A 41,770-nucleotide genomic window follows, 5' to 3' on the forward strand; every position below is an offset into this window, starting at 1 on the left:
GCGAGAACTGCCCCGCACTGCTGTGGGCCACGGCGGAGACGCCCAGGGGAACGGTGAGTTCGCCGACCCAGGTGCTGTTCTTCCACGACGGCACTTATCTGGGCACCGCGACAGCCGAATCGTATGCCTACACGCGGGTGGTCGGGTCCACCGACGACTCCGTCTCGGTGCAGTACAGGTGGCTCGGCGAGCAGGACGCCAACTGCTGCCCGTCGGGCGGACCCGCGGTGATCACCTACTCCTGGGACGGCTCCCGGGTGGTCATGGAGCAGCCGTTACCGCAGGAGATGCTCGACTCCTACAAGTGACATTCGATACCACTGTGGCGCAACGGCATTGACGTGACGCGAACAGGGCCACCGGAGACGGTCGAGAAAAGCTCCGCCAGAGGTTGTGACCTGCATCACATCGGTGGACGATTGTAGAGGAGTCACCTCCGGCTCGCAGTAACTCAGTCAAGGACCTTCACATGTCTAGCAGAATTGCCACCACACTCGCCGCAATCGCATTGACCCTGTCACTCGGTACTCTGGCTGCTCCCGCAGCTGTCGCCGCACCGGCTGCGCCCTCACCGACCCCGGCAGTCGGTTCGATCGCCGTCTGCCTCAACCTGCCACTGGGGTCGGCCAGCATCAGCTTCTGCATCTGAGCCGGGCGAGGCGGAAAGCGTCCTGACACTCCGACTTCCGCCTCGCACGCCGATGCTTTTCACACGCCGAAATAATTCCTCGGCGGGGTGCCGCCGTACCTAATTGCCGATCGTGTCGAGCACCCAGGCGAATTCGAACGCTACTTCCTTCCACTTCTCGTAGCGTCCGCTGACACCGCCGTGCCCGGCGCTCATCTCCGTCTTGAGGAGCAGCGGCGAGTCGCCGGTCTTGGTGGCGCGCAGTTTGGCGACCCACTTCGCCGGTTCGACGTAGAGCACCCTGGTGTCGTTGATGCTGGTGATCGCGAGGATGGCCGGGTAGTCCTTGGCCTCGACGTTCTCGTACGGACTGTACGAGCGCATGTATTCGTAGACCTCGGGGTTCTCGAGCGGGTTGCCCCACTCGTCCCATTCGATGACGGTCAGCGGCAGTGAGGGGTCGAGGATCGACGTCAGCGGGTCCACGAAGGGAACGTTGGCGAGGATTCCGGCGAACAGTTCGGGTGCCAGGTTGGCCACCGCACCCATCAGCAGACCGCCTGCGCTGCCGCCGTCGGCGACCATCTGCTGCGGCGTGGTGCGTCCGGTGTCGATCAAATGCTGTGCGCTCGAGACGAAGTCGGTGAAGGTGTTCTTCTTCGTGAGCGTCTTGCCGGTCTCGTACCAGTGCCTGCCCATCTCGCCGCCGCCGCGCACGTGCGCGACCACGAACACCACTCCGCGGTCGAGCAGGGACAGCCGCGCGACGGAGAACGCGGGATCCATGCTGGCCTCGTACGATCCGTACCCGTAGAGGAGGGTGGGGGCGGGGTCGTCGACGCCGTTCGTCTTGCGCCGGACGATCGAGAGCGGGATGCGCGTCCCGTCCTCGGCGACGGCCCAGTCGCGTTGCTGCTCGTAGTTGCCGGCATCGAATTCGCCGAGCACGGGTTGCGACTTGCGCAGGGCGAGTTCGCCCGTCGACAGCACGTAGTCGTAGACCTGGCCGGGCGTGATGAACGAGGTGAACGCCATCCGCAGTGTCGGCTGCCGCCATTCCGGATTGGCCCCGAGCCCGACGCTGAAGAGTTCCTCGTCGAATTCGATCTCCGTGAACTCGCCGTAGCCGTCCTCACCGAGCGGCCAGATCGCCAGCCGGGTCAACGCCTCCCGGCGGTAGCCGAGCACGAGGTGGTCGGCGAACGCGTCTACCTCCTCCAACCGCACGTCGGAGCGGTGCGGAATGAGGATGGTCTGCGACGTCGGGTCGGACACCGGCGCGTCGGCGAGCACGAAGTTCTCGGCCTTCTCACCGTCGACGACGTCGTTGTGCATGATCAGGAAGCGGTCTTCCCCCGCGACCACCGCGTGCTCCACGCCGTATTCGACGCCCTCGCGTCGCGGCAGCACCACCCGGAACTCGCCCTCGGGGTTCTCCGATTCGAGCACCCAGCCTTCGCTGGTGATCTTCGACCCCACCCAGATCATGAGGTACTTCTCGCTCCGGGTGGACCCGACCGACACCCAGAACCGCTCGTCCGGCTCGTGGAACACGGTGACGTCCTGCGCGCGGTCGGTGCCGAGCTTGTGCCGCCACACGGTGTCGGGGCGCCAGGACTCGTCGACGGTGAGATAGAAGACGTGACTGTGGTCGATGGCCCAGGTGGCGCCGGGTGCGGTCTCGGGGATTTCGTCGGGCAGCAGTTCGCCGGTCACGAGGTTCTTGAAGCGCAGCGTGTAGCGCTCGTCGCCGACCACGTCGACCGAGTACGCGAGGAGCGTGCCGTCGTGGCTGAGGGAGAAGGCGCCGATGGAGAAGAAGTCGTGTCCCTCGGCCTCGGCGTTGCCGTCGAGCAGCACCTGCTCACCGGGCAGTTCGACACCGGGAGCCAGTTCCGGCGGGGTCCAGTCGTCGGGACCGGCGATCGGTGCCCGGCACTGGACGCCGTACTGCTTGCCCTCGATGGTGCGGGCGTAGTACCACCAGTCGCCCATCCGGGTGGGAACCGACATGTCGGTCTCCTGCGTGCGCGACTTGATCTCCTGGAAGATCTGGTCCCGCAGCGGCGCGAGATGCGCGGTCTGCTGCTCGGTGTACGCGTTCTCGGCCTCGAGATACGCGACGACTTCGGCGTCTTCCTTGTCGCGCAGCCACTCGTACTCGTCGACGAACGTGTGACCGTGGTGGACGCGTTCAGTGGGCACCGTCTTCGCGACCGGCGGGGTCAGTTTCGCGCCTTTGGAGGTCATGTCTCAGCCCACCCAGTCCGCGAACGACAGACCCGAGATCCGCTCGTACGCTTCGATGTACCGCTCGCGGGTCGCTTCCACGATCTCGGCGGGCAGCGGCGGCGGCGGAGTGTCGGACGCGCGGTCCCAGCCGGATTCGGGGCCGGTGAGCCAGTTGCGGACGAACTGCTTGTCGAAGCTCGGCTGCACCTTCCCGGCCTCGTACCCGTCGGCCGGCCAGTACCGGGACGAGTCGGGGGTGAGGACCTCGTCGGCGAGAACCAGGTTGCCCTGCGGGTCCAGTCCGAACTCGAGCTTGGTGTCCGCGAGGATGATGCCCCGGTCCGCGGCGAAGTTGGACGCCCGGCCGTAGATGTCGAGGGTGTCGTCGCGCAGCTTCACGGCCAGGTCCTGGCCCACCTTCTCGACCACGGCCTCGAAACTGATGTTCTCGTCGTGCTCGCCCAGTTCCGCCTTGCTGGCGGGCGTGAAGATCGGGTCGGGAAGCTGGCTCGCCTCCACCAGGCCCTCGGGCAGTGCGACGCCGCACACCGCGCCGGTCTCGTTGTAGTCGAGCAGTCCCGACCCCGTGAGGTAGCCGCGGGCCACGCACTCGACGGGGACCATGTCCAGCTTCCGGACCACCAGCGCGCGGCCGAGGACCTCTTCGGGGATCCGGCTGTCGTCGGGTTCACCGGCCAGATGGTTGTTGCCGCCGAGGACGCCGAAGAAGAAGACGCTCATCGCGGTGAGCACCCGCCCCTTGTCCGGGATCGGGGTGCTGAGGACGTGGTCGTAGGCGGAGATCCGGTCGCTCGCCACCAACAGGAGGTGCTCGTCGTCGATCGTGTAGAGGTCGCGGACCTTGCCACCGGCCAGATGGGCGTATGAATCGAGTGAGGGGCGCACGGTGACCCAGCCTATCGGTCGGGCACCGACCGGCGGCCGCTGACCTTCGAGCTGGGCAGACGTCCCGCCGTCGACTTCCCCGTCATCTCGTCGCCCTCGACGAGGACATCGAACTGCAAGTGGAGGCGCAGCGGCTTGGTGATGGACTGAGACCAGGTGAGCCGGTTCCCGTCGAGTGTCAGGTCGGTGAGCGGGACTTCCTCGGCGGCTCCGCGAGCGATGCCGCGAAGTTCCCCGTCCTGCGTGACGAAGGTCAGTTCGACTCGTTGCTTTCCGATGGGCGTGGCGATCACGACGTTCCAGGTGCCGTCGACAGACATGGCTCTGCTCCTCAGATGGTGGTGGGTTCGAGCCCACGGGCACGCCAGACGGTGCCGCGGCGCTCGTAGGCGAACAATGTCTCGACCGCGTGCGCGATGCGCGGGCCCAGTTCCCGTTCGAGTAAATACAGTCCGAGGTCCAGACCTGAGGTGACGCCGGCCGCGGTGACGAGGTCACCGTCGTCGACGACGCGGGCGTCCACGGCGACCACCCCGGTGGCGTCGAGCAGATCCATCCCCAGGTGATGGGTGACGGCGTGGCGGCCTTCGACGAGTCCTGCCATCGCGAGCACGAGCGACCCACCGCAGACGGTGGCGACGATCAGGTCCTGGTCGGCACAGGCCTCCCGCAGTACTTCGGGGAGCCGTGTCTCGAGGGTCCGTCCGAGAATTCTCGGGATGGTGCCGTCGCCCTCGGTGCGCTCCTCCACGCGCCCCGACGCACCCGGCACGACGATCACATCGGCCCGGCACGCGTCGAGCGTGGCGGCGGCCCGCAGACTCAGCGGCGCCGTTCCGCTCGGGACCTCACGCACGCCCTCGGCGGAGGCCAATTCGACGGTCAGCGCGCCGTCGGCGTACAGGCCACCCGCGTGCAGTACCTCGAAGGGAGCGATGACGTCGAGCGGATCGAACCCGTCGAACAGCGCGATCTGGACATGCATCCGTGGTGCCTTTCCCTGTCAGCCTCGTGCCGAGTACACGAGGCGCTAGTGACGTTAGCCAGCCGATCGAGACCGGAGAACTGGCATTTTCGCCACATACCAACAGATTGTCGCCACGCCATCCCCGCAGATTTCTGCATTTCGCATCGTCATCTACCGCCGTTATTCGCCCTTGGCGGAAATCGATCGACTGCGTAGGTTGTAGCCATGCACACCGTGGCAGTCCTGGCACTCGACGGTGTCATCGCGTTCGATCTCGCCACCCCGATCGAGGTCTTCGGCCGCACCAGGCTGCCGGACGGGCGCGCGGCCTACCGGGTGAAGGTGTGTGCCCTCGGCGGTGACGTGGATGCCGGCGCATTCACACTCCGCGCGCCGTGGGATCTGAGCATTCTGGACGCGGCCGACACGATCATTCTGCCGGGGCTCGCCGACCCCACCGCTCCGCTTGCACCCGAAATTCTCGAGGCGCTGCGCCGGGCAGCCGACAGTGGCACCCGAATCGCGTCGATCTGCGTGGGGGCGTTCACCTTGGCCGCCACCGGACTACTCGACGGCAAACGGGCGACGACGCATTGGGCGGCCGCCGAACTCCTCGCCGCGCGCCACCCACTGGTGGACGTGGATCCGGCCATGCTCTACGTCGACAACGGCCAGTTCCTGACCTCGGCCGGTGCCGCGGCAGGCCTCGATCTGTGTCTGCACATGATCCGCTCGGATCACGGGTCGGCGGTCGCCGCCGACGCTGCCCGGTTGTCGGTCATGCCGTTGGAACGCGAAGGCGGACAGGCGCAATTCATCGTTCACGAACGACCACCGTCCGCGGAAATGACGAGCCTCGACCCGCTGCTGAGGTGGATGCACGAGAACAGCCGCGACGATCTGACGCTCGACGACCTCGCCCGGCGAGCCGGGACGAGCACCCGCACCCTCAATCGGAGATTCCGCGAGCAGACCGGCACCACACCGTTGCAGTGGCTTCACCGCGTCCGGATTCATCAGGCGCAGTACCTCCTGGAGACCACCACGCACTCCGTCGACCGCATCGCCGCGCAGGTGGGCTTCGGGTCGCCGACGGCGTTCCGCGACCGGTTCAAGCGCGTAGTCGGCACCAGCCCCCATTCGTACCGCGCGGCGTTCCGGGGATCCTCGGCGACCGCGTAACGGCGTCGGGGGGCACAGCCGGGGAACACTTCGTCTCCCGTTGTCGTTACCGTTGGTCAGGAACTCTTGTGATCGCGGTAACCGGAGAAGGTGGGTAATGGCGACGGACACGACCCCGGTCGACGTCGGGTTCCGTTCGGAACGCGGACCGATTCTCGTGTCACTGATGCTCACGACGTCACTGGTCGCGCTCGATGCGACCATCATCTCCACCGCCGTCTTCACCATCGTCGGGGACCTCGGCGGCTTCTCGCAGTTCCCGTGGCTGTTCTCGATCTACCTGCTCACCCAGGCCGTGTCGGTGCCGATCTACGGCAAGCTGGCCGACATCTTCGGCCGCAGGCCCGTGATGCTCCTGGGCATCGCCCTGTTCGGCGTCGGCTCGGTGCTGTGCGGGATCGCGTGGAGCATGCCCGCGCTGATCGCGTTCCGCGCGGTACAGGGTCTCGGCGCCGGGGCCGTCCAGCCGATGAGCATGACCATCGCCGGAGACATCTACACCCTCGCCGAACGCGCCAAGGCCCAGGGCTATCTGGCCAGCGTGTGGGGCATGTCGGCGGTGATCGGCCCGACCCTCGGCGGGGTGTTCTCCGAGTACCTGTCGTGGCGGTGGATCTTCTTCGTCAACATTCCCCTCTGCCTGCTCGCGGCCGTGATGCTGATCCGCAACTTCGACGAGAAGCGGGCGCGCACCCAGCGGTCCATCGACTACGCCGGCGCCGGAATCCTGGCGGTCGGGGCGACACTGCTCATCCTCGGACTCCTCGAAGGCGGGCAGGCCTGGGCGTGGAGATCCCCGATCAGCCTCGGCATCTTCGCGGCAGGATTCGTGTTCCTCATCGTCTTCGTCCTCGTGGAACGCCGCGCCGCCGAACCGGTGCTGCCGCTGTGGGTGTTCACCCGGCGGGTTCTCGCGGCGAGCAGCCTCGTGTCACTGCTGGTCGGGGCGATCGTCCTGGGCCTGACCACCTACGTGCCGACCTTCACCCAGGGCGTCCTCGGGACGGGCGCACTGGTGGCCGGGTTCGCGCTGGCCACCCTGACCATCGGCTGGCCGATCGCCGCGTCGCAGTCCGGGCGCGTGTACCTGCGCTTCGGCTTCCGTGTCACCGCCACCGCGGGGAGTCTGCTGGTCGTGGCGGGCACCGCTCTCACGTTGAGCCTGTCCATCGACTCGGCGGTGTGGCAGGTGGCGATCTGCTGCTTCGTCATCGGCGGCGGCATGGGTCTCGTCGCGAGCCCCACCCTCATAGCGGCGCAGTCGAGCGTCGACTGGTCGGAGCGCGGCGTCGTCACCTCGACCAACATGTTCGCCCGGTCCATCGGCAGCGCCGTGGGGGTCGCCCTGTTCGGCGCCCTCGTCAACGCGCGACTGGGCGGCGCCGACAACCCCGCCCCCGGCGACCTGGCCGGCGCCCTGCATCTGGTGTTCGTGGCCGCCCTCGGCGCGGCCGTCGTACTCGTCGTCGCCGCGGCGGCGATGCCGAAGTCCGCCTCCGCGCCGGAGGTCGAGCCGAGCGCACCGACGTCCGAACCGCCGGCTGTGAAGGAGTGACCGTGCCCGACCCGTGCCTCGCCGTGCTGATCGCCTCGTATCTCGAGCAGGACCTGGTCGACAGGATCGCAGCCTGCGACCCACGGATCCGGGTGTCGTACGCACCCGAACTGCTCCCCCGGCCTCGATGGCACAGCGACCACGTCGGGGTGCCGCGTGATCTGACGGCCGAAGAGCACGACCGGTGGTCGTCGATGTTGCGGACCGCCGACGTGATGTTCGACTTCGACTGGCGGCACCCCGAACGCACCCTCGATCAGTCGCCGAATCTGCGTTGGATTCAGGCGACGTCCGCGGGCGCCGGGCAACTGATCGAGAAATTCGGGCTGTCGCGCGTGCCGCTCACGGTGACGACCGCCGCGGGAGTCCACGCCGATCCGCTGGCGGAGTTCGCGCTCGCCGGCATTCTGCATTTCACGCGCGGCCTCCCCCGGCTGATCGCCGACCGGCAGACCCGGACCTGGCGCAAGCAGGAAACGACCGAGCTCGCAGGACGCCACGCGCTGATCGTGGGCGCCGGCAAGATCGGCTCGCGCACAGCGGAACTCCTCCGGTGTTTCTCCGTCACCGCAAGCGGGGTGGCCCGCACCCCGCGCCCCGCAGGCGCGCCTTTCGACAGCATGACCACCACCGACCGGATCGCCGAGCACCTGCCCGCCGCGGACATCCTCGTGATCTCCTGCGCCCTCACCGACGACACTCGCGGACTGATCGGACGCCGCGAACTCGCCGCCCTCCCCGACGGCGCACTGGTCGTCAACCTCGGCCGGGGACCGATCATCGACGAAGACGCTCTCGCAGAAGCACTGTCAACTGGCAGGCTGGGCGGGGCGGTCCTGGACGTCACCTCCACCGAACCGCTCCGCGAGGACTCGCCGTTGTGGACGGCCGACAACGTCATCCTCAGCCCGCACAGCGCCGCCAACGTGCCGTCCGAGAACGGGAAGATCGTGGATCTGTTCGTCGAGAATCTCGGACGCTACCTGTCGGGTGACGCTGCGCTGATCAACGAGTTCGACTTCGACGCGGGATACTGACCGCACAGAGCGGCCGCCGCCGCTACCGTGGGTATCCACCATGACCGACCGTGACCTCGTCGACCGGATCGACCGGCTCGTACACGACCAACTCGCGAACCACGACAACCGATCCGGGCACGACTCGAATGTGAACCAGGACCCTTGCCCGCACTGTGGACGCGAATGGCACGGGCTCGCGATCACCGAGCGCATGCAGCAGATGCGGCACGCCCGGGCTCTCGACCCGAAGTACAGCCACGCCCGCGATCACAGCCGGGTGCTGTGCGCGGGCTCGGCGTTCATCGGCCCGATGCCCGAAGAGGTGCTGATGCTCGGGGGTTTCGACGTGCACGCCGCCTGGCGGGACATGGTTGCGGCGGCACGGCAGACGTCCGATCGGATCGAGCAGCCCGACCCGTTCGACGCGTATCGCACCGCCGGTCCGCCCGGAGACGAACCACCGGCTGTCGGCCTCGCCGGCGGATGCGACCGCGCGTCGTGGCACTGCCCGCAGTGCGGCGACCGAGCGCACTTCCTCGACGCCGGCCGCGAACCCAACGCCTTCGCGGTCGCGCTGCGCGCCTACGCCGCGCACATCGCCGCGGCGCACGACCCGTCCACGGACGACGAGGACGACGCGTCCACCTTCTCGACCCGCTGGGCACTTCCCACCCGCGGGGTGCTCTGGGACAGCCGGCACACCGTGATCGGACGATTCGGCCCCGGCGGCAGCACATTCGAACCCGGTGCCACCGCCCGCGACCTCCGCGGCTTCGGCGGCCCACCGCCCATGCGAGCCTGACCGGAGGTTACCGACCTGACCACCTCTCGGAGAGCGCCGGGCGAACGGAGACCCTGATGGACGGCCGCGACGCACAGTCAGCCCAGCACGGGCCCCGCCGCCGGACGGACACGCCGCGGTGGTGGAGGTTGGCGACCGGAATCGTCCTCACCGCCCTCGTCGCGTTCGCCTGCGCTGCGACGCTGGTGATCACGATTCCGATCGATCCGGTCTTCCCGTACGTCGTGCTCGCCGGTTTCGCCCTGCTCATTCTCGGTGCCGTGTGGCTGATCCTCGCCGGCGTTCAGCTCTGGCGGTTCCGGTGGGATCGACGCATCTGCCTCGCGCCTGCCATCGTGGCACTGACGGCGACCCTCGTATTCTTCGGTGTGCCGTCCGACCTCGGGTGGCGGCTGTCGATAGACGAACTGACCGCGTACGCGCAGACGTGCACACCATCGTCCGAGGACCAGCGGATAGGCCTGTACGACACCTGGCGCATCGAGCCGCTGGACACCGGCTGCCACTTCTTCCTCGAAGGCGGCCTGGTCAACCTTGTCGGAGTCGCTCGTCTGCCGGACGGGACCGACAAGATCGGGCGCCCCCAGCGTGATGGTGAGATCGGATATCAGCACATCGAATCCGACTGGTACCGCTTCATGCAGATCTTCTGAGCCGCGCCAACTGTCGAAGCCGAATCCAGTCGACCGGCGTCGCTGCTTCAGAAACCGGTGGCTGCGACGATGCGGCCCCCGGCGACGGCCTCGAGCAACGCCGCATGGTCTCGGGTGTTCTGCTCTGCGTACGTTTCGGCGAATTCTCCTATCGCATGATCGAATTCGGTGTCGTCCCCGAGATAGGCGGCGATCGCGATCCGGTCGCCGGCCCGCGCGTGCGCATAGGCGAGGACCCGTGCACACAATCGCCCGTACAGCATCATGGTGGCGGGTGTCTGCGATTCGACCACCGCCGAACCCTTGCCGTCCCTCAGTTGGCGCACGTAGAAGTCCCGCTCGACGCCGTCGGGGCCCGCGCCACGTTCCCAGCCCAGGAAGATGTCGCTCGCGGCCTGCATCAGCCGCTGTCCGCTGACCACTCGCTCGCCCTCCGCAGCGAACGACGGGCCGTCGACGTAACTCGACAGCACGGACGGACCCGCCTCCTTCACCTGCAGAAACAGCGGATCGTCGTCGTCTGCTCCCAGCATCAGAATGATCCAGGTGCGGGTGCCCACACTGCCGACCCCGACCACCTTGCGGGCAATCTGCACCATCCGGAACTGGTCGTAGAGGACGCGGTGGTCCCACCGCAGAGACTGCACATACGCGTTCAGGCGATGCCGTAGGTCTCGGTACAGCGATTCGAGGTCTTCGCCCGCGTACAACTCCTCGACCGGGACCAGCAGAGGCGGGTTGCTGATGATCCGCCTCTCCCCGTCGACGACGGCGGTCAGCTTGGAGAGCGCTTGGACGCTGTCCCGGCGCCGCGCCTTCTCCAGAGCTGTGCTGGCGCGTTTCCTCTGCGACTTGTCCAGCTCGTCTCGAAGTCCCACGAGTTCCGCTGTGGGCTCGATGTGGGAGTACCAGACGCCCAGGTTTCCCAGTTGCGCCTGTCTGGCGATGGTTTCGCGGTATTCGGCGGCGCACGCGCGGGTGATCTTCCTGGTCTTCTTGCCGCTGAATCCGTTCTCCTGCGCCGCGATCGCGAGGCTCGAGACCAGGCGTTTGACATCCCATTCGAAGGGACCGGGATGCGTCTCGTCGAAGTCGTTGACGTCGAATGCCAGCCGACGTTCCGGGGTGGCGAAGATTCCGAAGTTACTCAGGTGCGCGTCACCGCAGAGCTGCGTGCGCAGGCCGGTGGTAGGCGAGTGGGACAGGTCGTCGGCCATGATCGCGGCGCCGCCGCGGTAGAAGGCGAAGGCCGTCGCCGCCATACGTCCGTACCGGATCGGAACGAGTTCCGCGACTCTCTCCGTCGCCTGCTTCTCGAGGAGGCCCACCGGGTCGCGCCGATCGGCCACACCGTGCTCGGCCAGCGCGGACGGCGGAGTGTCTCGACGGGCGGCCGTCCCTCGTTGTGCGCGCTCGGCCCGGCTCGGATGGGTCACCCGGTCGTCGTGTTCCGCGGAGTGCGTCATCGGGCCGCCGTAGATTCCTCGGACATGGCTGTCTGCCTTCCTCGAGCGACGCGATATGGCTTGTCGGTTGCCCATTCTCCTCCGCCCGGAGGGCGTTGGCGGCAAATACCAGCAGGTTCATCGGCAAAGGGGTGGGCTCGGCGGTGCCGTTCTGCTTGAATTGATGTATGTGCCGGTGGATGGCGTACTCGGGTGAGCCGATCCTCGCCGAGGAGCTGTTGTTCCGACCGGTTCATTCGCTGATCGATCAGAGTCTGCACTCGCGGCTCGGGGCGACCACCACGAATGGTGACGGCTTCGGTATCGGCTGGTACGGCGAAGGCAGTGAGCCGGCGGTGTACAAGAGCATCGAACCGGCCTGGAACGACAGCAATCTGAGGGAGATCGCCGGTCAGGTGCGAACACCGATGTTGCTCGCGCACGTGCGGGCCTCGACCGGTACGCCGGTGCAGCGCAGCAATTGTCATCCCTTCCGGCACGGCCGGTGGTTGTGGGTGCACAACGGCGCACTCCGCGGTTTCCACGAGATCAGACGCGACCTGGTGATGGCCGTCGACCCGACGCTGTTCTCCGACATCGAGGGGTCCACGGACTCCGAGGCCCTGTTCTTCCTCGCACTGACGTTCGGCCTCGCCGACGACCCCTTCGGCGCTGTCGCCCGGGCGGTCGGCTTCGTCGAAGACGTCGGCCGGACGTACGGGGTCGAGCATCCGGTGCAGATGACCGTCGCGACCACCGACGGCGAATCGCTGTGGATCTTCCGCTATTCGAGTGAGCGGCAGTCGAGGTCGCTGTTCTTCTCCACCGAGGTCACGAAGCTGCGCGCTCTCCACCCGGAGGTCGAGGTGCTGCGCGAATTGAGCGGGGAGACCCGCTTCGTGGTCTCCGAACCCCTCCGCGACCTCGAAGGCGCGTGGAACGAAGTGCCGGAATCCTCCGCCGGCGTGGTCCGTCCGGGCGACGACGAAATCCGGCCCTTCGAACCGATCTCACCGGCCTGACTTCGCACAGCTCACTTGGCGGTGCTCTTGCGGGGCCGCCCACGACGCGCGGTGGTCTTGGCCGGAGGCGCAGTCTTGACCGGCGGGTTCTCCGATTCCGGTTCCGCGTCGGCGGTGGATTCTTCGGACGGATCGTCGCGCCAACTGATTTCGATCTCGATCTCGGTCTCGTCGCCGTCGACCTCGATCTCGAGCTCCCACTGGACACGGTCGCCGACGACGACCGAAATCGAGTCGCCACCGGAGCCCAGTTCCACCTCGGAGCCGCTCGCGAGGGCCTGCCCGAGCGCGATGAGCCGGTCGGACACCTCTTTCCGGGAGAGCTCGGACTTCCTCTTGATCTCCAGCTTGGGCACGGCGACTCCTCACCTCGGTGCAGTGTCTCATCACCGTAACCGTCGCGCGTCCGGTGCCCGGATCGAACGGATAACAATCCGACGCTGCAGCTTCGCCGTCCCCGCGCATGGGGGACACTCGGTGCAGCGGAATGGACGGACGGTGGGCCTCCTATGACCGAAGAACCGAGCAACGGTGGTTCCGAGCGGGCAACGGGACCTCGGCGGACGCTCGCGATCCTGCTGGCAATGGCGATGTTCGTGCTCGTCGTCGACACGTCGCTGATGAACGTGTCGATCTCGTCGGTGGTTCGCGACCTCGACACGACCGTCAGCGGCGTCCAGGCCGCGATCGCGCTCGAGGCGCTGGTTTCTGCCGCGTTCATCCTGATCGGCGGCAAGGTCGGCGATCTCATCGGACGCAAGCGGGCGTACGTGCTGGGCCTGCTCGGCTACGCCATCGGTGCGTCCGCGATGGCGCTCGCACAGAGCCTGACCGCGATCATCATCTTCTGGGCGATACTCGGTGGAATCGGCGCGTCACTCCTGTTGCCCGCCATGCAGTCCCTCATCCACGGCAACTTCGAAGGCGCCGCGCAGAAGAAGGTCTACGCCCTGGTCGGGGCGGCGGCCGCGATCGCCGCTGCCGTCGGACCGCTGCTCGGCGGTTTCATCACCACCTACCTCTCGTGGCGCGTCGGGTTCGTGCTCGAGGTCGTCATCATCGCGGTCGTCCTGTCCGGCATCAAACTGGTCCAGGATGTGCCGTACACGGGGCCCCGGGTGATCGATCTGGTGGGCGCGGTCCTCTCCGTTCTGGGGATGGGCGGCATCGTGCTGGGAATCCTGGTGTGGCAGGAGGGTGGCGAGTCGGTTGGTGCGCTCCTGGTGATCGGTGCGGTCGCGCTGGCCGTGCTGGCGTACTGGCTCGTGCGGCGCAAACGTCAAGGGAAGCCTGCTCTCCTGGACCCGGATCTGTTCCGCTCCAAGATCTTCCGACTGGGCATCTCGGGGCAGATGCTCCAGCAGATCGCCCTGGGTGGCACGATGATCGCGCTGCCGATCTACCTGCAGATGGTGCTCGAGTACAACGCGATGCAGGCGGGATTGTCCCTCGCACCCCTCTCGCTCAGCATGTTCGCAGTGGCGTTGCTCGCGGGCAAGAAGGCCGGCGACCGGCGACCGAGCAGCATCATCCGCTGGGGATTCGTGCTTCTGACGATCGGGATCGCGGCACTGATCCCGATCGTGCCGCGCGCCGAGTTCGGCTGGGGCCTGGTGATCCCGTTGGTGATCGCCGGATCCGGGTTGGGATTGCTGGTATCCCAGCTCAACAACTACACACTCGCCCCGATCGAGGAGGAGCGGATCAGCGAGGCCGCCAGCGTCAATTCCGCAGCGGGATCGTTCGGGCTCTCGTTCGGGCTGGCGTTCGCCGGCGCCATCATGCTGGCAACGCTGTCCCTCACCTTCACCTCGATGGCGGAGTCGAGCACCGTGCTCCCGCCGGCAGAGCAGCAACAGGTCGCGCAGGTGCTCGAGGAGGACGCCGAAGTCATGAGCAACACCCAGCTCGAACAACTGCTCGTCGACCAACCCCCGGAGATTCAGGACGAGATCGTCCGCATCAACACGGACGCACGACCCCTCGCCCTTCAAATCGCTCTACTCATCCCCATCCTCGCCGGCCTCATCGGGGTGTTCAACTCGTTCCGCATGAGGCGGATCCCGGACCCGACACCACAGAACTCCGGCGAAGGAACAAGCCTGGGCTGAAACCCCAACACCTCGACACCGCACGGGTCATGGGCACGACTGTCGTTCAGGAGTTTTGCGGGTTTACCGCTGCGGGCGCTTCCCAGGCGGCCGGTGTGCGTCCGGCGTACTGTCGTGCTTCGTCCATGAGCGCCCGCGCGGGTGGTGTGAGGTGGGTTCGCCGGCAGACGGCGGCGACGTGCAGATAGGACTCGGGGACGATGCGGTGCACGGTGGCGCCTGCCTGCCGGGCCGACGGTGCCCACGACGACGGCATGACGGCCTGCCCGAATCCGCTGAGCACCATCGGCAGGATCGACGTCCGGTGGGCGACCTCGGCGACGATGGTGGCGGCGACGCCACTGGCGAGGACCTCGTCGACGAGTGTTCGCATCAACGACCCCCGCTGCGAGACGATCAGGCGGAAGCCCGACAGTTCCGATCTCCGAATCTCCGGGCGGGCCGGTGTTTCGGCGCCCGGGCCGGAGATGAGGATCAGCGGCTGGCTTTCGAGCGCGACGACGTCGAGTTCGGGAGCACGCACCGCGGCGGGTGAACCCAGGATCCCGATCTCGCAGACGCCGGTGCGCACGGCGTGCAGCACCTCTTCGGGAGTGAACGCCGCCTCGGCATTGACGGTGACCGAAGGATAGGTGCGGCTGAAGCTGGTGAGGATCGTGGTGAGGGGTTCGATCCCGGGTGACGGCATCGTGATCAGGTCCACGCGACCGGCGCGCAACCCTTTCAGTGCATCGACGGAGGCCTTCGCGTCCTCGAGATCGCGCAGCACCACGCGGGCGGGACCGACGAGCGTTTCGCCGGCGTCACTGAGCACCAGCCGGCGTCCGACGCGGTGAAAGAGCGGTACCCCGAGTTCCCGTTCGAGCGCGGATATCGACTGGGACAGCGAGGGCTGCGCGATCAGCAGTGTTTCCGCTGCGCGGTTGATGCCTCCCTGATCGACCACGGCCAGGAAGTACCTCAACTGACGCGCGTCCATCCGAACCCCTCGTTTCCATCGAGCCGCGCCGAACCCTGGAGTGCGACCGCTGCGTGGACACTTACTCTACCTGCGAATATGCGTTTCGATTAGGTCAAACCTATAAGCCGGATCGACTCTTGGTCATGGACGCTGCGCGATTGTGACGGGTTAATGAATGCATCACACACTGTGACGAGCACAACACGATGGAGGCAACGACATGGCACCGCAGACGTTCAAGATTGCATCGATCCCCGCCGACGGCGTCGGCAAGGAGGTCGTCGCTGCCGGACGGCGCGTGCTCGACGTCCTCGCGGAACAGTCCGGTGGGCGTTTCGCCTTCGAGTGGGAAGAATTTCCCTGGGGGTGCGGGTACTACGAGCAGACCGGGAAGATGATGGCCGACGACGGCCTCGACACCCTGAAGGCATTCGACGCCATCTACTTCGGTGCGGTCGGATGGGAGAACGTCCCCGACCACATCAGCCTCTGGGGGCTGCGGCTCAACATCACCCAGAACTTCGACCAGTGGGCCAACGTCCGCCCGGTGAGGTTCCTCCCCGGCGTGCGGTCGCCGCTGCGCAAGGCCGACGACACCGAACTCGACTGGGTCGTCGTCCGGGAGAACAGCGAGGGCGAGTACGCGGGCCTCGGCGGACGTAACCTCAGCGGCCGCGGACCGGGCAACGAGGTCGCACTGCAGACCGCGCTGTTCACCGAGAAGGGCTGCGAGCGCATCATGCGGTTCGCGTTCGACCTGGCTCGCACCCGCACCGTGAAGAAGGTGTCCAGCGTCACCAAGTCCAACGCCCAGCAGTACGGCATGGTCCTGTGGGACGAGGTCTTCGACCGCGTCGCCCTCGACTACCCCGACGTCGCGACCGAAAGCGTTCTTGTCGACGCCATGAGCGCCAAGTTCATCCTGCACCCGGAGGACCTGTCGGTGGTGGTGGCGTCGAATCTCAACGCCGACATCCTCTCCGACCTCGGCTCCGCGCTGGCGGGAAGCCTCGGTGTCGCGGCGAGCGCGAACCTCAACCCGGAACGACGCTTCCCGAGCATGTTCGAACCCGTTCACGGTTCCGCACCCGACATCGCGGGCCAGGGCATCAGCAACCCGATCGGCGCGATCGCCAGCGCCGCCCTGATGCTCGACCACTTCGGACTGCACGACGAGGCACGCCGCGTCGAAGCCGCCATCGAGGCCGCCACCGCGAGCGGAGCACTGACCCGCGACATCGGCGGCTCGTCGGACACCGACGCCGTCACCGAGGCGATCGTGCACGCCCTGCAGACTGCGCTGACCCCGGCCTGACCGCCTTCCATCTGCACAGCCGGCCCGGCTCGGCAGGATCTGCCGAGCCGGGCCCTCACCCCTCGAACGGTCGGTAACTCTCGGCCACCCCGTCTTCACACCCGAACACTCTCACCCGAGGTGAACGTCATGGAAATACCCAGCAGCGCAGCGACTTACCAACCGGCGACTGTCAAGAAACCGTGGTACACGCAACTGTACTTCTGGGTTCTCATCGCGATCGTGCTCGGCATCCTGGTCGGGTGGCTCTGGCCGGACACCGGCGAGGCGATGGAGCCGATCGGCACCACCTTCATCACCGCGATGAAGATGCTGATCTGCCCGATCGTGTTCCTGACGATCGTCGGCGGCATCGCGAGTGTCGCGGACCTGAAGAAGGTCGGGCTGACCGGAATCAAGGCGCTGACCTACTTCCAGGTCGGAACGATTCTTGCGCTGCTCACCGGCCTCGTCGCGATCAACCTCTTCCGCCTCGGGGACGGGGTGAACGCCGACGCCGCCTCGCTGGAAACGACCGACTCCGCCAACAAGCTGATTCAGACCGGTGAAGAGAAACAGTGGTGGGAGTTCATCACCCACCTGGTCCCGGACAGTGTGTTCGGCCCGTTCGTCGAGGGCGACATCCTGCAGGTCATCTTCCTCGCCGTCATCTTCGGTGTCGCCATCAACGCGGTAGGACAGATCGCCGCACCGATCCGGGACGCCGTCGAACGCCTGACCGCGGTGGTGTTCAAGGTCCTGAGCTTCATCATGAAACTCGCACCCCTCGGTGCGTTCGGCGCCATGGCCTTCGCCATCGGCAAGTACGGTGTCTCCACCCTCACCAGCCTCGGCAGCCTGATCCTGCTGTTCTACGTCACGTCCGCGTTCTTCGTCTTCGTGGTCCTCGGATCGGTCATGGCGTACCTGCGGCTCAACATCTTCCGGATGCTCGGCTTCTTCAAGGAAGAACTCCTGCTCATTCTCGGAACCTCCACCGCCGAGCCCGCGCTGCCCGGCCTGATGCGGAAGCTGGAGTACGCCGGCGTCAAGAAGCCCACGGTGGGACTCGTGGTGCCCACCGGCTACAGTTTCAACCTCGACGGGGCAGCCATCTACCTCTCTCTCGCGGCGCTGTACATCGCGCAGGCCACCAACACCGACCTGTCGATTCCGCAGCAGCTCGGCCTCCTCGGCGTCATGTTGTTGACGTCCAAGGGCGCCGCAGGTGTCGCCGGAGGCGGATTCATAGCGCTGACCGCAACATTGAGCACACTCGGCACCATCCCCGCAGCCGGCATCATGCTCATCTTCGGTATCGACAAGTTCATGTCCGAATGCCGCGCCCTGGTGAACTTCATCGGCAACGCCGTCGCCACCCTGTTCGTCGCCAAATGGAACCACGAACTCGACGTCGACCGCGCCCGCCGCGTCTTCTCCGGCCAAGTACTTCCTCCGCCCGACGGTGACGTCGAGAACGACTTCGACATGGAGATCCTGGAACAGGAACCACGGGACAAGCACCACCACATGATCAAGGAACCGGACGCGGTCCGCGTCGACCACGAAAGGCTCGACCCCGCGACGGCGCCCGCGCACTCCGCACAGCGATGACCGCACTCCGCACTGCACGCGAGAAAGGAAGGCCGATGAGGGTTCTGGTTGCCCCGGACAAGTTCAAGGGCTCGCTCTCCGCAGCCGATGTCGCCGAACACCTCTCGGCCGGACTCGCCTCGGCGGGAATCGAGAGCACACAGCTTCCCCTCGCCGACGGCGGCGACGGCAGCGTCGACGCGGCGGTGGCCGTCGGGTTCACTCCACACCCGGTCACCGTCGCAGGCGCCACCGGAACACCCCAGCGCGGTCGTATCGCAGTCAACGGCACCACAGCGGTGATCGAAGTCGCCAACACCTGCGGTCTGGCCACCCTCCCGGGCGGCCGCCGCGCTCCGCTCGACGCCTCCAGCCTCGGTATGGGACAAGCGATCTCGCAGGCGTTGCGGTTTCGACCCCGCCGGTTGGTCCTCGCCCTGGGCGGGTCCGCCGGCACCGACGGCGGAATGGGTATGCTCGCCGCGTTGGGATTCACGTTCGCCGACGCCGACGGCCGGCAACTGCGGGCCTGCGGCCGGACCCTGCACCAGGTCCACACGGTCGATTCCTCCCGCGCAGTGAATCTCTCCGGAATCGAGATCGTGATCGCCGGCGACGTCACCAACCCACTGACCGGACCGAACGGCGCCGCCGCCGTGTACGGCCCCCAGAAGGGCGCCGACCCCGCGACCGTGCGCGAACTCGACGCCGGCCTCGACAACCTCGTCGACGCGTTCACCCGCAGCGGCCACCCGCAGGCGCGTGCGGTCGCGAACTCCCCCGGCGCCGGCAGCGCCGGCGGCATCGGATTCGCCGCCATGATGCTCGGAGCACGCATGGTCTCGGGTGCCGAGTACTTCCTCGACCTGCTCGATTTCGACGGCTACCTCGCAGGAATGGACCTGGTGATCACCGGCGAGGGCAGCATCGACGAGCAGACCGAACACGGCAAACTCCTCGCCGTCCTCGCCCGCCGCGCCCACCCGGTCCCGGTGATCGCCGTCGCCGGCCGCAACACGCTCTCCCGGAACCGTTGGGCACCCACCGGTTTCGAATACATCCATGCCCTCGGCGACTACACCGACCGGAACACGGCCACCGACCCGGAGCTGACCGGCGAACTCCTCACCCACATCGGGCGCGACATCGGCCGCAGCTCACTTCTCCACAACGAAGGACCACGATGACTCTCACCGACGTCCATTCACCACTCGCCGCCGATGTCGGCGCGGCGTCGCTGCTGTCGCCGCGGAGGGCGAAGATCGTGTGCACGCTCGGGCCCGCCACCGCCACGGACGAGCGCACCCGCACTCTCGTCGAAACCGGGATGGACATCGCCCGACTGAACTTCAGCCACGGCGACCACACCGACCACGAAGCCAACTACCGCCGCGTCCGCGCCGCAGCCGACAACACCGGCCGAGCCGTGGGAATCCTCGCGGACCTGCAGGGACCGAAGATCCGCCTCGGCCGCTTCGCCGACGGCGGGGCGGTGTGGGCGACCGGCGAACAGGTCCGGATCACCGTCGAGGAATGCGAGGGCACCCACCACCGGGTCTCGACCACCTACACCCACCTCGCCCAGGACGCCCGGCCCGGTGACCGACACCTCGTCGACGACGGCAAGATCGCACTGACCGTCACCGACATCGACCGCAACGACGTCGTGTGCCGGGTGACCGAAGGCGGCCCGATCAGCAACAACAAGGGCGTCTCCCTCCCCGGAATGAACGTCTCCGTCCCCGCCCTGTCCGACAAGGACATCGACGACCTCGAATTCGCCCTGCGGCTCGGAGTCGACCTGATCGCCCTGTCGTTCGTCCGCGCCCCCACCGACATCGACCGCGTCCACGACGTGATGGACCGGATCGGCCGCCGGGTCCCGGTCATCGCGAAAATCGAGAAACCCGAAGCCGTCGACGACATCGAGGCGATCGTGCGCGCCTTCGACGCCGTCATGGTCGCGCGCGGCGACCTCGGGGTGGAACTCCCCCTCGAACAGGTGCCGTTGGTGCAGAAACTCATCGTGCAGATCGCCCGGGAGAACGCCCGACCGGTGATCGTCGCCACCCAGATGCTCGAGTCGATGATCGACAACTCCCGCCCCACCCGGGCCGAGGCGTCGGATGTCGCCAACGCGGTCCTCGACGGCGCCAACGCGGTGATGCTGTCCGGTGAAACCTCCGTCGGCGCCTACCCGACCGAGACGGTCGCGACGATGGCGCGGATCCTCTCCGCCGTCGAACACCAGTCCACCACCGTCCCCGCCCTCACCCACACTCCCCGCACCCACGGCGGGGTGATCTCGTTCGCCGCCCGCGACATCGGCGAACGCCTGGGCGCCGCAGCGCTGGTGGCGTTCACCCAGTCCGGGGACACCGCGCGACGACTCGCCCGCCTCCACACCCCGCTGCCGCTGCTGGCATTCACCCCGGTACCCCAGGTGCGCAACGAACTCGCCCTCACCTGGGGCACCGAAACCTTCCTCGTCGACCCGGTCGAATCGACCGACGAGATGATCCGCCAAGTCGACACCGCCCTCCTCCGACTGGGCCGCTACCGGCGCGACGACCTCGTCGTCATCGTCGCCGGCTCACCCCCACACACCGTCGGATCCACCAACCTCATCCACGTCCACCGGGTCGGCGAGGACGACTTCACGAAGTAGACGCTGCCGCCCTCTGGAGAAGGTGCGGACGCGTGGCCCCGACGGGGTTGAGCTGCTCGTAGGCCCGTGCCACGTCGAGCAGGAACAGGTCGTTGCCCGGGGCGGCGACGATCTGCACGCCGACGGGCAGACCGTCGGCGCTGAAGCCGGCGGGAACCGAGATCGCGGGGCAACCCAGCACCGTCACGGTCAACGCGGACGTCATCCAGTCGAGGTAGTCGTCGCAGCGACGGCCGTCGACCGCCGCCGGGTACTCGAGCTCGGCGTCGAACGGGAGCACCTGCGACACGGGCATCACCAGGATGTCGTGGTGGGTGAAGAACTCGACGGCGCGCTGCTGGATCTCCGCCTGCGCCACCATGGCTTTCGCGACATCGTCGGCGGAGAGCCGGTCTGCCTGCCGGATGTTGTCGAGCAGCGACGGCTTCAGCAGTTCGGGGGTGGCGTCGGCGCGGTCACCGAGGTCGATCTTGAACCGCCATGCCCGCAGTGTGCGGAACACCCACTCGGCGTCGGGAATCGACGGCGCGTCCTCGGCCACCACGGCACCCGCGGCGGCGAAGATCGACGACTGCCGGTCGTGAATCTCGCGGACCGGCGCGTCCACGGGGAAGATGCCGTTCAGATCCGCGGACACCGCGACGCGCAGACCCTGCAGGCCGGCGACACCGAGACGCGGCGCGACGGCGTCGGCGCTGAGCGAACTGCGGATCCGCGCGTCGGGTCCGGAGATCACCGACAGCAGCAGTTCCAGGTCGTCGACGTTCCGGGCCATCGGCCCCTGCGTCACGAGTGAGTCCCAGGGCGCGCTGTTGGGCCAGCACGGAACACGGCCGGGGGTGGGGCGCAATCCGACGACGTTGCAGAACGACGCCGGGTTTCGCAGCGAACCGCCCATGTCGCTGCCGTCGGCCAGCGGGACGAGTCCCGCACCGAGCGCCGACGCGGCGCCGCCGCTCGAGCCACCCGCGCTCTTGGTGGGGTCGTACGGGTTGGTGGTGGTCCCGAAGACGGGGTTGAACGTGTGCGAGCCGGCGGCGAATTCGGGGACGTTGGTCTTGCCGATCGTGACGGCCCCGGCCGCGATGACGCGTTCGGCGATCAGCTCACTGGTCTCTGGCACGTTGTCGACGAGGAGCGGTGAGCCCGCCACCGTGGGGAATCCGGCGACGTCGTGAGTGTCCTTGAACGCGAACGGTAGTCCGTGCAGCGGCCCCACCGGGGTCCCGGCCGCAGTCTGCGCGTCCGCGGCGGCGGCGGTGGCGTGCGCGCGGTCGAGGTCGAGGCTGACGAGCGCGTTGACCGTCGGATTCACCTGCGTGATCCGGTCCGTGTGCAGGTGGAGCAGCTCGCGGGCCGAGATGTCCTTGCTACGCAGTGCGGCGAGCATCTCTCGCGCGGTCGAGTAGTGATCGATGGTCATTACGTGGTCTCCAGGATCGGGGTGGCGGCCGGAAGGTCTTCCGACGACGCGGAGGTCGGGGTGCGGGGACGGGTGGCGCGGACGACGGCCTCCACGACGGCGATTACCGCGAGGTTGAGGACCAGGCCGCAGATGCCGGCGTCGATGTTGGCGAGGTTCAGTTCGAAGACGGTCATCACGATGACGGTGAGCATGCCCACGACGAGTCCGGCGAACACGGATTGCTTGGCGAGCAGAGGCTTCTCGGGCAGAGCCAGCGCCAGACCGGGAGCGAGCTGGCTGAGACCGCCGAACGTGAGCAGCAACAGGTTGGCCAGCAGATCGGGGCGCGTCAGGCCGAGTACGAGAGCCGTGGTGGCAGCCGCGATCACGACCAGGTGGTTGAACCGGAGCTTCGTGCGCTCGCTTTCGATCTTCACCAGGTTGTGCGACGCCAGCGTCGAGATGCCGATGCAGATGGCGCCGGCAGGCAGCATCGCGGCGGAGGCGGCGGCGATCGCGATCAGTCCGAGTGCCCAGTTCGGCAGGGCTCCCCCGGCCAGCGTGAGCAGGACGGCGTTGCTGCTGGTGTTGGGATTCAGCGCGAGGATCCCGACGAAGCCCAGCATGATCGGGAGAATCATGACCACCTGGTACATCGGCAGAAAAGTGTTGTTGGAGCGGATCACTCGACCGTTCTTCGCGGCCAGCAGTGGCGGCCAGAGATGCGGAGTGGTGAGGAACCCGCAGCCGATCGCGGAGATCAGCAGGCTCGTGGTCCACCAGACCTTGTCGTAGTCGCCGGGATTCACAGTCAGCATCTCGCTGTGGGTCTGGGCGATCTGGCCGAACACGTCGCCGATGCCACCGGCGAAGTGCAACGGGATCACGATGGACAGCACCACGACGGCGAGCAGGATCAGGACGTCCTTGACGTAGGCGGTACGCGCGAGGCCGTGAATGCCGGCCCACAGCACGAATCCGACGACGAGGACGGTCGCGACGATCATGCTCAGCGTGCCCGAACTCGCGCTGCCCGTGACGAGACGGACGATCAGACCGAGTCCGGTGATCTGCAGCTGCAGGTACGGCAGCAGGAAGATGATGCCGCACAGGGCGACGAGCCGGCCGAGGAGCGGGCTGCGGTACCGGTCCGCGAAGAAGTCGGCCTGGGTGATGTATCCGCGGTCCTTGCTGAGTTTCCAGATTCGCGGTCCGATGAAATACAGGGCCACGTAGCCGAGTGGGATGTACGGGATGGCGTAGGTGGCGCCGATGCCCGCGGTGAACGCGATACCGGCGACACCGAGGAACGTGAACGTGGTGAACGATTCACCGGCCTGCAGGAAGAAACTGGTGACCACACCGAAGTTCCGTTTGCCGACCGTCCACTCGCTCAGGTTCTGAGCGCGTTTCCGGCGTCCACCGACCGCGATCACGGCCAATCCGATCATGCCGGCCAGGGTGATCCACAGAGCTGAGTTCGTCATAGCGTCGCCTCCTCGAGCTGGCGGTCGTCGCTCCGCTCCTCGTGCGGCCGGACGAGGCCGAACTCCACCGCTGCCAGGGCGGGCAGCAGCAGGAGCACCCAGGCCGAGCACCAGACGAGCAGCCGGGGCATTCCCAGCCACAGGTCGGCGGTGTTCACAAACGGCAGCCACACGGCGGTGACGAGTGCGAGCACCGGGGCGACCGGGGCGAGCAGCAGCCAGCGGCGCTGCGGCGAATCCTCGATCGCCCCGAGAATGGCGTCTCGTTGCATGCTGTTCCTTCTTCCATCCGGGGAGTAGAGGAAGCATGCGTGGTGCGGATCACAGCACTCAACAGCTGGACGAGGTTCGGCGAAATCGGCCACCAGCCTGTCGGAGATCGCAATCAGGCGTGCCGGAGGGGCCGCCAGATGTCGAAATCCGTCACATTGCCCGCCCGCTGCGTTTGACCGCCTGCACCACCATGTTGGTTTCCAGGGCCGCCGCGTCCGCCACCCACGGCGCGGTGGTGATGTAGTCGTAGAGCACCGACTCGTCGGGCGCGGCGATGTTGGCGACCACCTGGTACTCGCCCGCCGTGCCGGCGGCGTACCGCACGTACGGCATCTCGAGCATCCCCCGCACGAGCGGTTCGATCCGGTTGCGCTGGGTCTTGATGAACAGCATCGCCTCGGCACGCAGCCCGAACAGGGCCGGATCCACCACCACCCGGAGGCTGATCGCACCCTCGGCGAGCAGCGACTGGACGCGTCGCCGGGCCGTCGCCTCGGACACGCCCGCGGTCCGGGCGAGCGCCGTGGTGCCCACCCGCCCGTTCTGCATCAGCTCGCGGATGATCGTCCGGTCGACGGGATCCCGGGTGCCGCGTTCGAGGTCCGTGAGGAAGGTCGCCGGAGGCGACACCCCGCCGATCGCTTCCTTCTCGGCGGGGGTCAGCACTCCGGCCTCCCACTCGCGGACCGTGCGGAAGTACCGCAGCACGGGGTCGGTCCAGCTTCGGACCACGCCCATCGTCGCGGGCAGTTCGTCCATGACGAGCTTCGGGAGGCGGTCCCGGGACACGTGGATCTCGGCCACACAGTCGGCGGTGCCGGTGAGGATGTACACGAAGATGCAGTCGCTGCGCTGGGCGAGGGCGCTCGCCGCCACCCGAACCGTTCCCGGGGAGCACTGGAGGCGGACGATCGCGGTGCCGCCGCTGTTCGCGACGGCGGTGACGGCCACCCGGCCGGACTCGAGGAGCGCGATGCCGTGCCGGGTGACGTTCCGCTCGGGTTCGCCGAGCGCCTGGGCGATGCGGCTCCAGGAGCACCGCCCGTCGACCTGGAGGGCGGCGACGATCCGCTGATCGAGCGAGAACCTGCGTTCGGTCATTGCAGCCGCCTGCCCTCCATGCAACGTGTGCATGCGATGTTAGGCCAGTCGGGGGTGGCGAGAATCCAGATGCTGTTTGCGGCTGATATCGCGCCCCACGTCGTGACTCGAAATCGCTGGTCTGCAACGGAATACGTGTCGCAACGGGACCGCAGACGGACAAGCTGAACCACCAAAGGTTAGGCTAACCGTATATGGTCGTGACGTGGCGGTGCGCATCGCCACGCGCACCGCAGTTGTCCGCTACGAAAGGTGATCGCATATGCAGTCGACGGCCGTTGCCGAGTCCGCAGAGACTTCGGCGGACCTCCCGCCGGGCGCGCCGTTCATTCTCTCCCGCCCGCACGGCACCGTGATCGCCGACGGCATCCGCACCGGTTACGACTCCGCCCACGACGCCGCCGCGGCCCTGCGGAGCGGCACCGCGACGTCGGTGGTCGGCGCGCTCGCCTTCGACCCGTCACATCCCGCCGCGCTGATCGCACCACAGACGCTGCGTCATCACCCGGGAAGCTGGTCCCCTCGACTGCAGGCCCTTCCGCGCGTGCGCGCCGGTGCGTCGATTCCCGCGGAGGACGAGCACATTTCCCGGGTCGCCGCCGCCATTCACGTGCTGCGGGAACCCGAGGCCACACTGCACAAGGTGGTGCTCGCCCGATCGGTCGTCCTGCACGCCGACGAACCGCTGCATCCGCACGCACTGCTCGCGCAACTCGTCGCGAACGACCTCGGCGGCAACGGCTTCAGCGTCGATCTGAGCGCCGCAGGCACAGGCTGGTCGGGACGGCACCTCGTCGGCTCGAGTCCCGAGGTGCTCATCCGTCGCCACGGCGACACCGTGACCTGCCACCCTCTCGCCGGATCCGCTCCCCGGCACACCGATCCCGAGATCGACCGGCTGACCGCGGAAAACCTCGCGTCGTCGGAGAAGAACCTGCGCGAACACGCCCTCGTCGTCGACGCGCTGCGTGCGAGCCTCGAACCGTTCTGCACCGAGCTCGACATCCCCGAGCGGCCCACCCTCACCAGCACACCGCAACTGTGGCATCTCGGCACGCCCGTGTCGGGACGGCTGCGGGACCGCTCGGTGACCGCACTAGACCTCGCCGTCGCCGTGCACCCGACCCCGGCCGTGTGCGGCACCCCCACCGACGCGGCGCGTGCGCTGATCGGCGAACTCGAGGGCGACCGCGGCTTCTACGCCGGCGCCGTGGGCTGGGCCGACGCCGACGGTGACGGCGAATGGATGGTCACCATCCGGTGCGCGCAGATCGACGCCGACCGCACCACCGTCACGGCGTACGCCGGCGGCGGCATCGTCGCCGCCTCCGAACCGGACGACGAACTCGCCGAGACCACAACCAAACTGGGCACAGTCCTCGCCGCACTGGGACTTCCCCGATGAGCGGCACGACACTGGTCGTCGGGGCGGCCCAGGGCATCGGGCGGGCCACGGCCGTCACACTGTCGCGGTCCGGCCACCGCCTGGTACTGCTCGATCGTGATGCCGACGGCCTCGCCGCCACCGCGGCACTGCTCGACACCCCGCCGCTCGGCACCGCCGTCACCGACATCCGCGACACCGCCGCCGTCACCGACACCGTCCGCCGGATCGAGGACGAGCACGGACCCATCACCGCACTCGCGCACGTGGCGGGTGTGCTCGAGACCGGATCGGTGCTCGATACCGACCCCGAGAGCTGGCAGCGGGTGTTCGACGTCAACGTCACCGGCCTCGTCAACGTGCTGCGGGCGGTCGGCACCGGAATGCGCGAGCGTGCAGCCGGTTCCATCGTCGTGGTCGGCTCCAACGCCGCGGGCGTCCCCCGCACCGGCATGGGCGCGTACGGCGCGTCCAAGGCCGCCGTCTCGATGATCGTCCGGGTACTCGGTCTCGAGCTGGCCGAATACGGGATCCGCGCCAACATCGTCGCCCCCGGCTCGACGGACACCGCGATGCAGCGGTCGCTGTGGTCGGACCCCGCCGACGACACCGGAGCGCGCGGGGCGATCGACGGAGACCTGGGCACGTTCAAGGTCGGTATCCCGCTGGGCCGCATCGCCGACGCCGCCGACATCGCGGACTCCGTCGAGTTCCTGCTGTCGGAGCGGGCACGTCACATCACCATGCAGGCGCTCTACGTCGACGGCGGCGCTACCCTCCGAGCCTGACGACCCCGAACAGCCATGCCCGTGAAAGGACTTTCGATGACCACGAGCGTTCGCGCTCCCCTGGAGACCACCGTCGGCTACCCCGCCGACCTCGCCGCGCGCTACCGTGACGCCGGGTACTGGACGGACGAGACGTTCCAGCAGTTCCTGGGCGCCCGCGCCGAGCAATTCGGGGACGCGATCGCCGTGACCGGGCCGGACGCGTCCGGGGTCGACCGTTCCCTCACCTACCGGCAACTGTCCGACCGCGCCGACCGGCTCGCCGCCGGGCTGCAGTCGTCGGGGGTGCAGCCCGGCGACCGGGTGGTGGTGCAGTTGCCGAATGTCGTCGAGTACGTCGAGGTGATCTTCGCGGTCTTCCGGCTCGGCGCACTGCCGGTGTTCGCGCTTCCCGCGCACCGCGCCCAGGAGATCTCCTACTTCTGCAGCTTCACCGACGCCGCGGCCTACGTCGTCACCGATACGCACGCCGGATTCGACTACCGCACCCTTGCCCGCGACGTGGTGGCCTCGGCCGAGAATCCGCCCCGAATCATCGTGGCCGGGGACGCGGAGGAGTTCACGTCACTCGACGAACTGCGGGCGGCGGAACCGATCTCGGACGGGCCGGCGGTGGGTCCGGAATCCGTGGCATTCCTGCAGCTCTCGGGCGGAACCACCGGGGTGTCGAAGCTGATCCCGCACACGCACACCGACTACCTGTACTCGGTGCGCGAGTCGGACCGCATCTGCGGTGTCGACGAGAGCACCCGCATGCTCGTCGTTCTGCCTGCGGCGCACAATTTTCCGATGAGCTCACCGGGCATCCTCGGTGTGCTGCACGCCGGTGGTCGCGTGGTGCTCGCGCCGGATCCGAGTCCCGACACCGCGTTCGCGCTCATCGAGAAGGAGGGCGTCACGATCGCGTCGCTGGTGCCGCCGCTCGCGTTGGCGTGGCTCGCCGCCAGTGGTCGCACGGAACGCGACCTCTCGAGCCTCGAGGTGCTGCAGGTGGGCGGTGCCAAATTCAGCGCCGAGGCCGCGAAGCGGGTCCGTCCCGAACTCGGGTGCACGCTGCAGCAGGTCTTCGGGATGGCGGAGGGCCTGGTCAACTACACCCGGCTCGACGACCCGGAAGACACGATCGTCACCACCCAGGGCAGACCGATCAGCCCCGACGACGAGGTCCGGGTCGTCGACGACCGGGGCGAGCCCGTCCCGAACGGCACGTCCGGTCATCTGCTCACCCGCGGCCCGTACACCATCCGCGGGTATTACCGGGCTCCCGAACACAATTCGACGGCGTTCACCGAGGACGGCTTCTACCGCACCGGCGACATCGTCCGGCTCACGGACGACGGCTACCTCGTCGTCGAGGGCCGCGCGAAGGACCAGATCAACCGCGGCGGCGAGAAGGTGGCCGCGGAAGAGGTCGAGAACCACCTCCTCGCACACCCCGCCGTCGCCGACGTCGCGGTGGTGTCGATGCCCGACCCGTATCTCGGTGAACGGAGTTGCGCGTTCGTCGTGGTCCAGGGCGAGCAGCCGAAGGCCGTCGAACTCAAGAAGTTCGTCCGCGGCCGCGGACTCGCCGAATACAAGGTGCCGGACAAGGTCGTGTTCGTCGACGAGTTCCCGGTCACCGGCGTCGGCAAGATCAGCAAGTCCGATCTGCGGCGGGCACTGGAGAAGACGTTCGTGACTTCGTGACCCCACCCGGCTATCGGGACAGCCTCCCCAGCAGCGCGGACGCGACGGCGATCCCGAGCACCGCGGCCGCCACGAGCACCCCGAAGTCCAGCCAGTAGTTCGTCGGCTGGCCGATCAGCAGCCCCCTGAGTGCGGACACCTCGTAACTCAGGGGGTTGACGCGGCTGATCGCCTGGACCCACCCCGGCATGAGTTCCACCGGGTACAGCGCGTTCGACGCGAAGAACAGCGGCATCGTGATCGCCTGCCCGATCCCCATCAGCCGGTCACGTTTGAGCACCACCCCGGCGATGGCCACCGACAGGCACGAGAAGAACGCCGCTCCCAGCACCACGACCGCGACGACACCCAGAAGTCGCACCGGATTCCACGTCATTCCGACGCCGAGCAGCGCCGCCACGACCACGACGACCACGGCCTGGGCCACCGCGCGAACACCGGCCGCGAACGCCTTACCCGTCACGAGAGCCGCACGCGGAGTGGGTGTCACGAGCAGTTTGGTCAGGACCCCGGCGTCGCGTTCCCAGATGATCTGGATGCCGTAGAAGATCGCCACGAAGAGCGCCGACTGGGCGATGATGCCCGGCGCCAGATAGTCCAGGTAGGGGACGTCGCCGGTCGGGATCGCGCGGATGCGGCTGAACGTCTCCCCGAAGATGACCAGCCACAGGATCGGCTGGATCGCGCGGGTCACCAACTCCGTGCGGTCGTGGCGGAGCTTCTGCAATTCGACCAGACAGAACGTGACGATCCGCGACAACAACCGGAGCGCATCCCGGGTCGGCGGTTCAGCCCAGACGGCGGGCAGTGCGGCGGGCGCTACGGACATCCCGGAGCCCTCCCTTCTCGTCGGCGGTGAGGCTGTCACCGGTGAAGTGGCGGAAGACGTCGTCGAGCGTCGCGTCCGGCCCCAGTTCGGCGACGAGTCCCGATGGGGAACCGACCGCCCGCAGTTCGCCGCGGTGCATCAACGCGACCCGATCACACAGCGCCTCGGCCTCTTCCATGTAGTGGGTGGTGAGCAGGACCGTCATCCCGTACTGCTTCTGCATCTCGGTGACGCGGGTCCACACCGAATCCCGCGCCACCGGATCGAGCCCGACCGTCGGTTCGTCGAGCACCAGCAACGACGGCCGGTTGACCAACGCCTGCGCGAGTTCGAGGCGCCGGACCATGCCGCCCGAGAAACTCGACGCGACCCGGTCGGCGACGTCGGCGAGATCCACCGTCTCCAGCACCTCGTCCACCCGGCGCCTGCGTTCGGAACGGGGTACGTCGTAGAGGCGGGCGAGCCAGGACACGTTCTCACGGGCGGTGAGCGCGCCTTCGATCGACAACTGTTGCGGCACATACCCGAGCAGCCGTCGAACGGCCATCGCCTGGGTGCGCACGTCGAACCCGAAGATGCTCACGTCGCCGCCCTGCAGTGGGAGAAGGGTGTTGAGCAGTCGGATCGTGGTGGTCTTCCCCGCCCCGTTGGGGCCGAGAAGGCCGAAGCACTCCCCCGCCTCGATCACGAGGCTCAGGTCCTTCACCGCGGTGTAGTCCCCAAACGAGTAGGTCACGTGCGACAGTTCCAGCGCGTCGCCTGCCGACCGCTGTCGTGCGGCGGTCTGCGCCCTGCGAAACATCATCTGACGACCTCCCGATCGGTCGGCCCGGCCTGGTCCGGGTGGAGCGCTCCGGCGAGGCGGGTGATGGCGGGTATGGCGGATTCGATGGCCTTCCTGTCCTCGGCACTCAGCCCGTCGAATGCGGCGGCGACCTCGATGTTGCGGCGGTCGCGCCAACGCTCGACCTGTGCCCGAGCGTCGTCGGTGAGCGCCAGGCGGGCGACGCGGCGGTCGGACTCGTCCCGCACCCGTTCGACCAGCCCGGCGTCGGTCAGTTGCCGCACGAGGGTGGAAACGGTGTTCGCCGCGAGGCCCAGGGCCGCCGCGGCCTCCGCTACGGACGTGCCGGGCCTGCGACGGAGCAGACGCACCAACTCCACCTGTGACCCCGTCAACGGGGTCTCCGGCCACGGCCGCCCGACTCGACGGCGCGTGTGCCGGCGCAGCAATCCGATTGCGGCGAAGAGCTGTTCGGCAGGCGACTCGTTCTGTGCCATGAAATCAATATAGCTCTGTTTCAGAGGTATTACGAGGGCGGCTACGCTCGGGCATGCACAAGCGAGTTCGGATGATCGAGGTGACGAGGAGACGTCTGCATGTGCCTGGTCCTGTTCGCCTGGCATACCCGCCCCGACCTCCCCCTCGTCGTCGCGGCCAACCGCGACGAGTTCTACGCCCGCCCCACCGAACCGCTGAGCAGGTGGGACGACGGGTTCCTCGCGGGCCGCGATCTGCTCGCCGGCGGCACCTGGATGGGAATTGCCGACTCCCGGCGATTCGCGGCCGTCACCAACGTCCGCAACGGCGCCCCCTCGACCGGGGCGCGGTCCCGCGGCGCCCTGCCCGTCGACTACCTCCGCGGCGGGCTGTCACCCGCCGACTACGCCGAACAGGTGGCCGCGACCGGCGCCGAGTACGGCAGTTTCAACCTGCTCGTCGGCGACCCCACGGAACTGTGGTGGGCCACCAACCGGCCCCACGGCAGGCGGCAGCGGGTGGAACCCGGCGTCCACGGCCTGTCCAACGCCGAACTCGACACGCCGTGGCCGAAGGTGACCGGCGGCAAGCAGGCATTCGCGGCCGCCCTCGCAGCCGACGACGGCAGCCCCGAGGCCGACCCGGGGGCATACTTCGACGTGCTCGCCGACAGCGACCCCGCACCGTGGGACTCACTGCCCGACACGGGCATCGAACCCGAACTCGAGCGCGCCCTGTCGTCCCGGTTCATTCACTACGGCGACTACGGGACGCGGGCGTCGACGCTGCTGCGGGTCCGGCCGGACGGCACCTTCGACATCACCGAACGACGGTTCGACGAGAACGGCCCCACCGGCGAGGTCCGCTTCCCCGCACGTGAGTGACAAAGTGTGCTCCCGCACGCTTTGCCACTCACGTCAGGTGAGGGAGGAACGGATGACGCCCGCCGTCTGATCGAGCGCGATCCTGCTCGGCGACTTCGGCATTCCGCGCAGCCCGAACCCGTCACCGGCCGTCCGGGGAACGACGTGCAGGTGGACGTGGAAGACCTCCTGGCCGGCGGCGATCCCGTCGGCGAGGAACAAGTTGACGCCCTGGGCCCGCATCGGCCCGTGACGCAGCGCGGTCGCGATGCGCTGTCCCACCGCGAACACCGCCGCGCCGTCGCCCGGGTCGAGGTCGGCGAGCCCGCTCGCGTGCCGCTTCGGGACCACCAGCAGGTGTCCGGACGTCCACGGCCGGATGTCCATGAACGCCATCACGTCGTCGTCCTCGTGCACGACGCTGGCGTCGGATCGGCCCGACACGATCTCGCAGAAAATGCAGTTCACGGGGTAGGCACCTCCGGTGCTTGTGCGCCTTTTCGGTAGTCCCCGCTACCAAAAAGGCGCACGGGCGCTACGCGCCTACAGGATCGGGGACGGCTGGTACGCGGCTGCCTCGGGGTTGGCGTCGACGAGCTTCTGCACCTGCGCGACGACCGTGGCGACCTGCGACTCGGCGGCACCGATGAACGCCTTCTTGTCGGCGAGGGCCTCGTCGAGGGCGGCCCGGTCGAGGGGCAGGCGGTCGTCGGCGGCCAGACGGTCGAGGAGGTCGGGTTCCCTGCCCTCCTCGCGCATCGCCAGCGCGACGGCGACGGCGTGTTCCTTGATGACCTCGTGTGCCGTCTCCCGGCCCACTCCGGCCCGCACCAGGGCCATCAGGACCTTGGTGGTGGCGAGGAACGGCAGGTACCGGGTGAGTTCCTTCTCGACGACGGCGGGGTAGGCGCCGAATTCGGCGAGCACGGTCAGGAACGTCTCGATCAATCCGTCGATCGCGAAGAACGCGTCCGGCAGCGCGACACGGCGCACCACCGAGCAGAACACGTCGCCCTCGTTCCACTGTGCGCCGGCGAGCTCGGCGGCCATGGACGCGTACCCGCGCAGCACGACCTGCAGCCCGTTGACGCGCTCGCAGGAGCGGGTGTTCATCTTGTGCGGCATCGCGGACGACCCGACCTGGCCGGGCTGGAAGCCCTCGGTGACCAGTTCGTGGCCGGCCATCAGGCGGATGGTGTGCGCGAACGAGGACGGCCCGGCCGCCACCTGCACCAGCGCCGACAGCACGTCGTGGTCCAGCGACCGCGGGTACACCTGGCCGACGCTCGTGAACACGTGGGAGAAGCCGAGGTGCTCGGCGACCTTCTGCTCCAGCGCCTCCAGCTTGGACGCGTCGCCGTCGAGGAGGTCGAGCATGTCCTGCGCGGTGCCCATGGGCCCCTTGATGCCGCGCAGCGGGTAGCGGTCGATCAACTCGCGCAGTCGGGTGAGCGCGACGAGCAGTTCGTCGGCGGCGGACGCGAACCGCTTGCCCAGCGTGGTGGCCTGCGCCGCGACGTTGTGCGACCGGCCTGCCATGACGAGGCTGCCGTACTGGGCGGCCCGCTCGGCCAGCCGGGCGGCGACCGCGACACCGTGCGCGTGGACGTGCTCGAGCGACCGCAGGATCTGCAGCTGCTCGACGTTCTCGGTGAGATCGCGGCTGGTCAGCCCCTTGTGAACCTGCTCGTGCCCGGCGAGTGCGTTGAATTCCTCGATGCGGGCCTTCACGTCGTGGCGCGTGACGCGCTCGCGGTCGGCGATGGAGTCGAGGTCCACCTGTTCGAGCACCCGCTCGTAGTCGGCGAGCGCCTCGGCCGGCACGTCGATCCCGAGTTCCGCCTGGGCACGCAGCACGGCGAGCCACAGCTGACGCTCGAGGACGATCTTGTGCTCGGGCGACCACAACTCGACGAGTTCGGGGCTGGCGTAACGGTTGGCAAGGACGTTCGGGATGCGGCTCACGAGTCCTCAGTTTACGGCGGTGCTATAGCTCGACGTGGTCCGGCCGGTCCAGGGCGGGCGCGACGACGTCGACGACGTCGAGCAGCATGGCCCGGGCGAGGGCACGCAGGTCGGGGTCGTGTTCGCCGAGCGCGGTCACCAGGGCTCCGTCGACGACGGCGACGAGCCGCCGGAGTTGCTCCTGCCGGACGTCGCGGTCGGAGCGTCGCAGGGCCTCGGTGAGTATGTCGTCGAGTTGCGCGCGCAACCGCAACTGCACCTCGCGCAGTTCGGGGCGACGCGCGCAGGCCGTGAACCGCTCGTACCGGGAGATCAGCCTCTCGCGGCAGTCCTCACTGATCAGTGCCGGTCCGACGAGTAGGTCGAGGAGGAGGTCGACGGTGGATTCGCGGCCGCGGCGCCGGTGCGTGACGTCGTCGACGCGGCTGCGCATGACCGCGAGATCGCGGTTGCCGTTGCATTCGACGGCCTTCGCGATCAGGTCGTCCAGCGACTCGAAATAATAGGTGGTCGACGCGAGCGGAAGGTCGGCCCGGGTGGCCACCGAGCGGTGCCGGACCGCGTCGAATCCGCCCTCGAGCAACAGATCGGCGGCAGCCTCGACCAGCGCCTGTCGGCGCCGTTCGCCCTTCGGAGTTGCCGCAGATGACACCAATTCATCCTGCCAGCCGCGGGTGCCGCACCAGGGCAAATTGGACGACAGACCGCGAAGTATGTGGGCTGCGGAGGCCGCCCGCGTAGCGTCGGGACCATGCGGGTGTCGGTGCGGATCGCAGGCGCGCACCGCCGCCGAAACCCTGTCGCGGTCCGAGGTCCTCGAGTTCCCCGGGCTCGGTCACGACGTACTGCAGTCCTCGGATTGTGCCCCGGCCGTCACGGTCGGCTTCCTCGAGAACCCGGCCGGCGGCTACCACACGAGTTGCCTCGCGCGAGTACAGATGCCGGCCTTCACGACCGGATGAGATCCGGGGGCCGGCAGTTGAGGCGACGGAGCCGCAGGGCGATCGTCACCAGCGCGGGGAACGTCACCGCGAGAAGCGTGAACCGCTGGAGAAGTCCGGCGACGTCGTGCAGCGGGGCACCCTCCGGCATCGCGAACCGGCCCAGCATCACGAAGCATCCCAGTCCGAGGACCCCGGCGACCGCGGTGTACCGCGCCAGGCCGCGCCACCGCGGATCGGCGGCGAACCGGCGCGACAGCACCAGCAGCGACAGCGCGCTGCAGGAGAAGAATGTGATCCCCGCGATCACATGGTGGCCGGGGTCGTAGGCGTTCCCGGTCGCGTCCTCACGCAACGGGAACACGGCGGCAAGAACCAGCCCCACCGCCGCGGCGCCGAGCAGGGCCGGTCCCGTCCAGCCGAAGCGTGTCGCCGCGATGCCGCGGTGCAGTCCGGCCGCGAAGATCAGCAGTAGCACGGCGAACGCCAGGAAGTTCAGCTGCTGGATCCACCCACTCGGGTCCGCCTCGAGAGCGCTGATCGGGTCGGCGATCGGGCTGTAGTCGTCCCGGAGGACTGCCTCCTGGGCGACGAACCCCGCGGTGAACACCAGCGGTCCCGCTGCGCCCGCACGGGCGGCCCACCGCTGGAAGTCGGAGCGCGACACGAGAACTGACGTGTTGACCATGCCTTCGACGCTAGAGCGACGTCACCACCCGGGCATCGGGAAATTCACCCATCCCGCCCCGGGCGGAACATGGGTCGTTCTACCCACTGCGGTCAGTTGTCGGGAAGGACGGCTCCGGTCGCCGCGTCGACGTTCACGTCGTAATCCCAGCCCTTGGCGTCGCGGATGTGAATGTGCCACACCGCCGTACCATCCCGCTGCTGCTGCTCGGCGTTCGCGACCGTGCCACCCGGGACCGTCGCGACCGCGATCTGCTCCGCCTGCTGCTGGGTGACCACCCCGCCGGCGGGGGGCGCGGGTGCGGGCGTCGCGGTGGTCTCCCTGTTCTGACTGTCGGGCACCACCGCGCCGGTCGCCGCATCGACATTCACGTCGTAGTCGTAGCCCCGTGTGTCGCGGATGTGGACGTGCCACACCGTCTTACCGTCCCGCTGTTGTTCCTCGGAGTTAACGACCGTGCCACCCGGGACCGTCGCGACGGCGATCTGCTCCGCCTGCTGCTTGGTGACCGCGGATGCCACCGCCGTGCCCGTCGTTGTGGGCGCCGTCGTCGTGGCCGTGGCCGACGCCGTGGCACTGGCAGAGGTCGACGAGGTGTCACTGCTGTCGGAACCGCACCCACCCAGCAGCAGCGCGGAGGCCGCAACAACCGGGATCAGGCTCGCACATCGCACAATTCTGGTGGTCATCGTGGCTCCTCGATCGCTCGACGGCGTGGACCTGCCTGTCAGAGTACGGGAGCGACAACCGACCTCGCGGTAGTTTTCCGCAGTTCTCGCCGGTCCGAGTCAGCCCGTCACCACGCCCGGCACGACCGCCTGCCGAAGCCGCGCCGGGCCAGCACGAGCCAGACGATGGGCAGGAAGACGAGCGGGGGGACGCGCACCAGGGCGACCCACAGGATCGCGGCGAGCACGGCCACCACGAACACGAGTGTCCGCAGCGCCGCGGCCTCCCGTCCCGGATCGCGGCGCACGCGATCGGGTTCGGGCACGAAGCGCTGTTTGTCCGGGAGGTCCGCGAAGAGCGGCGTGAGGTCGGCGGCGGTCTTGGCGAGGTACGCCTGGCGGACCCTCGCGTCGAACTCGTCGGTCTCGAGCCGTCCGGCTGCGAAATGTTCGGCGAGTGCCGCCGCGGCGTGCTCCCGTTCCACGGTCCCGATGCGGACTCCGCCGGGAACTGGTGGCTGTGGATGACTGATGTCGCTCATGTCGTCGCCTCAGGGCCGGTGTGTAACACTGTAATCCTAGCCACAGTGTAGGCCTTCTACTCCTGGTCGCGCCCGTGGAAACCTTCCCGGCGCTGCTCCTCGGCCCGTTCCCGGCACCGCCGCACGAACTCGGCTTCCTCCGGGTCGGCGGGCAGCTGATCTCCCTGGTCCTTCTGCGGCCGTCCGACGAGGAGCCACAACACCGAGCCGACGAGCGGAAGCAGCAGCACGATCACCAGCCAGCCCTCCTTCGAGAGGTTCCGGAACTGGTCGTCGTCGGTGGTGATCGCGTCGGCGAAGCACAGGACCCACAACACGAATGCAAACAACGCGATGTACAGCATCGCCGTTCTCCTTGCCTGGCACGCCCGAACACGCAGTGCGCCCAAGTCCATCGAACAACTGCTGCGGCGGCGCCGCAAGAGCCGCGCCGGGAAACTCCGGCTACAGCCAGCGACCCAGTCGCACCAGCGATTCCCGGACCTCGGCTGTGGATCCGGCGAACGACAGCCGGACCGTCCGGTCGCCGTGGACGGTGTCGAAATCGATGCCCGGGGCGAGCGCCAGACCGGTGTCCTGCAGCAGTCGCGAGCACCATTCCGTCGACGTGCTGCCGTGGGATCCGCCGAGCAGGTGCCCGATGTCGGCGTACACGTAGAACGCGCCGTCGGCGGGCGCCAGGTCGGTGATACCCAGTTCCGGGAGTCCGGTGAGCAGCAGCTCCCGGTTGACGGCGTAGCGCTGGACGTGACCGTCGAGCTCGGCCCTCGATTCCTCGGTGAACGCGGCGATCGCCGCGTACTGGGAGATGGCCGGCGGGCACACCGTCATGTTCGAGGCCAGGCGCTGCAGCGGTCGGCGCAGCCCCTCCGGGACCAGCATCCAGCCCAGCCGCCAGCCCGTCATCGAGAAGTACTTGGACACCGATCCGACGACGACGGATTCGCGCGACGTCTCCCACGAGCTGGTCATCGACTGCTCGCCGTATCCGATGCCGTGGTAGATCTCGTCGGAGATCAGCAGCGTCCCGTGCTCGTCACACCAGCGGGCGAGGGCGGCCAATTCGCCGGGGTCGATGACGGTGCCGGTGGGGTTGGCGGGGCTGGCGACGATCAGTCCGGCCGGCGGCTCGGGCAGGGCTTCGAGCATCGCGACCGTCGGCTGGAACCGGGTGTCCGCTCCGCAGTCGATCTCGATGACGGTGCAGCCGAGCGCGGCGAGCGTGTTCCGGTAGGCCGGGTAGCCGGGGCGGGCCACCACGACGGTGTCGCCGACGTCGAACGCGGCGAGGAACAGCAGCGTGAACGCACCCGAGGATCCGGTGGTCACGACGACGTCCTCGGCGTCGACGTCGATACCGGACTTGGCGGAGTGGTATCCGGCGATCGCCTCCCGCAGCGGCAGAATGCCGAACGTCTCGGTGTAGCCGAGCAGGTGTCCGTCGAGCACTTCCCGCGTCGCGCGGAGCACCGGCTGCGGCGCGGGAGTGGACGGCTGTCCCGCCGCGAGCGTCAGCACGTCACCGTGGGTGCGCTGACGTTCGGTGGCGGCCTTCCACACGTCCATCACGTGGAAGGTCTGGATGTTGGACCGCTGGGATTCGGGACGCACCCCTTGACGCTAGCGTGACGCGCTCACTGCCCCGCCAACGCGTCCCGCTGCGACTCCACCGTCTCCCGGATCGCCCCCACCACCGCCGCGACCTCCGGTCGGCGCAACGACTCGGGTCGCGCCACGAGCCAGTACGCCAGCGTTGCCTCGACCTGCCCGGGCAGCACCCGCACGAGGTCGTCGTGGCGGTCGGCCATGAAGCACGGCAGCAATCCGATGCCCGCCGACGCCCGGGTGGCCTCGACGTGCACGAACACGTTGGTCGACGTCACCGATTCGCGCATCGAGACGGTGAGGCGGCGCGCGAGGTCGAGTTCGTCGACCTGCAGCATCGAGTCGATGAAGTAGACGAGTGAGTGATCGGCCAGATCACCCACCTGCCTCGGGGTGCCGTGTTCGGACAGGTACGCCTTCGCGCCGTACAGGCCGAGGGTGTAGTCGGCCAGCCACAGCGCCTCCGCCCGGTGCACCTGCGGCTTGCCCACGACGATCTCGATGTCGAGCCCCGAGCGATGTTGTGAGGCCCGGCGGGTGATCGCGACGATCTCCACGGACACCTCGGGATGCCTGCCGCGGATCAGCGCGCCGGCAGGTGCCGCGATGTAGGCGCTGAACCCGTCGGTCGCCGNCGATACCCGGACCACGCCCTTCAGGTGGTCGGCGCGGCCGGGTTCGGCGACGAGTCCGTGGACGGCGGCCTCCACGCGTTCGGCCGCGGTCAGCGCCTGCCGCCCGAGGTCGGTGAGTTCCCACCCGCCCGCGGCCTTCACGAGTACCCGGCCGCCGAGGCTTTTCTCCAGACTCGCGATCCGCCGCGAGATGGTCGTGTGGTTGACGCCCAGGTCGTCGGCGGCGGTGTTGAAGCGGCCGGTCCGCCCCACTGCCAGCAGTACGAGCAGGTCATCGGCGCTGGGCAGGGCTGTTCCAGAGGTCACTTGTGCATATTTGCACATGCCGACTGCAGGTTGCGGCATTGTGTGCGCACAAATATGCATCAATACTCGGCAGGACCAATGAACTGTGTCCCCAGTCACAACGGGGTACGGAGTGTAACGAGGAGCGACAGATGAGCGTCGACGAAACAGCGCACGCGAAGGAAGCCCCGCCGTCCGGGCTGAAGAAGGTGGTCGGCGCGTCCATGGCCGGCACCGTCGTCGAGTGGTACGAGTTCTTCCTCTACGGGACCGCGGCGACGCTCGTGTTCAGCAAGGTCTTCTTCGCGGCCGGCGGCAACGAACTCGACGCGATCATCGCGGCGTTCGTGACCTACGCCGTCGGCTTCGTCGCCCGGCCTCTCGGCGGCATCGTCTTCGGTCACTTCGGCGACAAGTTCGGACGCAAGCAACTGCTCCAGTTCAGCCTCCTCCTCGTCGGCGCGGCCACGTTCCTGATGGGCTGCCTGCCCACGTTCAACCAGATCGGGTACTGGGCCCCTGCCCTGCTCGTCACTCTCCGCTTCATCCAGGGATTCGCCGTCGGCGGCGAATGGGGTGGCGCGGTGCTGCTGGTGGCCGAGCACAGCCCGAACAGGTCCCGCGGCTTCTGGTCGTCGTGGCCGCAGGCCGGCGTGCCTGCGGGCAACCTCGTCGCGACCGTCGTCCTGCTGATCCTGACGACGACGCTGTCCGATGCGGCGTTCCTCAGCTGGGGCTGGCGCGTGGCGTTCTGGCTGTCGGCCGTGATCGTCCTCGTCGGCTACTACATCCGCACGAAGGTCACGGACGCCCCGATCTTCATCCAGGCGCAGAAGGAAGCGGAGCACATCAAGGAGACGTCGTTCAGCGTCTTCGAGGTGCTCAGGCGCTACCCCCGCGGCGTGCTGACGGCGATGGGCCTGCGTTTCGGTGAGAACGTCATGTACTACCTGGTGGTCACGTTCTCGATCACCTACCTCAAGGTGGTCGTCCACACGGACACCGCGCAGATCCTCTGGTGGATGCTGATCGCGCATGCGGTGCACTTCGCGGTGATCCCGCTCGTCGGGCGGCTCTCCGACACCATCGGCCGGCGCCCCGTCTACATGATCGGCGCGCTGACCGCGGGCACGTGGGGCTTCTTCGCCTTCCCGATGATGAACAGCGGGCACAACGCCGTCATCCTCGGAGCGATCATCATCGGCCTGGTGTTCCACGCCTTCATGTACGCCGGTCAGCCGGCGATCATGGCCGAGATGTTCCCGACGCGCATGCGGTATTCGGGTGTCTCCCTCGGCTACCAGGTGACGTCGATCGTGGCCGGTTCGCTGGCGCCGATCATCGCGGCCAGCCTGCTCAGCAAATACGACTCGTCCGTTCCGATTGCGATCTACCTGGCGATCGCGTGCCTCGTCACCGTCGTCGCCGTGATCGTCGCCCGGGAGACCAAGGGCATCTCGCTCGAATCGATCGACGAGGCGGACGCCCAGATCCTGGCGGACGAGAAGGCTGCCGGCGCGAAGAACGGGGTCCCCGCATGACCGAGCAGAACCTGACCGGACGCACCGCCCTCGTCACCGGCGGCGCCAGCGGAATCGGCGCAGCCTGCGCCCGAACGCTCGCCGCACGCGGAGCCCACGTCACGGTCGCCGACCTCGACGACGTGGCCGCCAAGAGCCTCGCCGACGAGATCGACGGAACCGCGTGGCACGTCGATCTCCTCGACACCGATCCGCTCACCGAGCTGCGACTCGAGACCGACATCCTCGTCAACAACGCCGGGATCCAAACCATCAGCCCCATCGAGGAATTCCGCCCCGAGGACTTCCGGCGCATCCAGACGCTGATGGTCGAGGCGCCGTTCCTGCTGATCCGTGCCGCCCTGCCGCACATGTATTCCACGGGATTCGGGCGCATTATCAACGTGTCGTCCGTGCACGGGCTCCGCGCCTCGGCGTTCAAGGCCGCATACGTCACCGCCAAGCACGGACTCGAGGGACTGTCGAAGGTGACGGCGCTCGAGGGCGGCCCGCACGGCGTCACCAGCAACTGTGTCAACCCCGGCTACGTGCTGACACCGTTGGTGCAGAAGCAGATCGCGGATCAGGCACAGGTGCACGGCATCAGCGAGTCCGACGTGATCGAGAAGGTGATGCTCACCGAGAGCGCGATCAAGCGACTGGTCGAACCGGCGGAGGTGGCGTCCCTCGTCGCGTGGCTCGCGTCCGCCGACGCAGGCATGGTCACCGGCGCCTCCTACACGATCGACGGAGGATGGACCGCCCGGTGACGTGACGAAAAAGGCGTGCACCCCCGGATGCTC

Annotated in this window: 43 protein-coding genes (1 of these 43 only partly in view); 20 read left to right on the plus strand and 23 right to left on the minus strand. The window is 68.0% G+C overall.

Annotation, left to right across the window (positions count from 1 at the left end):
- Positions 1-308, plus strand: partial view of an LppP/LprE family lipoprotein gene (locus ACNJ7E_RS06000; RefSeq protein WP_418339369.1) — the 3' portion only. 217 nt of this gene lie to the left of the window's left edge; only the last 308 of its 525 coding nucleotides appear in the window; the start codon falls outside the window, past its left edge; its stop codon occupies positions 306-308.
- A 161-nt stretch (positions 309-469) separates the two neighbouring features.
- A complete protein-coding gene (locus tag ACNJ7E_RS06005; RefSeq protein WP_015888663.1) occupies positions 470-649 on the plus strand; it encodes a hypothetical protein in 180 nt (59 codons plus the stop codon).
- Positions 650-748: 99 nt separating this feature from the next.
- Here the strand turns inward: ACNJ7E_RS06005 and ACNJ7E_RS06010 are convergent, their stop codons facing one another.
- Genes ACNJ7E_RS06010 through ACNJ7E_RS06025 form a run of 4 tightly spaced genes read right to left on the minus strand, consistent with a single transcriptional unit; the run spans position 749 to position 4,751 of the window.
- The gene (locus tag ACNJ7E_RS06010) at positions 749-2,878 is read right to left on the minus strand and encodes a S9 family peptidase (RefSeq protein ID WP_418339370.1); all 2,130 of its coding nucleotides are present in this window, start codon (positions 2,876-2,878) and stop codon (positions 749-751) included.
- A gap of 3 nt (positions 2,879-2,881) precedes the next feature.
- Positions 2,882-3,766 carry a phosphoribosylaminoimidazolesuccinocarboxamide synthase gene (locus ACNJ7E_RS06015; RefSeq protein ID WP_009477882.1) on the minus strand — a complete coding sequence of 295 codons (885 nt, stop codon included), beginning with the start codon at positions 3,764-3,766 and terminating at the stop codon, positions 2,882-2,884.
- Between the two features lie 11 nt (positions 3,767-3,777).
- A complete protein-coding gene (locus tag ACNJ7E_RS06020) occupies positions 3,778-4,086 on the minus strand; it encodes a hypothetical protein (RefSeq protein WP_280778745.1) in 309 nt (102 codons plus the stop codon).
- An 11-nt stretch (positions 4,087-4,097) separates the two neighbouring features.
- Positions 4,098-4,751 (minus strand): DJ-1/PfpI family protein, encoded by a 654-nt coding sequence (locus ACNJ7E_RS06025; protein WP_418339371.1) that lies wholly within the window; start codon positions 4,749-4,751, stop codon positions 4,098-4,100.
- Between the two features lie 207 nt (positions 4,752-4,958).
- Here ACNJ7E_RS06025 and ACNJ7E_RS06030 point away from each other — a divergent pair, with 207 nt between their 5' ends.
- The 5 genes from ACNJ7E_RS06030 to ACNJ7E_RS06050 all read left to right on the plus strand — a co-directional run bounded on the left by ACNJ7E_RS06030 (position 4,959) and on the right by ACNJ7E_RS06050 (position 9,944).
- On the plus strand, positions 4,959-5,915 hold the full coding sequence (locus ACNJ7E_RS06030) for a GlxA family transcriptional regulator (RefSeq protein ID WP_418339372.1): 957 nt from the start codon (positions 4,959-4,961) through the stop codon (positions 5,913-5,915).
- 97 nt (positions 5,916-6,012) lie between these two features.
- Complete coding sequence (locus tag ACNJ7E_RS06035; RefSeq protein ID WP_283330618.1) at positions 6,013-7,470, plus strand: MDR family MFS transporter; 1,458 nt, start codon at positions 6,013-6,015, stop codon at positions 7,468-7,470.
- A complete protein-coding gene (locus tag ACNJ7E_RS06040) occupies positions 7,467-8,507 on the plus strand; it encodes a D-2-hydroxyacid dehydrogenase (protein WP_418339373.1) in 1,041 nt (346 codons plus the stop codon). The genes ACNJ7E_RS06035 and ACNJ7E_RS06040 overlap by 4 nt, the downstream gene beginning before the upstream one ends.
- 40 nt (positions 8,508-8,547) lie before the next feature.
- Positions 8,548-9,291, plus strand: coding sequence for a hypothetical protein (locus ACNJ7E_RS06045; RefSeq protein WP_280778750.1), 744 nt, complete (start codon positions 8,548-8,550; stop codon positions 9,289-9,291).
- Between the two features lie 56 nt (positions 9,292-9,347).
- Positions 9,348-9,944 (plus strand): DUF1129 domain-containing protein, encoded by a 597-nt coding sequence (locus tag ACNJ7E_RS06050; RefSeq protein WP_280778751.1) that lies wholly within the window; start codon positions 9,348-9,350, stop codon positions 9,942-9,944.
- Between the two features lie 47 nt (positions 9,945-9,991).
- Here the strand turns inward: ACNJ7E_RS06050 and ACNJ7E_RS06055 are convergent, their stop codons facing one another.
- The gene (locus tag ACNJ7E_RS06055) at positions 9,992-11,410 is read right to left on the minus strand and encodes a DUF2252 domain-containing protein (RefSeq protein WP_418339374.1); all 1,419 of its coding nucleotides are present in this window, start codon (positions 11,408-11,410) and stop codon (positions 9,992-9,994) included.
- Positions 11,411-11,589: 179 nt separating this feature from the next.
- Between ACNJ7E_RS06055 and ACNJ7E_RS06060 the strand changes: the two genes are divergently transcribed.
- Positions 11,590-12,411: a class II glutamine amidotransferase gene (locus ACNJ7E_RS06060; RefSeq protein ID WP_280778753.1), complete on the plus strand. Its 822-nt coding sequence runs from the start codon at positions 11,590-11,592 to the stop codon at positions 12,409-12,411.
- A gap of 11 nt (positions 12,412-12,422) precedes the next feature.
- Here ACNJ7E_RS06060 and ACNJ7E_RS06065 read toward each other — a convergent pair whose 3' ends face one another.
- Positions 12,423-12,767 (minus strand): amphi-Trp domain-containing protein, encoded by a 345-nt coding sequence (locus tag ACNJ7E_RS06065; protein WP_280778754.1) that lies wholly within the window; start codon positions 12,765-12,767, stop codon positions 12,423-12,425.
- A gap of 153 nt (positions 12,768-12,920) precedes the next feature.
- On the opposite strand from ACNJ7E_RS06065, the gene ACNJ7E_RS06070 reads away from it, so the two are divergent.
- A complete protein-coding gene (locus ACNJ7E_RS06070) occupies positions 12,921-14,522 on the plus strand; it encodes an MFS transporter (RefSeq protein WP_280778755.1) in 1,602 nt (533 codons plus the stop codon).
- A gap of 46 nt (positions 14,523-14,568) precedes the next feature.
- Here ACNJ7E_RS06070 and ACNJ7E_RS06075 read toward each other — a convergent pair whose 3' ends face one another.
- Positions 14,569-15,501, minus strand: a complete 933-nt coding sequence (locus ACNJ7E_RS06075) for a LysR family transcriptional regulator (protein WP_418339375.1) — start codon at positions 15,499-15,501, stop codon at positions 14,569-14,571.
- Positions 15,502-15,703: 202 nt separating this feature from the next.
- On the opposite strand from ACNJ7E_RS06075, the gene ACNJ7E_RS06080 reads away from it, so the two are divergent.
- The 4 genes from ACNJ7E_RS06080 to pyk all read left to right on the plus strand — a co-directional run bounded on the left by ACNJ7E_RS06080 (position 15,704) and on the right by pyk (position 21,038).
- On the plus strand, positions 15,704-16,798 hold the full coding sequence (locus ACNJ7E_RS06080; protein ID WP_418339376.1) for a tartrate dehydrogenase: 1,095 nt from the start codon (positions 15,704-15,706) through the stop codon (positions 16,796-16,798).
- A 129-nt stretch (positions 16,799-16,927) separates the two neighbouring features.
- Positions 16,928-18,391 (plus strand): C4-dicarboxylate transporter DctA, encoded by a 1,464-nt coding sequence (dctA, locus tag ACNJ7E_RS06085; RefSeq protein WP_418339377.1) that lies wholly within the window; start codon positions 16,928-16,930, stop codon positions 18,389-18,391.
- A gap of 35 nt (positions 18,392-18,426) precedes the next feature.
- Positions 18,427-19,557 carry a glycerate kinase gene (locus ACNJ7E_RS06090; protein WP_418339378.1) on the plus strand — a complete coding sequence of 377 codons (1,131 nt, stop codon included), beginning with the start codon at positions 18,427-18,429 and terminating at the stop codon, positions 19,555-19,557.
- Positions 19,554-21,038, plus strand: coding sequence for a pyruvate kinase (gene pyk / locus ACNJ7E_RS06095; RefSeq protein WP_418339379.1), 1,485 nt, complete (start codon positions 19,554-19,556; stop codon positions 21,036-21,038). The genes ACNJ7E_RS06090 and pyk overlap by 4 nt, the downstream gene beginning before the upstream one ends.
- Here pyk and ACNJ7E_RS06100 read toward each other — a convergent pair.
- From ACNJ7E_RS06100 to ACNJ7E_RS06115, 4 genes are all read right to left on the minus strand, one after another.
- A complete protein-coding gene (locus ACNJ7E_RS06100; RefSeq protein WP_418339380.1) occupies positions 21,028-22,461 on the minus strand; it encodes an amidase in 1,434 nt (477 codons plus the stop codon). The two genes, pyk and ACNJ7E_RS06100, sit on opposite strands and share 11 nt — an antisense overlap.
- Positions 22,461-23,930 (minus strand): sodium:solute symporter family protein, encoded by a 1,470-nt coding sequence (locus tag ACNJ7E_RS06105; RefSeq protein WP_280778762.1) that lies wholly within the window; start codon positions 23,928-23,930, stop codon positions 22,461-22,463. The genes ACNJ7E_RS06100 and ACNJ7E_RS06105 overlap by 1 nt, the downstream gene beginning before the upstream one ends.
- Positions 23,927-24,202: a hypothetical protein gene (locus tag ACNJ7E_RS06110; protein ID WP_280778763.1), complete on the minus strand. Its 276-nt coding sequence runs from the start codon at positions 24,200-24,202 to the stop codon at positions 23,927-23,929. The genes ACNJ7E_RS06105 and ACNJ7E_RS06110 overlap by 4 nt, the downstream gene beginning before the upstream one ends.
- A gap of 151 nt (positions 24,203-24,353) precedes the next feature.
- Positions 24,354-25,304 carry an Lrp/AsnC family transcriptional regulator gene (locus ACNJ7E_RS06115; protein WP_280778764.1) on the minus strand — a complete coding sequence of 317 codons (951 nt, stop codon included), beginning with the start codon at positions 25,302-25,304 and terminating at the stop codon, positions 24,354-24,356.
- Between the two features lie 262 nt (positions 25,305-25,566).
- On the opposite strand from ACNJ7E_RS06115, the gene ACNJ7E_RS06120 reads away from it, so the two are divergent.
- The 3 genes from ACNJ7E_RS06120 to ACNJ7E_RS06130 are packed head-to-tail and all read left to right on the plus strand — an operon-like array spanning position 25,567 to position 29,165.
- Positions 25,567-26,709, plus strand: coding sequence for an isochorismate synthase (locus tag ACNJ7E_RS06120; RefSeq protein WP_418339381.1), 1,143 nt, complete (start codon positions 25,567-25,569; stop codon positions 26,707-26,709).
- Positions 26,706-27,476 carry an SDR family oxidoreductase gene (locus ACNJ7E_RS06125; RefSeq protein WP_280778767.1) on the plus strand — a complete coding sequence of 257 codons (771 nt, stop codon included), beginning with the start codon at positions 26,706-26,708 and terminating at the stop codon, positions 27,474-27,476. Before ACNJ7E_RS06120 ends, ACNJ7E_RS06125 begins: the two co-directional genes overlap by 4 nt.
- Before the next feature lie 36 nt (positions 27,477-27,512).
- Complete coding sequence (locus ACNJ7E_RS06130; protein ID WP_418339382.1) at positions 27,513-29,165, plus strand: (2,3-dihydroxybenzoyl)adenylate synthase; 1,653 nt, start codon at positions 27,513-27,515, stop codon at positions 29,163-29,165.
- A gap of 10 nt (positions 29,166-29,175) precedes the next feature.
- On the opposite strand, the gene ACNJ7E_RS06135 is transcribed toward ACNJ7E_RS06130, so the two are convergent.
- Genes ACNJ7E_RS06135 through ACNJ7E_RS06145 form a run of 3 tightly spaced genes read right to left on the minus strand, consistent with a single transcriptional unit; the run spans position 29,176 to position 31,275 of the window.
- Positions 29,176-29,994, minus strand: coding sequence for an ABC transporter permease (locus tag ACNJ7E_RS06135; protein WP_280778770.1), 819 nt, complete (start codon positions 29,992-29,994; stop codon positions 29,176-29,178).
- Entirely contained in the window at positions 29,954-30,799 is an 846-nt protein-coding gene (locus ACNJ7E_RS06140; protein WP_280778772.1) for an ABC transporter ATP-binding protein, read from the minus strand. The genes ACNJ7E_RS06135 and ACNJ7E_RS06140 overlap by 41 nt, the downstream gene beginning before the upstream one ends.
- On the minus strand, positions 30,796-31,275 hold the full coding sequence (locus tag ACNJ7E_RS06145; RefSeq protein WP_280778773.1) for a MarR family winged helix-turn-helix transcriptional regulator: 480 nt from the start codon (positions 31,273-31,275) through the stop codon (positions 30,796-30,798). The genes ACNJ7E_RS06140 and ACNJ7E_RS06145 overlap by 4 nt, the downstream gene beginning before the upstream one ends.
- A 99-nt stretch (positions 31,276-31,374) precedes the next feature.
- Here ACNJ7E_RS06145 and ACNJ7E_RS06150 point away from each other — a divergent pair, with 99 nt between their 5' ends.
- On the plus strand, positions 31,375-32,139 hold the full coding sequence (locus tag ACNJ7E_RS06150) for an NRDE family protein (RefSeq protein ID WP_418339383.1): 765 nt from the start codon (positions 31,375-31,377) through the stop codon (positions 32,137-32,139).
- 33 nt (positions 32,140-32,172) lie between these two features.
- Here the strand turns inward: ACNJ7E_RS06150 and ACNJ7E_RS06155 are convergent, their stop codons facing one another.
- The 3 genes from ACNJ7E_RS06155 to ACNJ7E_RS06165 form a co-directional block, all read right to left on the minus strand.
- On the minus strand, positions 32,173-32,586 hold the full coding sequence (locus tag ACNJ7E_RS06155; protein ID WP_280778775.1) for an HIT family protein: 414 nt from the start codon (positions 32,584-32,586) through the stop codon (positions 32,173-32,175).
- Positions 32,587-32,661: 75 nt separating this feature from the next.
- Positions 32,662-34,083: an adenylosuccinate lyase gene (gene purB / locus ACNJ7E_RS06160; RefSeq protein ID WP_280778776.1), complete on the minus strand. Its 1,422-nt coding sequence runs from the start codon at positions 34,081-34,083 to the stop codon at positions 32,662-32,664.
- Between the two features lie 22 nt (positions 34,084-34,105).
- Positions 34,106-34,735 (minus strand): TetR/AcrR family transcriptional regulator, encoded by a 630-nt coding sequence (locus ACNJ7E_RS06165; protein WP_009477853.1) that lies wholly within the window; start codon positions 34,733-34,735, stop codon positions 34,106-34,108.
- 61 nt (positions 34,736-34,796) lie between these two features.
- On the opposite strand from ACNJ7E_RS06165, the gene ACNJ7E_RS06170 reads away from it, so the two are divergent.
- Positions 34,797-35,045 carry a hypothetical protein gene (locus tag ACNJ7E_RS06170; protein ID WP_418339384.1) on the plus strand — a complete coding sequence of 83 codons (249 nt, stop codon included), beginning with the start codon at positions 34,797-34,799 and terminating at the stop codon, positions 35,043-35,045.
- On the opposite strand, the gene ACNJ7E_RS06175 is transcribed toward ACNJ7E_RS06170, so the two are convergent.
- The 6 genes from ACNJ7E_RS06175 to ACNJ7E_RS06200 all read right to left on the minus strand — a co-directional run bounded on the left by ACNJ7E_RS06175 (position 35,032) and on the right by ACNJ7E_RS06200 (position 39,486).
- Positions 35,032-35,712: a DUF998 domain-containing protein gene (locus tag ACNJ7E_RS06175; RefSeq protein WP_418339385.1), complete on the minus strand. Its 681-nt coding sequence runs from the start codon at positions 35,710-35,712 to the stop codon at positions 35,032-35,034. The two genes, ACNJ7E_RS06170 and ACNJ7E_RS06175, sit on opposite strands and share 14 nt — an antisense overlap.
- A 92-nt stretch (positions 35,713-35,804) precedes the next feature.
- A complete protein-coding gene (locus ACNJ7E_RS06180) occupies positions 35,805-36,401 on the minus strand; it encodes a PepSY domain-containing protein (RefSeq protein ID WP_280778780.1) in 597 nt (198 codons plus the stop codon).
- Positions 36,402-36,508: 107 nt separating this feature from the next.
- Entirely contained in the window at positions 36,509-36,922 is a 414-nt protein-coding gene (locus ACNJ7E_RS06185) for a DUF1707 SHOCT-like domain-containing protein (protein ID WP_418339386.1), read from the minus strand.
- Between the two features lie 56 nt (positions 36,923-36,978).
- Complete coding sequence (locus tag ACNJ7E_RS06190; protein WP_105412893.1) at positions 36,979-37,266, minus strand: PLDc N-terminal domain-containing protein; 288 nt, start codon at positions 37,264-37,266, stop codon at positions 36,979-36,981.
- Between the two features lie 100 nt (positions 37,267-37,366).
- The gene (locus tag ACNJ7E_RS06195; RefSeq protein ID WP_418339387.1) at positions 37,367-38,533 is read right to left on the minus strand and encodes a pyridoxal phosphate-dependent aminotransferase; all 1,167 of its coding nucleotides are present in this window, start codon (positions 38,531-38,533) and stop codon (positions 37,367-37,369) included.
- A gap of 23 nt (positions 38,534-38,556) precedes the next feature.
- A complete protein-coding gene (locus ACNJ7E_RS06200) occupies positions 38,557-39,486 on the minus strand; it encodes a LysR family transcriptional regulator (protein ID WP_418339388.1) in 930 nt (309 codons plus the stop codon).
- A 113-nt stretch (positions 39,487-39,599) separates the two neighbouring features.
- Between ACNJ7E_RS06200 and ACNJ7E_RS06205 the strand changes: the two genes are divergently transcribed.
- Positions 39,600-40,988, plus strand: a complete 1,389-nt coding sequence (locus ACNJ7E_RS06205) for an MFS transporter (protein WP_418339389.1) — start codon at positions 39,600-39,602, stop codon at positions 40,986-40,988.
- Positions 40,985-41,737 carry a 3-hydroxybutyrate dehydrogenase gene (locus ACNJ7E_RS06210; RefSeq protein WP_418339390.1) on the plus strand — a complete coding sequence of 251 codons (753 nt, stop codon included), beginning with the start codon at positions 40,985-40,987 and terminating at the stop codon, positions 41,735-41,737. The genes ACNJ7E_RS06205 and ACNJ7E_RS06210 overlap by 4 nt, the downstream gene beginning before the upstream one ends.
- Positions 41,738-41,770 lie beyond the last annotated feature (33 nt).

Origin of the sequence: Rhodococcus mengyinensis (assembly GCF_048381435.1) — a bacterium.
In the GTDB taxonomy this organism is placed as follows: domain Bacteria; phylum Actinomycetota; class Actinomycetes; order Mycobacteriales; family Mycobacteriaceae; genus Rhodococcus_F; species Rhodococcus_F opacus_D.

Bases quoted from the DNA above. Each gene is read 5' to 3' on its own strand.
- ACNJ7E_RS06090 (WP_418339378.1), top strand. From the start codon at position 18,427: ATGAGGGTTCTGGTTGCCCCGGACAAGTTCAAGGGCTCGCTCTCCGCA.
- ACNJ7E_RS06110 (WP_280778763.1), bottom strand. From the start codon at position 24,202: ATGCAACGAGACGCCATTCTCGGGGCGATCGAGGATTCGCCGCAGCGC.
- ACNJ7E_RS06070 (WP_280778755.1), top strand. From the start codon at position 12,921: ATGACCGAAGAACCGAGCAACGGTGGTTCCGAGCGGGCAACGGGACCT.
- ACNJ7E_RS06080 (WP_418339376.1), top strand. From the start codon at position 15,704: ATGGCACCGCAGACGTTCAAGATTGCATCGATCCCCGCCGACGGCGTC.
- ACNJ7E_RS06030 (WP_418339372.1), top strand. From the start codon at position 4,959: ATGCACACCGTGGCAGTCCTGGCACTCGACGGTGTCATCGCGTTCGAT.
- pyk (WP_418339379.1), top strand. From the start codon at position 19,554: ATGACTCTCACCGACGTCCATTCACCACTCGCCGCCGATGTCGGCGCG.
- ACNJ7E_RS06210 (WP_418339390.1), top strand. From the start codon at position 40,985: ATGACCGAGCAGAACCTGACCGGACGCACCGCCCTCGTCACCGGCGGC.
- ACNJ7E_RS06140 (WP_280778772.1), bottom strand. From the start codon at position 30,799: ATGATGTTTCGCAGGGCGCAGACCGCCGCACGACAGCGGTCGGCAGGC.
- ACNJ7E_RS06190 (WP_105412893.1), bottom strand. From the start codon at position 37,266: ATGCTGTACATCGCGTTGTTTGCATTCGTGTTGTGGGTCCTGTGCTTC.
- ACNJ7E_RS06020 (WP_280778745.1), bottom strand. From the start codon at position 4,086: ATGTCTGTCGACGGCACCTGGAACGTCGTGATCGCCACGCCCATCGGA.
- ACNJ7E_RS06145 (WP_280778773.1), bottom strand. From the start codon at position 31,275: ATGGCACAGAACGAGTCGCCTGCCGAACAGCTCTTCGCCGCAATCGGA.
- ACNJ7E_RS06150 (WP_418339383.1), top strand. From the start codon at position 31,375: ATGTGCCTGGTCCTGTTCGCCTGGCATACCCGCCCCGACCTCCCCCTC.
- dctA (WP_418339377.1), top strand. From the start codon at position 16,928: ATGGAAATACCCAGCAGCGCAGCGACTTACCAACCGGCGACTGTCAAG.
- ACNJ7E_RS06035 (WP_283330618.1), top strand. From the start codon at position 6,013: ATGGCGACGGACACGACCCCGGTCGACGTCGGGTTCCGTTCGGAACGC.
- ACNJ7E_RS06180 (WP_280778780.1), bottom strand. From the start codon at position 36,401: ATGACCACCAGAATTGTGCGATGTGCGAGCCTGATCCCGGTTGTTGCG.
- ACNJ7E_RS06205 (WP_418339389.1), top strand. From the start codon at position 39,600: ATGAGCGTCGACGAAACAGCGCACGCGAAGGAAGCCCCGCCGTCCGGG.
- ACNJ7E_RS06130 (WP_418339382.1), top strand. From the start codon at position 27,513: ATGACCACGAGCGTTCGCGCTCCCCTGGAGACCACCGTCGGCTACCCC.
- ACNJ7E_RS06060 (WP_280778753.1), top strand. From the start codon at position 11,590: ATGGCGTACTCGGGTGAGCCGATCCTCGCCGAGGAGCTGTTGTTCCGA.
- ACNJ7E_RS06075 (WP_418339375.1), bottom strand. From the start codon at position 15,501: ATGGACGCGCGTCAGTTGAGGTACTTCCTGGCCGTGGTCGATCAGGGA.
- ACNJ7E_RS06100 (WP_418339380.1), bottom strand. From the start codon at position 22,461: ATGACCATCGATCACTACTCGACCGCGCGAGAGATGCTCGCCGCACTG.
- ACNJ7E_RS06025 (WP_418339371.1), bottom strand. From the start codon at position 4,751: ATGCATGTCCAGATCGCGCTGTTCGACGGGTTCGATCCGCTCGACGTC.
- ACNJ7E_RS06175 (WP_418339385.1), bottom strand. From the start codon at position 35,712: ATGGTCAACACGTCAGTTCTCGTGTCGCGCTCCGACTTCCAGCGGTGG.
- ACNJ7E_RS06170 (WP_418339384.1), top strand. From the start codon at position 34,797: ATGTGGGCTGCGGAGGCCGCCCGCGTAGCGTCGGGACCATGCGGGTGT.
- ACNJ7E_RS06050 (WP_280778751.1), top strand. From the start codon at position 9,348: ATGGACGGCCGCGACGCACAGTCAGCCCAGCACGGGCCCCGCCGCCGG.
- ACNJ7E_RS06125 (WP_280778767.1), top strand. From the start codon at position 26,706: ATGAGCGGCACGACACTGGTCGTCGGGGCGGCCCAGGGCATCGGGCGG.
- ACNJ7E_RS06185 (WP_418339386.1), bottom strand. From the start codon at position 36,922: ATGAGCGACATCAGTCATCCACAGCCACCAGTTCCCGGCGGAGTCCGC.
- ACNJ7E_RS06135 (WP_280778770.1), bottom strand. From the start codon at position 29,994: ATGTCCGTAGCGCCCGCCGCACTGCCCGCCGTCTGGGCTGAACCGCCG.
- ACNJ7E_RS06115 (WP_280778764.1), bottom strand. From the start codon at position 25,304: ATGACCGAACGCAGGTTCTCGCTCGATCAGCGGATCGTCGCCGCCCTC.
- ACNJ7E_RS06010 (WP_418339370.1), bottom strand. From the start codon at position 2,878: ATGACCTCCAAAGGCGCGAAACTGACCCCGCCGGTCGCGAAGACGGTG.
- ACNJ7E_RS06045 (WP_280778750.1), top strand. From the start codon at position 8,548: ATGACCGACCGTGACCTCGTCGACCGGATCGACCGGCTCGTACACGAC.
- ACNJ7E_RS06120 (WP_418339381.1), top strand. From the start codon at position 25,567: ATGCAGTCGACGGCCGTTGCCGAGTCCGCAGAGACTTCGGCGGACCTC.
- ACNJ7E_RS06055 (WP_418339374.1), bottom strand. From the start codon at position 11,410: ATGACGCACTCCGCGGAACACGACGACCGGGTGACCCATCCGAGCCGG.
- ACNJ7E_RS06105 (WP_280778762.1), bottom strand. From the start codon at position 23,930: ATGACGAACTCAGCTCTGTGGATCACCCTGGCCGGCATGATCGGATTG.
- ACNJ7E_RS06005 (WP_015888663.1), top strand. From the start codon at position 470: ATGTCTAGCAGAATTGCCACCACACTCGCCGCAATCGCATTGACCCTG.